A 56719-nucleotide genomic window follows, 5' to 3' on the forward strand; every position below is an offset into this window, starting at 1 on the left:
GTCCATCACCAAAGGAACCATCCAGAGGATGATCAATAATTGGCACTTGGCTTAAATAGCACCCTGTTGAGTTCTCAAAGAACAAGCACACACCGAACACCACCCGATCACTCGGGAAGCACTGCGGGGCTGTGTCGTTCACAGTACCGGACCGGTTTCGCGGCCCCCTAACCGGGGTCCGCCCCACTCCGGGCGGCCAAGCGATCCGGCCTCCACCCGAGCTCTTCAGCCCCGGTGTTTTTGTCCGTTCCTCGCTGGCAGAGAGAACATTACGCGGCCCGTCAGCCGGGATGCAAATCGGGGTCGGTTGTCCCCCGTCACATCATCACCGCCTACCGATCCCCGAATCCCATTCGCTTCGAACGGCGTGTCCGCCATCGCTCTGAACAGCAGATATGCAGCTCAATGATGCTTACGAGGACGACGATCCGCACCGTTCGATGCGGTCGGCGAGCTCTATCGGGTGACTGAGCGTCGCCAGGTGGCCACCCGGCACCAGTTCCGCCGCCACCCCGAGCCGATCACGGGCGACCCGCTGCTGGAACTCTGCCGGGAACAGACGGTCGTCGCGCCCCGCGAGCACGCGGATCGGCACCGGCGGCCACGCCTCGAACTCACACCGATCGCCGAACACCCGCTCCGACTGGTCCCGATCGTGGCTGAGGGCGTACTCGGTGAGGTCGTCGGGAACGTCGTGAAAGAAGTCGGCGCGCTGATCGAACGCGGCATCGGGATCCCTGCCCTCCCGGACGGCCTGTTCACGCTGGGCCGCGGACTGGCCGGTGACCTCTCCCCAGATCCCGAGCTGCTCCCCGGGCAGCGGGATCATCGCGTTGACGAAGACGATCGCGGACACCGGGCGCCGGGCAGCCACCATCCCGGCGGTGAACCCGCCCATGGACAGCGCGACCAGCACCGGCGCGACTCGCTCCCCCACCGCCGCGCCGACCACCTCCGCGTACTCGCGCAAGCCGGCGTCCTCGTCGTCGGCGGGCAGGTCCACGTTGACGACGTCGTGGCCGCGCCGAGTCAGTTCGGCCTCGACGAGGTGCCAGTACCAGGCGTCGCCGCCCCCGCCGGGAATGAGCACGAAGGTCGTCATATCCCCACGTTATGCAGGAGCACCGACAGATCTCGACGGCACGGTGGTGAGCAGGTAGTCGTCGGCCTCGGGGTCCCAGCGGAGGTCGACGACCCCGGCGGTCGCCGCCGCCTTGCAGAACTGCAGGAAGCTCCGATACCCGAGCTTCTTCTCGCTGAAGTCCGGCTTCGCCCGGCGCAGGTGGTTCTTCAGACCGGACAGCGCGACCGGCCCCGCGTTGCGGCTCAGGTCGGCGACGACCGAGCCGAGCAGCCCGAACTCCGCCTCCGGACCGCCGGACTCGGGCAACGAGACCTCCGGGTCCCCCTTGGCGGGCCCCTCGCCCAGCTCGACGACGTTGCGTTCGGCGAGATAGCGCAGCAGCTCCCCGAAGGTACGGAACCCGTAGTCGCCTTCGTTGAACGTCGGGTCCTTGCGCAGCAGGGTGCGTTTGAGCGTGGACGCGGTCACCGCACCGCCGGAGCTGCCCTGGAGCCCGGCGACGGTCTGCGCGACGAGCACCGCGAGGGTGTCGACGTCACGGGGGGACTCCTCCGCGGCCACCGGGAGTTCGATCTCCTGCTCGACCGGCTGCGGTGCGGTCTCCTGAGGCTTGGCCGGCGCGGGCGTCCGGCCAGGCCGGGTGCGCGCGGGCCTGATCTCGACGCCTTCGAGCCGGTCGTAGTAGAGGAACTCGTCGCAGGCGGGTGGCAGCAGTGCCGAGGTCGACTGCTCGACGCCGACGCCGATGACACGCTTGTTGAGTTCGCGCAGCTTGTGTACCAGTGGCGTGAAGTCGCTGTCGCCGGTGCCGAACACGAACGTGGAGATGTAGTCGCGTTCGAAGGCCAGCTGCAGGGCGTCGACGGCCATCTTGATGTCGGCGGCGTTCTTGCGGGAGGCACCCATGCGCTGCGGGATGTCGATCAGCTCCACGTGCGACCTGGTCAGCAGCCTGCGGTCGGCGTCGAAGTACGACCAGTCGGCGTACGCCCGGCGCACCACGACCCGCCCGCGTTCGGCGAGCGCGTCGGCGATGGGCCGCAGGTCGAAGGTCATCCCGCCGAGGTGATCACGGGCACCGATCGCCAGATTCTCGTAGTCCAGGAACAGGGCAATGCGATCCTCTTGATCCACGCCGATCAGCCTACGCCCTGCGGCGCGTACCACCGAGGTCTTGCTTCGTCGCGTGCGTCCGGGGAGCGCCGTGGCGCTCCCCGGGACGGGGGTCGTCAGAGGTCGAGGGCGTTGAGGGTGATGCGGTCGGTGTGCGACGGCCAGTTCGGCACGGTGAACCGCTGGGTGCCGCCGCCCGCCCGGGACTGGATGGTCACCGTGACCGTGCCGGAGGCGTCGGCGGCGGCGGGGATGTAGACGTCGGCGGCGGTGATGAACACCTCGTCGAAGTCGGGGATGGCGACGCTCAGGTCGGTGCGCTGGTCGACGCGCTGGTCGTGGGCGAACAGGCCGATGGCCCGCTTGTCGCGCGGCGCGGTGACGGCGTTGAGGATGTCGACGCCGTCGACGGTGAGGTGGTCGCTGCCGGCGCCCTGGTCGCCCCACCATTCCTTGTACCGGGTGAGCGACAGCGCGCTGTGCCGGGGGTCGACGGGCACCCGGCTGCTGATGCCCTCGCCGGGCCGGTTGGTGAGCAGGCGCAGCAGCCGGTCGGTGCGCTGGAACGGCTGGAAGTAGTGGTGTTGCACGTGGCCCGCACTGTGCACGATCGCGAATTCGTAGCGAGCCTGCGGCGCGGCGGTGATGGGGCCGAACCCGCCGTCGGCGGCGATGGTGACCTGGGCGAAGGGCTGGGAGGTCAGACGGCGGCCGGTGGCGGCGTCGATCTCGTACACGTCGACGCGTGCCCCGGTCGCGGCGGCGTTCGAGGGGAACAGCACGGTCTTGCCGGTGAGGGTGATCGGGCCGGTCTCGGCGACGACCGCGGTGGTGGCCGGGTCGGCGCCGGTGAGGAAGCGGTGCATCTGCACGAAGCTCTGGGTCGAGGTGACCGTCTGGGTATGGGACTGGTCGCTCTGGTACACGTTGGTGGCGCCCCAGATGCGCCTGCTGGTGGAGCCCTCGCCCCAGATGGCGAGGGTCGGCACGCCGCCGGGGCGGCTCAGCGCGGTCGCGCCGTCGAGGTTGACGTAGTGGGCGACCTTCGCCGCCCGGGACCGGGTGCGCAGGAAGCTGTGGCTCAGGAACGTGCCGAGCGAGTGCGCGACCAGGTCGACCTTGTCCGCTCCGGTCTGCCGGCGCAGCTGGTCGATCCGCTGTTCCAGGCGGTTCAGTACGGCGCTGCTGCTCTCCGCGCCGAACGAGTAGTCGTAGTCGATGCCGTCGATGACCTCGACCGGGTAGCCGTTGCTCGCGAATCGTTTGGCCTGGGTCTCGAACTGCGCCGCGGACCCGGCCGCCCCGTGCAGGAACACGATGGGACGCGGGGCAGCGGCGGCGTGGGCGGACGGCGCGGCCGCGAAACCCGCGGCGGCCGGTACGGCGGTCAGCGCGAGCGCGGCGGTGACGGCCAGCAGAATGGTACGCATCGGATCCGTACTCCATTCTCATCAATGGATATAGGGAGGTCCGATGCTATGGCGGCGGCGACACCGGCCGAGTCGGCAGAATCGCCAGCCATCCGCCGGTCCGGTTGCCGACCAGGCCGTCACTCGGCCCAGGGGTCGAAACCGGTGTCCAGCACGCCCACCAGGCAGGCCCGCAGCCGGGCCGCCTCGTCCTGCCCGAACCTCTCCTCGAACCGGGCCTGCACGTCCTGCCACAGCGGGAGTGCCGCCGTCATCCGGGACAGACCGTCCGGCGTGAGCGTGACGGTCCGGGCGCGGCGGTCGCTCGCCGACTGCTCGACGGTGACCAGGCCCTGCCGGGCGAGGGGTTTGAGGTTGGACGCCATCGTCGTGCGGTCCATGGCGATGGCGTCGGCGAGGCCGCCGATCGTCATCTCGCCGTGTGCGCTGAGCTTCTGCAGGATGCTGAACTGCGTCGCACGCAGGCCGGACGGCGCCAGCGCCTTGTCGTAGGTCGCCCCGAGGTATCTGGCCGCCTTGCGCAGCGTCAGGTTGTTGCACCCGTCAGTCGGGTCGCCGCCGGTTGTGGTCACCGTCTCCCCCTGCCCGTCTACCCCACCAAGAATACGAGTAGATGCTCGCATCTGCGAGCACCGGCACGTAGCCGCGCCTGCCGGCCGGGCCGTCGAGCACTTCGGCTGCCTTGCCGACGACCGATAGGAGCATATGCTCGTATCGTTCCACCGCACGCCCCAGCCCTTACAGAGTCATGACCAGCAGGCGCATCTGGTGGTCACAGCCCGGACGGGCAGCGGACGATGAGACAGGCGACGGGCGTGCCCCTCCCCGAGAGGGGAACACCAGGTGGCCACCGGCGGTTGAAGCCGCTGCGGCCAGAAATAGTAGACCGGTCGACTTATCGACCGGTGGAGAAAAGGACATACTCATGGATCTCAAGCTCGAACTCATCGTGCTGCCCGTATCGGACGTGGATCGGGCCAAGGCCTTCTACGAGTCGGCCGGCTTCCGCCTGGACCTGGACAAGGCCGCCAACGAGCAGTGGCGTGCGGTCCACCTGACCCCGCCCGGGTCCGAAGCCTCGATCATGTTCGGCACGGGACTCACCGCCGCCGCCCCCGGCTCCGTCCAGGGCCTCTACCTCATCGTGCCCGACATCGAGCAGGCCCGCGCCGAACTGGTCAGCCGCGGGGTGGCCGTGAGCGAGGTGTTCCACGACGCCAACGCGCTGGTGTACCACGGCCACGGGGGCGGGGACATCACCCACGACGGCCCCGGTCAGGGACGCGTCATCGGCAGGCACCCCGAGCGCGCCGACTACGGCTCCTTCGCCACCTTCAGCGACCCCGACGGCAACGGCTGGGTGCTGCAGGAGGTCAGGAAACGCGCCCCCGGCCGCTGACACCGCACGACGCCGGCGCCGGGCCCCTGGGTGGAACCTCGCCCAGCGGCCCGGCTGGGCGCGTCGGCCCCGTAGCGGCCCGCCGCGCTCCGCGATGATCGACAGAGCGGAAGACGACGGCATTCGATCCGACCACAGGAGAAGCAGTGAGCGAAGCAGCGACCCACGAGGCGACCCGGACCTACGACGTGATCGTCATCGGCGCGGGCCCCGTCGGCGAGAACGTGGCCGACCGGACCAGCGCGGCCGGGCTGAGCACCGTCATCATCGAGCGCGAGCTGCTCGGCGGTGAATGCTCGTTCTGGGCCTGCGAGCCCAGCAAGGCGCTGCTGCGGCCGGTGATCGCGCGCGCCGACGCCCGCCGGGTGCCGGGGCTGCGCCAGGCCGTCGGGCCGCTGGACGTGCCCGCGGTGCTCGCCCACCGCGACGACCTGGCAAACCACTGGCACGACGAGGACCAGGTCGGGTGGCTGAACTCGGTCGACGTGGACCTCATCCGCGGCCACGGCCGGCTCGACGGCCCGCGCCAGGTCACCGTGCATACCCCGGACGGCGGGACTGTCCGGCTGACCGCGCGGCACGCCGTGGCGGTCTGCACCGGCACGAGCGCGGCCCTGCCCGATACCCCGGGTCTCGACCTCGCCCGCCCCTGGACCAGCCGTGAGGCGACCAGCGCAGGCGAGGTGCCCGGCCGGCTCGTCATCGTCGGCGGCGGCGTGGTCGCCGTCGAGATGGCCGCCGCCTGGCAGGCGCTCGGCTCCCAGGTGACCATGCTGGTACGCGGCGAGCTGCTGTCGAAGATGGAGCCGTTCGCCGGGGAGCTGGTCGCCGACGGGCTGCGCGAGGCAGGGGTCGACATCCGGTTCGGCGCGACGGTGGCGACGGTGCACCGGGAGGGCCGCGAAGCCCGGATGACACTGGCCGACGGCACGCAGCTGGCGGCCGACGAGATCCTGTACGCCACCGGACGCGACCCGCGGACCGGTGACGTCGGCCTGGACACCGTCGGCCTGACTCCCGGCGACTGGCTGACCGTGGACGACACCGGCCAGGTCACCGCCGTCGCCGACGGCTGGCTCTATGCCGCCGGTGACGTCAACCACCGGGCGCTGCTGACCCACCAGGGCAAGTACCAGGCCCGGATGATCGGGGCCGCGATCGGCGCCCGCGCCAACGGCGAGCCGGTCGACGACACCCGCTGGGGTGCGCACGTGTCGACGGCGGACCACACGGCAGTGCCGCAGGTCGTGTTCACCGACCCCGAGGTCGCCTCGGTCGGCCTGACCACCCGGGACGCGGCCGACAGCGGCCGCCGGATCGAGGTCGTGGACTACGACATCGCCCGTGTCGCGGGCGCGCACCAGTTCGCCGAGGGCTACCGGGGGCAGGCCCGCCTGCTGATCGACCTGGACCGCGGCATCGTCGCCGGGGCCACCTTCGTCGGGCCGGGGGTCGGGGAGCTGCTGTACTCGGCGACCGTCGCCGTGACCGGCGAGGTCCCGCTGGAGCGGCTCTGGCACGCGGTCCCCGCCTTCCCGACGATCAGCGAGGTCTGGCTGCGCCTGCTGGAGACCTACCGCGACCGTCACCAGCCCCGGCGCAAGCCGGCCACGCACAGTTCACCGAAGGAGTAGACCCATGGCAGCCAGTGACCTGGTGCTCATCGCCGGCGCGGGAGGCGTGGGCAGCACCGTCCTCGACAAACTCCGGGCGCAGGACGTGCCGGTGCGGGCGATGGTGCGCCGCGACGGCGAGCACGCCGACAAGCTGCGCGCCCGCGGCGCGGAGGTGGTCCTCGGCGACCTGACCCGCCCGGAGACCGTGGCGGCCGCGCTGCGCGACGTCGGGCGGATGTACTTCGCGATGCCCGTGTCGACCGACCACCTGCTGGCGGCAACCGTGACGGCCAGCGTGGCCCGGGAGTACGGGCAGCTGTCGGCCCTGGTCGACATGTCCCAGATGACGGTGTCGCAGATGACCGCGACCAGCACCGCGGAGTCCCACCAGCAGCGGCTGCACTGGCTCGCCGAGCAGGTCTTCGACTGGTCGGGGCTGCCGATGGTGCACCTGCGGCCGACCTCGTTCCTGGACAACCCGCTGTTCACGACGCTGGCGGCGGCCACGATCCGCAAGGACGGCACCATCGCGCTGCCGTTCGGCACCGGCCGCACCTCGCCGATCGCCGTCGACGACGTCGCCCGGGTCGCCGCGACCGTGCTGCGCGACCCGGCCCCGCACGTCGGGCACGTCTACGAGCTCACCGGGCCGCGCACCGTCGACATGACGGAGCTGGCGCAGGAGTTCTCCCGCGCGCTCGGCCGCGAGATCGCGTACGTGGACCTGCCGCTGGACCGGTGGCGCACCGAGGTGCTGGCCAAGGCGGGCCTGCCGCCGCACACCGAGCAGCACATCGCCACCATGGCCCGGCTGCACCACGAGAACCGCTACGACCGCACGTCCGCCGACGTCGAACGGGTCACCGGCTCGCCCGCGCAGTCGATCGAGTCGTTCGTGGCCGCCCGCAAGGACTTCTACCTCGGCGGAGCAGAAGACACGCCGAGCGATGCCGGCTGATCACACGGAACGGAGAAGCACGATGCGTATTCCCAAACCCCTCATGGTGCTGTCGATGGCGATGCTGTCACTGGTCGTCGCCGTCGGCTGCTTCGCGCAGGTCTACTGAACACCGGTGCGACGTCACGACCGGGCCTGTCCGGCCCGGCGTGAGGTCGCCGCCGCGCAGTCCGGGGCGCGGCAGTCGCGGCGGTCCCGGTGGATGCGGTAGTCGTTGACGCTCATCCGCACGATGCTCACGGCCGGGCGGGCCGGGCCACGCCGCCAGTACGCCAGCTCGTTGTGCGCGGCCCGCACCGCCTCGGCCTCGGTCGAGCGCGGCGCCACGAAATCGTGGGTATGCCAGTCCGGCCAGTCCCGGCGCACCGCGAAGATCACCGCCGCATTCGGGACACGCCGCCGCGCCAGGCCGAACCAGCCGACTCCCACCCACACACCGCCCATGTCCGACCCCCGACATCCCGATGCGCCGCCCGATGCGAGACGCCGCCTCAGTCAGCGTGGCAGTGAAGCAATGGTCACCGACCGTTACGTCAATGATCTGTCCTCGGCCGGGTGACCCGGTTGCGCCCGGCTGACCACGCCCGCTATACGGCCGGGTCCACGCCTTGAGACATGCACATGCGTACCGTCGATCACGCTCCCACGGGGCCACTAGACTCCTCATTGGACCGAATCAGGTCGGCGGCCGGGGGGACGACGCCCGATCACGCGACGATGCGTACGCCGTTGGGCATCCCGCACGAGTGATCGGGTGAGCATGAAGATTCTGGCGATCAACGGATCCGAGCGCAGCAGGGGATCGACCTGGCAGGCCGCGCAGGAGGTCGCCGCCCACGCCGAGCAGCGCGGCTGCCAGACCGAGATCATCAACCTGGCCGAGCAGCGGGTGCTCGCCTGCGACTGCGGAACCTGCAACTCCCGGCCCGACCCCTGCCCGGTCGACGACAGCGTCGGCGAGGTGGTCGCCGCGATGATCGAAGCCGACGCGGTCGTCTTCGCCGCCCCGGTGCACGGCTTCGGGCTGTCCTCGCTCATGCAGACCTTCATCGAGCGCGCCGGGGTCGGCCACCTTCGGTTCACCCGGCCGCTGACCAACACCATCGGCGCGGCGATCGTCGTCGGCCGCCGCTACGGCCACCTCGACGTGCACGCCCAGCTCCTGCACAACCTGCTGCTCAACCGCTTCATCCTGGTCGGCAGCGGCTTCCCGGTGACCATCCACTCCGGCGGCGAGCAGGGCATCCTGTCCGACACCGAGGGCATGGACGCGCTGCGCAGCACCGTGGACCGGATCATCGACGTAGGCACCGCGCTGATCGCGTCCGGGACCAGGCTGCCGCGGCCCGAAGAGGTCGAGCGGCGCGTCGGAAGGACCTCCTGACCCGTGACCGCGATCGCCAAGGCGGACTCCCCCGCCCGCAGCGGGCTCGGCCTGCTGGTGGCCGGCAAGTTCGCCTCCACGGTGGCGTACTCGATCCTTTGGGTGCTGCTGCCGCTGTACGTCTACCGGTCCAGCGGGTCCGCGCTCGTCGCGGCGCTGGCCTCGGCCGTCAACGTGCTGCCGTTCCTGCTGTTCGGGCTGCTCGCCGGGGCGGCCGTCGACCGGTCCTCGCCGACCAGGGTCATGGTGTGGATGGAGACCGCCAACGCCGCCGTCCTGCTGTGCGTGCCGCTGCTGGCCGGCACCGTCGGCACGCACCCCGCGGCGCTGATCCTGGTCGGCTTCGCCTCCGCGACCGTGTACGTCTGGTTCGAGGTGGCCAGTTCGGCGGCCATCCCGGCGGTGGTCGGCAAGGACGGGGTGTTCCGCGCCAACAGCTACCTGTGGATGGCCGGCACGGTCGTCACATCGGTCGCCGCACCGGTCGGCTTCTTCCTGCTCGACGCGTTGCGGCTCGGCCCGACGTTCGCCGTGCTGGCCGGGTTCTACCTGGTGTCGGCGGTGCTGATCGCGCTGCTGCGGCTGCCGGACGCCGCCGCGCCCGAGCCCGGCCGGGCGCGGGAGCGCGGCGCGATCTGGGCGGGCCTGCGGTTCATCGGCGGGCAGCCGCTGCTGCGCGCGTACACGATCGTCAACGTCGGCGTAGGGATCAGCGCCGGCGCGGTGTACGGGATGCTCGTGGTCTTCGCCTCCCGGGCGCTGGGCCTGCCCACCGACGACTACCGGATGGCCTGGATCATGACCGCGTGCGGGGTCGGCGCGCTGCTCGGCGCGCTCGCGGCACGGCGGTTGAAGACCGCACCGCCGGTTCCCGCCGCCCGCTGGCTGATCGGCGCGGACCTCGTCCTGCTGCTGGCGTACGCCGCCGCGCCGAACTGGGCCGTCGCGCTCGCCGCCCTGCTGTGCTGGAACACCGTGCACACCAGCTTCATGGTCGTGGGCATCTCGGTGCGGCAGGTGATCACCCCGCTGCACCTGCAGGGCCGGGTCAACGCGGTCGGCCGGATGATCGCCTGGGGGTCGGTGCCGCTGGGCACGCTGCTCTGCGGCTGGCTCACCGAGGCCATCGGACCGCGCCGGGCGCTCGCGCTGCTGGCCGTCTGCGCCCTGGCCGGACTGGTCGTCGCCCTGCGCACCCCGCGCACGCTCACCCTGGAGGAAGCAGCCCGATGACCACCCGGACCCCGCTGCGGGTGCTGTTCGTGGCGTTCAGCCGCTCCAGCCTCGGCCACATCGCGCGGATGCGCACGGCCGCGCAGCGCTTCCAGCTCGCCGGCCACCAGGTCGCCATCGCCGCCCACGAGGAGGTCCGCCCGCTCGTCGAACGGGCCGGGCTGCCCTGGATCGGCATCGACGAGATCGGGCCCGCACCCGCCTGGCGCGGCATGAACGACGTCGCCGAGCTGCGCGCGTTCGCCCGCACCCGGCTGGCCAGCCCCGCCTACGTCGAGACCTGCCTGGCCGACGAGCTGCGAGTGATCGACGACTTCGGGCCCGACATCGTGGTCAGCGACATGCGCAACACCGCGTCGGTGGCCGCCGCGATGCGCGGGCTGCCCAGCGTCACCTGCCACAACCTGCGGCTGTTCCGCCATCCGATGCACGCCGTGCTACCGGAGGTGTTGATCACCCTCGACCAGCTCGGCATCGCCGGCGCGCACGCCGGCAAGGTGCTCGGGGACGCGATGCTGGTGCCGGACCTGGCGCTGCTCGACCCGCTGTCCGACGTGCCCGCCGAGACGATGGGCCTGGTCACCAGCCTGGTCGCCGAGATCCGCCACATCGGAGCCCTGGTCCCACCCGAGCTGTGCGACGTGCCGCTGCAAGGCGAGCGCGCGCCGCTGCTCAACATCACCCTCGGCGGCAGCGGGGCCGGAGACGCGGACCTGCTCCGGGTGGTCGCCGCCGCCCGCGGGCTCGGCGTGCCCATGGCGGTCACGCTGGGCGTCGAAGGCCACGGCAGCGAAGCCCTCGCCGCGCGGGTGCGGGCCGCGGCCGCAGACGCCGAGGTCGACATCGCGGGGCTGCGGCACGACGCCGTCGACCTGATGGCCCGCGCGACCGCGGCCGTCGTGCACGGCGGCCACACCTCCATGATCGAAGGCCTGCTGTCCGCCACGCCGCTGGTGTTCGTGCCGCACTCGGCCGAGCAGCGCGGCAACGCCGGCCGCGTCACCGCCCTGGGCCTCGGCGTGGTCGTCGCGCCGGACGATCCCGTGGAGGCCGTCGCCGAGAAGATCAGGTCGATGCTGGCCCCGGCGGACCGCACGGCGCACACCGTGTTCGCGGACACGCTGCGGGCCGCCGACGGCGCGCAGGCGATGATCGAGCACGTGGAGCGCGCCGTCGCCCTGCACCGCATCACGAGGAGCGGCCATGCCGCACAGTGACGTCCGGCTGTCGACAGTGATCATGACGCATCCGGCCCGGGCCGATCGCGCCCGCGCGCTCGCGGACGAACTCGCCGAGTTGTCGCCCGCGCTGGTCGTCGACACGGGCGAGCCGGGCGGCGGCAACCTCGGCAACGCCGTGCGGGCCTGGGCCGCGGCCGGCGACGACGCGACCCACCACCTGGTGCTGCAGGACGACGTCATCCCCTGCGACGGGTTCGCCGAGCAGCTGCACCGGGCGGTGCGGGCCCGGCCCGACGACGCGGTCAGCCTGTTCTGCGAGTGGGGTTCGCGCACCGCCGGCCTGGTCCGCGCCGCCGCCTGGCAGGGCTGGTCGTGGGCGCGGGCCGTCGACGTGTACACCCCGTCCCAGGGCCTGGTGCTGCCCCGGCAGGCGGCGCTCGACTTCGCCGCGAGCGTCACCGACCCGGCCGGCGCGGACGACCTCGCCCTGTCGGCGCACCTGCGCGCCACCGGGCGGCGCACCCTGGTCACCGTGCCGCACCTGGTGGAGCACGACGACCATCTCAGCCTGACCGGCAACGGCTTCCAGGGACTGCGGCACGCCACCTGCCCCGCCGACGGCGGCGCGCCTGTCGACTTCGACACCCCGGTGGCGGGCGACGGCCTGACCTGGGTGCCGTGGGCGTCCTGGATGCGGGTGCACGCCGAGTGGTTCTACTGCGGCGACGAGGACGAGCTGGCCTGGCTCGGCGAGTTCGCCGACACCAGGCTGCCCGACGGGTTACGCAAGGCCGACCTGTCCGGGCGCTTCTACGCCGACCTCGCCGCCGAGCCGGCGCTGACCGGTGCGGTCAGCGAGCTGACCCTGTTCGAGTACTGGACGACCTGCTTCATGCTCGGGCTGGTCATGCCGGACCCGGTGCGCGCCGAGCCCGGACCGCTGGCCGAGCGGGCGTTCGCGACCGCGTTCCCCGGGCTGTTCCGCCGCTACCTGCCGATGACGACCGTGTCGGCCCTGCGGGGTCCGGCCGGGCGCTTCGCCGCGACGGCGTTCCGGCACGGCGGGCAGGCGGGCCTCGACCGGCCGTATGCCGCCTGGTACGCCGCATGAGCCCGGTGCCGGGCCCGCCGCCGCGGCGCTGGACGGGCCGGCGCGGCAACGCCCACGCCTACGCCGCCGACCCGGTCGCCTACACCGCGCGCCTGCACCACGAGTTCGGCCCGGTCAGCGGCCTGGTGCACGGTGACCGCCGGCAGGTGTTCGCCTTCGGAGCCGAGCACAACCGCACGGTGCTGACCGGCGGCGACGTGTTCCACACGGTGCTGGAGTACGCGATCCCGGCCCGGATCCGGCGGGCCCGCCGGGGCATCGGGCTGCTCAACATGAACGGCCCCGACCACCGCGCGGCCCGGCACACCGTGACCCCGTCGTTCCGGCCGCAGGCGATGGGCCGCCACGCCGAGGTCATCGCCCGGCTCGCCGCGGAGGAGGTCGACTCCTGGGTCCCGGGGCAGGCGTTCGACCTGACCGCGAGCATGCGCCGGCTCACGCTGCGGATCGCCTGCCAGTGCTTCTTCGGCGTCGACATCGCCCGCGACGCCGACTCGATCGGCCGCCTGGTGCAGCAGATGCTGGCCCTGCGCTATTTCGCCACGTCGATCCGCTACTTCCCGTTCGACCTGCCGGGCACGCCGTACCGGCGGCTGCTGTCGGTCATCCGGCGGCTGGACGACGCGCTGGCCGCCATCGTGGACGCCCGGCGGTCCGGCGGTGAGCAGCCCGACCTGCTGCAGTCGCTGCTGGCCGACCGCGACGAGCACGGCCGGGGCCTGTCCGACGACCAGCTCGTCGGGCAGCTCACCACGCTGCTGGTCGCCGGGCACGAGACGTCGTCCAGCACGCTGTCCTGGGCGCTGATCCTGCTCTCGCAGCACCGCCCCGACCTCGACGAGGCGCTCGACGACACCGCCGGGCGCACGCCCGAGCAGCACGCCGCGTCCACGGTGCTCGACCGCGTCCTCAAGGAGACGCTGCGGCTGCTGCCGCCCGGCCCGAACACGGCCAGGATCACGGTCGCGCCGACGATGCTCGGCGAGCACGAGATCCCCGCCTGGTGCCAGGTCGTGACCAGCAAGTACGTCACCCACCGCGACCCCGCCCGGTTCCCGGAGCCGCTGCGGTTCCAGCCCGAGCGCTGGGAGGCGGCGAGCCCGACGCGGTACGAGTATCTGCCCTACGGCGCCGGGCCGCACGTGTGCATCGGCGCGGCCTTCGCCGACCTGGAGATGAAGACCGTGCTGGGCGCGATCCTCAGCCGCTACGTGCTGGTCCCCGTGCCCGGCAACCCGATCTCCCGCGAGGTCGGGCTGCTGATGTCGCCGAAGGGTCCGGTGCCGGTGATCGCGCACCTCCGGTCCGCGGTGCCGTCGCGCCTGCCGCGGGTCGAGGGCGACCTGAACGAGATGGTGGACATGTACGGCGACGAGGGGTGGCGGCTCGGATGGTAGAACGGCTCCCGGTCAGCCTGGTGATGGCGACCTGCGACAAGCGCGAGTACCTGGCGCTCACCCTGGAGTCGCTGCTCGCGCAGACCCACCCCGGATTCGAGGTGGTGCTCTGCGACGACGGCACCGCCGGCGGCGTCGAGGACGTCGTCGCGCCGTTCCTCGACCGGCTCGACATCCGGCTGGTCAGCCAGGAGAACCGGGGCCGGGCCGCCGCCCGCAACACCGCCCTGGCCCACGCCGACGGCGAGCTGATCGTCTTCCTGGACGACGACCGGATGGCCGCGCCGGAGTTCGTCGCCGAGCACGTCGCGGCGGCACGGCAGGGCCGCGAGGGCACCATCGGCTGGAAGCGCCGGGCGCTGACCTGGTGGCGGCCCGGCCTCCTGCCGCTCGGCGAGCAGGACCTGCTGACGCTGGTCGCCCGGGTCGGCGGCGTCGAGCGGCTGGCCGAGCCGATCCACTTCCTTGCGCCGGGCGAGCTGGCCGCCGACCCGGCCGGTGCGTTCGCCCGCACCGGCCTGGGCGACGAGCCCGACAACTACCACGCGATCGTCGAGGCCTACGGCCCCGAGCTGGCCGACTTCCGGTTCGGCTGGGCCCTGGCCACGACCGCGAACCTGTCGGTACGCCGGGCCGCGGTCAAGGAGGTGGGCGGCTTCGACGAGTCCTTCACCGGGTGGGGGCTGGAGGACACCGACCTGAGCTACCGCCTGCACCGGGCGGGGGTCGCGTTCTCGGTGAGCACCACGGCGATCAACTACCACCAGGTGCACCCGCTGGCTGACCCGAACCCGGCGGTCGCGTTGCGCGTCATGCGCGCCCAGCTGATGCGCAACCTGGACCACTTCTGCCGCAGGCACCAGGCCCTCGACGCGTTCCTGTTCCGCAGGCGCTGGGAGCACGCGATGACGCTGGCCGAAGCCGACCGGCTGCTCAAGCTCGTCGAGCAGAGCCCGCCGCTGCTGCGCCGCGAGCTGGAGGCCCTGTACGCCGACCGCTGACCACGTGGCCGGCGTACCCGCGGTCATCGCGCCACCGGCTCCCCCACCGCGACCGGGACCCGGCGCTGCGCCCGTGCGCGGCGCAGATACAGCAGACCGGCCAGGAACGACAGCACCCCGGACAGCACGATCGCCGTCCGGTACGCCCCCTGGTCCATCAGCGTGCCGTAGGCCAGGGACGCGACGGCGCTGCCGACGAAGATGCCCATGCGCTGCACGCCGTTGACGAACGCACGGACCCCGGTCGGGGCGAGCAGGTTCGCGGTGTGGTCGAGCACCGGCATCTGCGCGTAGTGGCTGCCCTGGCGCAGCAGGTACCAGAGCAGGAACAGCGCCGCGCCGGTCGCCGCCGCGCCCAGGCCCTGGAACAGCAGCGCCGCGCACATGCCCCAGCCCGCGACGCGGAACACCCCGCCCCGGCGCATCAGCGGGAACAGCACGAAGATGCCGACGACGCTGGCGACCCGGTCGGCGACCAGCACCCAGCCCAGCCACTGCTCGTCCAGGCCCAGGTGGTTGACCACCAGCAGCGGCACGAACCGGATCGCCAGCACCCCGGCCCCGCCGACCAGCCCGGCGAGCAGCAGCAACTCGCCGAGCCGGGCGCCGTGCTCGCGCACCGCGTCGCGCAGCGCCGACAGGGTGCCGCCCGCCGGGGCGGACCGCACCGCGCCGCGCTGCCACATCATCGCCCGCGCGACGCCGATAAGCAGCGCGAGCGCCCCGGACAGCAGCAGCTCGGACCGGTAGTCACCGGACCCGCCGAGCGCGGCCAGCCCGACGCCGAGCAGGTTGCCCGCCGCCGACGCGGCCAGGAACGCCACGAACCCGTGCCGGAACAGGCTCAGCCGCCGCTGCTCGTCGGGCACCGACGCGCCCACCACCGCGTTGACGCTGACCAGCATCATCGCCGCCGCCACGCTGTTGACGGCGAACAGCAGCAACTGGGCGGCGAACCGGTCGAACAGCGGCATGACCAGCATGGTCAGGCCGAAGCCGAAGCTGCTGACCACCATCGACGGCTCCAGCCCGAACCGGTCGGTGACCGCGCTCAGCGGCAGCACGACCACGGCCATCACGATGAAGCCGACGGAGAAGATCTGCCCGACCCCGGCCGGACCGATCCCCACCTGCTGCAGGTGCAGCGCGTAGTACATGTCGAACAGGCTCGTCGCCAGGCCGAAAAACACCTGGCTGACGAGGAAGCCGCTGCTGATCCGGGCGTACGGTGCCGCCATCAGCGGGCCAGTGGCGAGCGAGCCGGGTGCGCGGCGGGCAGTTCCCGGCCGACCTTGGACACGAGCAGCCCGTCCAGGTACAGGTGGTCCATCTCGGTGCGCACGAAGGTGCACAGCGCGTGCAGCGGCGTCTCCACGATCGGCTCACCGGCGTCGTTGAACGACGTGTTGAGCACGATCGGCACCCCGGTCAGCGCTCCGAACTCGGCGATGACCTGGTGGTAGACGGGATTGGCCTCGGCGGAGACGGTCTGCAGCCGCGCGGTGCCGTCGACGTGCGTGACGGCGGGCAGGGACTGTTGCGCGTGTCCGGCCACCTTCGGCACGAGCAGCATGAACGGGCTCTCCCCGGAGAAGTCGAACCATTTGCCCGCCTCCTCGGCCACCGCCGACGGGGCGTACGGGCGGAACGGCTCCCGGTGCTTGACCACGTTGTTGAGGTAGTCGCGCATCTCGGGGTGGCGCGGGTCGGCGAGCATGCTGCGGTGGCCCAGCGCCCGCGGCCCCATCTCCGAGCCGCCGTTGAACCAGCCGACGACCTGGTGCCCGGCCAGCAGCTCGGCGACGTCGCGCGGGCCCGCGTCGCGGCAGGCCAGCTCGACGCCGGTGTAGCCGGTGACGGTGGCCAGCGCCTCCAGCACCTCGGCGCGGGTGTACGCACGGCCGAACGACGCGTGCCGCATCGGCGCGGGCCGGGCCTGACCCAGCAGCTCGATGCTGCCGTACAGGGCCGCGCCGATCGCCACGCCGGAGTCGCCCGCCGGGGCGGGGATGAACACGTCGGTGAACCCGGACTCGGCCCGCACCCGCTCGTTGGCCACCGAGTTCAGCAGCACCCCACCGGCCAGGCACAGCCGGTCGAGCCCGGTGACCTCCCGGGCGTGGTTGGCCAGGTGCAGCATCGCCGTCTCCAGCTCGTCCTGGATCTTGCGGGCCACGTCCTTGGCGAACTGGGTCTGCCAGCGCAGCGGGTCGGCGGCGGAGAACTCGCCGCCCTCTTCGGCCAGCAGCCGCTGCCAGACGTCCTCCAGCGACTGCTGTGACACCGTGATGTCGAACCCGTCGAACGTCAGCCAGTTGCCCCAGTCCGGCCGCGGCCGCCCGTACGGGGCCAGGCCCATCGTCTTGCCCGCCTCCGGGTAGCCGCCGCAGCCGAACACGCCCCAGTCGGGGGTGCCGTAGCGGGTGACGAAACCGAGCTTGACGGTGAAGAAGTCGTAGAACAGCCCCAGGCTCATGTCCGAGTAGTCCGACGGGTAGTCCACCGCCGCGACCCTGGTCAGCGCGCTGCCCTCACCCCGGAACAGGGTGTGCTTCTCGATCCGGCCGGTGCCCGGCCAGCGCGCGCCGGCCTGGTCGACGACGAGCACCGCGGCCTGCTCGAACCCGGACGGGTAGAACGCCACCGAGGCGTGACCGAGGTGGTGGCCGGGCAGCGGCAGCTCCCGGATCTTCGACTTGTCACGGATCGGCAGGTCCCGCCGGATGCGCCACACCGCGCCGTCGCCCAGCGGCCGGTTGCCGACCACCAGGTCCAGGTCGTCGATGCCCACGTCGGCGGCGTCGAGGCAGTACGCCACCGACTTGATCGGGATCGTCTTGGTCAGGCGTTCGAAGTGGCCCTGGATGAGAAAGCCCTCCGAGTGCTTGATCCGGTCCAGGCGCTCCTCCTCGATCGCGACGACGATCTCGCCGTCGCGGACCAGGCAGGCGGAGCGGTCGTGGCTCAGGTTCAACCCCAGCACGAGGGACATGCGTTGCTCGCTTTCGGTCGGGTGCCGCCGCGGCGGCCGTGGTGCGTGGTCGGGGTGCGGGCCGGTCAGGCGTCGGCCGCGGCCTTGGTCATGGCCTCTTCGAGGCCGTCGAGGATGCGGTAGCAGTCGTCGCGCAGGGTCAGCGGATCGGCGGCGCGGACCAGCAGCAGGCCCGCGTACGCCAGCACCCCGGTGTGCGGGTGGAAGGCGGGCATGGGCGTGCCGAGCGGCTGGGACTGGCCGCGCACCAGCTCGACGGTCGTGCCGCCGGACACCAGCTCCTCCCAGGCGACCAGGTCGGGCCGGAACGGCGGCAGCGACGACCAGGACTTGCCGGTGGAGTCGACGGCGATGACCGACAGCGACGCGGCCGCCCCGCGGGCGTCGGCGGGCAGCAGCAGCCGGTCGGGCACCGCGGGAGACTCGCCGAGCGCGGCCGCCAGCTGCAGCCCGATCAGGTCCACGCCGTACGCCTCGACCAGCTCGCGGGTGACCGCCGCGCCACCGGCCCGCGCCGCGGACTCCAGCAGCCGCACGGTGCCGTCCGGCATCAGCTTGACCTCGGTGTGCGTGGCGCAGGTGTCCAGGCCCAGCGCGTCGACCGCGCGACGGCACACGTCGGCGATGCGCTGCTGCAGCTCAGGGGCCAGCGTGCAGGGGGCGTGGTTGCTCAGCTCGACGAACACCGGCACGGTCGGCAGCCGGGCGGTCAGGCACACCGGGTGGTAGACCCCGCCCGCCACCAGGCCTTCGACGCTGAGGTAATCGCCGTAGCCGGGCTGGTCGTACCAGCCGTCCACGCTGGACTGGATGATCTCCTCGACGAGGTAGCGCGGGCCGGTCCGGTCGCCGTGCTCGCTCATGCCGGAGCGGCGGGCCGCGGCGGTCGCCGCCTCGACCTCGCGCCACACCGCCGCGCCGTCCTCGCCGGGGCTGAGCATCGCCTGCCCGATGGAGCCCGCGCCCAGCGCCGACTTGACGATCACGTCACCGCCGATCTCGGCGCGGGCCGCCTCCAGCTCCGCCAGCGAGTCCACCGGCCGGAACGCCGGGTTGGGCACGCCGGCCGCCTGCCACGCCCGGCGCATCAGCACCTTGTCGCGAGAGCGGGCGGCGCCCTCCCCCGGGCCGGGAATGCCCAGCCGCAGGCACGCTTGCGCGGTGGCGACCACGCAGAACTCGGAGAACGTCAGCACCCCGTCGCTGCGCAGCTCCGTGGCCACCCGGACGATCTCGTCGGGCAGTGCGGCCGACGGGTCGGCGGGCACCACCCGGCGGCAGAGCCGTTCGAGCAGCTCACGCTGCCACGGCTGGGGTTCGCCGATCAGCAGCACGTCCACCAGCGCCCGGCTCACCAGCCGGGGCAGCAGGAACTCCAGCGCCGGGCCGCCTTTGGCGTACACCAGCAGGACCGCGGGTTGCATCGCTCATCCGTCCTTTCGCCACGGCGCGGTCATCGCGCCGTCCACCAGGTCTCCAGCACCGCCATGGCGCTGCACAGCTTCATCCGCGCCTGCTGCCAGGCCAGGCTGGCCGGGCCGTCGAGCACCGCGCCGGTGACCTCCTCGCCCCGGTGGGCGGGCAGGTCGTGCAGGAAACGGGCGGAAGGCCAGCGGCCCAGGAACGCCTCGTCCACGTGGTAGGGGCGGAACGTCTCGCGCCAGGCCGGGTCGGGTTTGCTGGTGCCGGTCGTCTGCCAGCGCGTGGTGTAGACGACGTCGACGTGCTCGGGCAGCTCGTCGGCCCGCTCGACCTGCCGGACCTGCGCGCCGTGGGCGGCGGCGTCGGCTACGGCGAGCGCGAGCTGGTCCTCGGGCAGGCCGTAGCCGGGCGGCACGTACAGCGAGAGCAACGCGCCGGGCACCCGGGCCAGGGCGTACGCCAGCGCGGAGGCGGAGTTGTTGCCCTCGCCCACGTACAGCACCGAGATCCCGCCGAGCGCGCCGAGGTGGGCGCGCATCGTGGCCAGGTCGCAGACGGCCTGGGTGGGGTGCTCCTCGCGGGCCATCGCGTTGACGATCGGCGGCGCGCCCCGGTCGAGCAGGCCGTCGAGTTCGGCCAGCGTGCGGGTGCTGCGGATGACGACGCCGTCGAGCATGAGCCCGAGCACCCGCAGCGTGTCCTCGATGGTCTCACCGGTCTGCAGTTGCAGCCCCGACGCGTCGTAGGTGAGCAGCTTCGCGCCCAGGCGCAGCGCGCCGACGCTGAACGCGGTGCGGGTGCGGGTGGAGGTGCGTTCGAACAGCGTGGCCACGACCAGCCCGTCCAGGACCGGGGCGACGTCGGCGGGCGCGGCGGCGATGCCCACCGACCGTTCGACGAGCGCGTCGAGCTGCGCGGCGGTCAGCTGCCGCACGCTGAGCAGGCTGCGGCGGCGGTTGCGCGCGACGTCGACCAGCGCGAGCGGAGGCTGCGTCGTGGTCACAGCGTCACCTCCGTGCCCAGGCCGAGGCCGGTCGCGGCGCGCCGGATGGCGTCGAGCAGCGCCACGTCCAGTACGCCCATGCCGAACGGGTTGAGCACCGTGTACGACCCGGACGGCGGCGGCGCGGCGAGCACCGCCCCGGCGGCGAGCGCGCCGATGGTCGCGTCGATCAGGCGGCCGCCACCGGCCGAGCCCGGGGCGGTGACCAGGCCCTGCTGCATGAGCCGGCCGAGCGGACGGCGCGGGTTCTGTTCCACCAGTTCGACGTCGTCGACGTAGAGCCGCCCGGCCTGGAGCAGGGCCTCGGCCGTGAGGTCGGCCAGGGACACGTTGACCACCGCCGCGCCCGGCCTGATCCAGTCCGGCGGGAGGTAGCCGTCGTCGGCGGTGGTCGCGGTGAGCACGAGGTCGGCGTCTCGCAGCGCGGCGCGGGCGTCGGGCAGCACCGCCACTTCGATCCCCGGGCGGTGCAGCCGCACCCGCTCGGCCAGTGCCGCGGCGGCCGCCGGGTCGGCGTCGTGCAGCGCGACCCGGCGCAGGCCGGGCAGCCGGTCGGCGAACAGGAACAGGTGCGTGCCGCCCTGCGTGCCGCAGCCCAGCACGGCCAGGCAGGTCGCGTCGGCGTGACCGGCCGACTGCACCCCGACCAGCGACACCGCGGCGGTACGTACGGAGCTGATCAGGCCGATCTCGATGATCGCGCTGATCCGGGCGGTCCGCGGGTCGAAGCACAGCCCGACGCCGCCGGCCCGTTCCAGGCCCGCGGCGGGGTTCGACACGCTCGCGTTGATGATCTTCATGCCGTACGCGGCCGGGCCGCCGTCGCGCACGATGCCGCCGGGCATCGCGATCGAGCGGGTGTACGCGCCCTGGTCGTTGTCCCAGCGCAGGTACGCCTCGGCGGGCAGCACGGTGCGGCCCGCGTGGTGCTCGACCAGCGCCTCCCGCACGATCGCCACCGGATCCAGCAGCTCCAGGCAGCGCGCCGCCTCGTCCCGCGAGATCAGTAGCACCGAGCCCGCGCCGCTCAGGCCGCGCAGCCCGGCGGTGAACCAGGGCACGCGCGTCAGTTCCTCTGTGGACATGTTCAGATCAGTCCTTCCTCGGCGAACGCCTCGTCGGCGCCCGACAGGTCGAGCACCCCGGCGGACCGGAACAACCGCACCGACTGCGCCGACTGCTCGCGGGCGGTCCGGCGGACGACGTCGGGGGCGTAGACGTCGGCGAGCACGTCGCGCACCTGCGGCTCGGTCAGGCCCGCCGCGCGCAGGGTCGCGGCGACCGCAACCTGGTTCGGGCGCAGGCTCTGGGTGATCAGCCGGGGCAGCGCGGTCGCCATCTCGCGCCGGGTGCGCGGATCGCAGCCGGTCCACAGCTCCCGGAAGAAGCGGGCGAAGTAGGCGTGGTGGCGTCCTTCGTCGCGGGCGTGGTCGCGGACCGTGGTGCGCACCAGGCCGACCAGGTCGGGATCGTTGGGCAGCTCGGCGAGCAGGCTCGTGATCAGCGTCTCGAACACCACGACCTGCAGCAGGTACGGCAGCGACCCGGCCTGCGGCAGGCACTGTGCGGCGACCCCGTCGAGTTCGGTGATCACCGGCTCGAAGGTGTACGGCAGCGCGGCGACGCCGGTGGCCGCCTCCAGCTGCCGCACCACGTCGAACGAGTACAGCGCGTGGTACGCCTCGTCGCAGTAGATCTTGTACGCGTCCTCGCGCACGTCGCCGCCGAGCACGACGTCGGTGCGGCCGTTGGCGATCAGCTCCGTGGCCCGGTTGACCACCCGGGTCTCGAAGTGCGCGGTGAACGCGAAGTACTGGTAGGCGTGCCGCGCCACCAGCTGCTCGCGGGTCGCGGAGTCGAGCCCCGCGACCAGCGGATGCGCCAGATACGGGATCAACCGCTCCGGGAACAGCACCTTGCCGTCGTCGAGGTCGTCGCCGAGCACGCGGCGCGGATCGACCCGCACCCCGGCCCGCTCGTGCCAGTCGGCCAGCGGCGACTCGCTCACAGGTCCCCCCAGTCCACCGACTCGCAGACCGCGGCCGGCGGCGCCGGGTCGACCCCGTGCGCGCGCCGCCACGCGGCGGAGTAAACGGTGCTCAGGTAGTTGCGGGCCCCGTCCGGGCACACGCACACCACGTCGTCGAGCCCGTCGCGTTCGATCAGGCGCAGCGCCGCCGACACCAGCGCCCCGGCGCTGGCCCCGACCCCGATGCCGCAGGACTCCAGCAGCCACAGGCAGGCGGCCACCGCCTCGTCGGTGCCGACCCGCTCGGTGGGTCCGTCGAAGGCCGACGCGAACTGCGACCGCTGGCTGGAGCCGATGCCGGGCAGCAACCGCCGGCCCGGCACATGCCCGACGGCGTACGAGCCGTAGACGTCGACGCCTCGCACGTCCCAGCGGGTGGCCGCGGCGGCGTAACGGCGGATGCCGGCCAGCGTGCCGCCGGTGGACACCGCGACCAGCACCACGCTGTCAGCGGACACCTGCGCGGCCAGCTCGGGCGCGGTCCCGTACTGGTGCGCGCGCGGGTTGGCGGGATTGTCGTACTGGTTGGTCCAGCACAGGGCCGGCTGCTCGGCGAGCAGCTCCCGCACCCGGCGCAGCCGGTTCATCAGGTAGCCGCCGCGGCCATCCTCCTCGTCGACCAGCACCAGGGTCGCGTCGAGGCGGCGCAGTTCGTGCAAGGCGGCCGAGGGCACCCGCGGGTCGACGACCGCGGTGAAGCGCACGCGGTTGGCGCGGGCCAGGCTAGCCAGGGCCACCCCGAGGTTGCCGGAGGTCGACTCGACGATGCCGACGGCGGGGTCGAGCTTGTCCGCCACGGAGTCGTACAGGGCGACCGCCGTGCGGTCCTTCATGGACCCGCACGGGTTGAAGGACTCCAGCTTCAGGCGCAGGGTCGCGGTCCGGCCGCCGACGCGCAGGCGCACCGCCACCAGGGGTGTGTTGCCCACCATCAGCGGGACGAAGCAGGTGCCGCGGGCGTGGCTCACCGGGCCGGCCCCGCGCTCGCCGGATCCCCGGCGGGTGCGGCCTCAGCGCGAACTTCCCGGAACGAGGGCATGGTTCGTTCGGACACGGCGCATCTCTTTCGGACCCTGGCTGCATCATGGCGTGGCGGATCGCCCGCGAGCCTCGTTGCGCGCAGTCGCTGGCCCGCTGAGGGCAGCATGAAGGCACCCCTTCCGGCGATCGTGGCGACACGATCCGGCAGGGGTGAGGGAGCACAGCGTCAGTCGCGATGCCGCACCCGGTGGTGACCGGAGGTAATTCTTACGACACGCATCGACAGTGTCAACTGTCCAAGGTCGTGATTTCCGTCCGAACACATGCAATACTCCTGCATATCAGCAGTTCAGATCGGCCACGACCGTCCGAAATAGAGTGTACCGGCGCCGCCCGGCATGGGACGGCGCCGGCAGAGGTCAGGCCGCCGCGCCGTTCCAGACCGGCGGCGCGTACCCGGCCGGCTTGTCGCCGATGCCGAGACCCGGGCTCACGATCCAGGACTGGTACCGCGAGGTGAACATCGCGTAGGGCCCGCCCGGCTCCGGGGCCCCGGCCCGCTCCAGCCGGTCGCGCAGCTCGGCCGGGATGGTGAAGTCGAGCGCGGCCATGTTGGCGTCGAGCTGCCCGGCACTGCTCGCCCCGATGATCACCGAGCCGACGGCGGGCTGGGTCGCCACCCAGTTGACCGCGACCTGGGCCATGCTGCGGCCGAGCTCGCCCGCGACCTGCTCCAGGGCCTCGATGACCGCCCAGTCGCGCTCGGCGACCGGCTGCGCTCCCCCGCCGAGCCGCCCGTCGCCGGCCAGGCCGTCGGCGGTGCGCCGGTACTTGCCCGACAGCAGGCCGCCGCCGATCGGGCTCCAGGCGGTCAGCCCCATGCCCAGCGACTGGGCCATGGCCGGATACTCGGCCTCGATCCCGCGATTGACCAGTGAGTACGGCAGCTGCAGGTTGATCATCGGGGTCAGCGCGTGGGCCTCGGCGAGGCTCTGCGCGCGGGCGGCGTACCAGGCGGGCACGTCGGACAGCCCCGCATAGCGGATCTTGCCGGCACGCACGAGGTCGTCGAAGGTGCGCACCACCTCCTCGACCGGGGTGATCCGGTCCCAGGTGTGCAGCAGGTAAAGGTCGAGGTAGTCGGTGCCGAGCCGTTTCAGCGACGCCTCCACGGCGCGCATGACGTGCTTGCGGCCGTTGCCCGCCGCGTTCGGGTCGGACGGGTCGACGGTGTTGGTGAACTTGCTGGTCAGCACGACCCGGTCGCGGACCCCGGCCGAGGCGATCAGTCGCCCGAGGATGGCCTCGCTCTCGCCCCCGGTGTAGAAGTCCGCCGTGTCGATGAAGTTGCCGCCGCCGTCCAGATAACGCCGGAAGATCGGCTCGGCCTCGCTCTCGGTCTTGCCGTACGCGGCGTGGAAGCCGCCGGTGCCGAAGTTCATCGTGCCCAGCGCCAGCCTGCTCACCCGCAGCCCGGACCTGCCGAGAAGGTAGTAGTCGTTCACAGCTGCCGTCCCTGTTCGCTGATCGAAGTCCCGCGCTCCAGTATTGGACCGCTCGGTCCAACGTAGCTCCGGATAATTGGACCGTCAAGTCCAGATCTTGCGTTGTTGCAGGTCAGGGTCTGCTCGCCGGTTTCGGATACGACACAAGGCCGCTCGTTGTCGAGGCGCGCCGCCCGCACCGTGGTGTCTTGCCGGACTTCGCCCGATTTGTGAGGCATGATGTCGGACGTGGAGTGGCCTTCGCACAGGTCGCCCTCGCCGCCCATGAGAACGGTGTCACCCGGGGGCTGAGCGGGGCGGCTGCCGCGGGGAAAGGCCCCACCGGGCGGTATCGCACCGCCGTTCCCCCTGTCCCTGCGCTCAGCACCTCCCCGACCGGAAGGGTTGACTCGATGACCACGCCCCCGGCACCCGGCTCGGCCCGCGCCTCGGCGCCATCCGACGGCCCCGGCAAGCAACCCGGCCCCAGCGTCCGCCCCGACCGGCCCGGCCCCGGCGGCGACCGGGCCGGCCGGACCAACGGCGGCCACGGACCCATGCCGGCCGGGCCGGCACCACTGCGCCCCGGCGCCGGTCGCGCCTCGGTGCCGTCGGCCGCCGGACGAGCGAGCGTCGGCGGCGTCACCGGCCGGGCCGCGGTCGGCGGCGCGAGCCGCACCACCGTGCTGCCCACGGGCAAGGACGGCGACGGCCCGGACTCCGGCAAGAGCACCGGCCGCAAGGCCAAAGGTCGCCGCCGGAAGTGGCGCAGCATCATCCTGGCCTCGGCCGCGGTCGTCGTCATGCTGGCCGGAGGAGGCCTGATCGGCGTCGCCTACCTCTACGACTCGGTCCCCGAACCCGCCGATTTCAGCGCCAACGAGAACACCTTCGTCTACTCCGCCGACGGCGAGCAGATCGCCAAGCTCGGCGGCGAGAACCGTGAGATCGTCCCCATGTCCCGGCTGTCCGACGAGGTCAAGGTCGCGCTCATCGCGGGCGAGGACAAGAACTTCTTCAATCACAGCGGCATCGACCTGTGGGGCATCGCGCGCGCCGCGTGGAACAACCTGACCGGCGGCGAGACCCAGGGCGCCTCCACCATCACCCAGCAGTACGCCCGCAACGCGGCCAAGGACCTCGAAGTCACCTACGCCCGCAAACTGCGCGAGGCGGTGATGGCGCGGCGGCTGGAGGAGGAGCACTCCAAGGACGAGATCCTCGGCTTCTACGTGAACACCGTCTGGTTCGGCCGCGGCTCCAGCGGCGTCGGCGCGGCGGCGAAGGCCTACTTCAACAGGTCGGCCAGTCAGCTGACGGTCGAACAGGCGGCGGTGCTCGGCGCGGTGCTCAAGCAGCCCGAGCCCAACGACTACGACGGGACCAAGGGCTACGACCCGCACCTCAGCCCCGACGCCGCCCGCATCCGCTGGAACTACGTGCTCGACAACATGGTCGAGATGGGCCGGCTCGACCCGACCAAGCGCGCGGCCATGGTCTACCCGGACAAGACGCTGCGCAAGTACTCCGCCCGGTCCGGCGAGACCGGTATCCAGGGCACCGGCACCGGCTTCGTGATCAACAAATACGTCGAGCGGGAGATGGCCGCCTGGGGCATCACGGACTGGCGCAACAAGGGCTACCGGATCACCACGACGATCAACTCCAAGGCGCAGAAGGCGCTGGAGGCGCAGCTCTACCGCACCTTCGAGTGGAAGGAGACCTGCAAAGGCAAGGGCGACGAGAAAAAGTGCACCAACGACGTCGTCAAGGCCGTCGACCACAAGGTCGACGGCGCGTACACCAAGATCAAGGGTTATCCCAAGAACGTGATCGCCGCCGGAGTGGCCATCGACCCGAAGAACGGCCGCATCCTGGCCTACTACGGCGGCGCGGACGGCACCGGCATCGACTACGCCGGAAAGATCAACGAGGGCACGATCTGGGAGGACGGCGGTCACCCGCCGGCGTCGTCGTTCAAGGTGTACACGCTGGCCGCCGCGATCGACGCGGGCATCTCGCTCAAGTCCACCTGGGACCCGACGCCCATCGTCGCCACCGGCAAGAAGAGGAACTGCGACAAGTACAAGCTCTGCCCGTACGAGGTGGAGAACGCGGGCCGCGACGCCGGCAGCCTCAAGTGCAAGCGCAAGTGCACGCTGCAGGACGTCACCCGGCTCTCCCTCAACGTGCCGTTCTTCAAGATCGCCAAGAAGATCGAGCCGAAGAACGTCGTCGCCATGGCCCACGCGGCCGGCATCAACACCATGTGGGCCGTCAGCGACGGCAAGGCACGCGACCTCACCAAACCGGAGACGGACACCAGCCGCGCCTCCTTCGACTACCAGGTCGGCTTCGGCCAGTACCCGATCACCGTGCTCGACCACGCGTCCGGCATGGCGACCTTCGCCAACCACGGCGTCTACAACAAGCCGCACGTCGTGCTCCGCGTCGAGAAGAAGGACGAGAACGGCAAATACCGGCTGGTCCCGAACACCGGCGAGGTCAGCAAGGCCGAGCGGCGCATCCGGCAGGAGGTCGCCGACGAGGTCACCGGCATGCTCAAGCAACTGCCCAAGAGCTACTACCGAGGGCTCGCCGGTGGCCGCCAGGCCGCCGCGAAGACCGGCACCTGGGAGAGCAAGGTCCAGGACAAGGCCCACTCCAACGTCTGGACCGTCGGCTACACCCCGCAGATCGCCTCGGCCATCTGGGTCGGCAACGTCAAGAACGCCTCGGACCCGATCTACCGGCCCGCGGCACTGGGCGGCGGCAACATCACCAGTGTTGGCCTGCCCGCCGAGATCTGGCAGGGCTTCATGAACCAGGCCCATGCCGACATGAAGCTCCCGCTGGAACCCCTGGCCAACGGCACCAACGGCAAGCTCGGCGAGTCCGAGGGGGTGGGCGACGGCGTCGAACCGTCGAAGAAGCCGAAACCGGACGGCTGCAAACCCATGCCGCTCTGCCTCGCGGCCAGTCCGAGCGTGCCCGGCAACGCCAATCTGGTCCCGTCGCCCTCGGCCGCCGGCCACGGACCAGGCCACACGCCGCCAGGCCCGCAACCCTCCAATGCGGAGGACTGACCGAGCCGGACCATCTGCACCCACGTGCACAGCGGGGGCCGTCGCGCGACACGACGGCCCCCGAGTCCGCTAGTGGCCGACCATCGCCTGCGCGAACGCCGAAAGCCGATGCCCTGCTGCGGGACCGAGCCCGCTCAGCGCCGCGAGTTGCTCCGCGCTGAGCACCACGTCGGCGGCGGCGACGTTCTCCGCCAGGTGTGTACGGCGGGTCGTGCCCGGGATGGCGTGCACGTCGTCGCCCTGCGCCAGCACCCACGCGATGGCTACCTGAGCCGGGGTGCACCCGGCCGCGCCGGCGATGTCGCGGATCCGGTCGACCAGCGCCAGGTTGTGATCAAGGTTGCCGTCGGCGAAGCGCGGGTGGTTCAGCCGGTTGTCACTGTCGGCCAGGCCCGCCGTCGACCGGATCGTGCCCGTGAGCAGGCCGCGCCCGACCGGCGAGTACGCCACGATCCGGATGCCCAGCTCCCGGCACACCGGCAGCACCTCATCCTCGATGTCGCGGCTGAACAGCGAATACTCGATCTGCAACGCGCTGATCGGGTGCACCGCGTGCGCCCGCCGGATCGTCTCCGCGCCGACCTCGGACAACCCCAGGTGGCGCACCTTGCCCTGCGCGACCAGGTCGGCCATCGCCGCGACAGTGTCCTCGATCGGGACCTCGGGGTTGCGCCGGTGCAGGTAGAACAGGTCGATCGCGTCGACGCCGAGGCGGCGCAGCGAGTTCTCGCAGGACTGCCGGGCCCAGCCGGGGCTGGAGTCGACCCGGTGCACGCCGCCGTCGCGCCGGATGGCGAACTTGGTGGCCAGGAAGACCCGGTCGCGGTTGCCCGGCAGGAACCGCGCCAGCAACTCCTCGTTGCGGCCCTCGCCGTAGGACGCCGACGTGTCAAAGTGCGTCACGCCCAGCTCCAGCGCGCGGTGCAGGGTGGCCAGCGACTCGTCCTGGTCGGCCGGGCCGTAGTTGGTGCTCATGCCCATGCAGCCCAGGCCGAGCGCCGGGATCGCCGGGCCGGCCGCGTCAATCAGTCTGCTCTGCATCAAGGTACCCCCGATATCTGGTGATCTTCCGGTCGATGACGGCCAGGTCGCGCTCCAGCTCGCTGATCTGGCGCAGCACCGTCGTGCGGTGCTGTTCCAGCAGCTCCAGGCGCTCGCGGCGGTTGTGCGTGCCGGCGCGGACCAGCTCGATGTAGCGGACCATCTCCCGCACCGGCATGCCGGTGGCGCGCATCTTGGTCAGCAGGTCGAGCCGCTCGACGTCGCGCAACCGGTAGCGGCGGCGGCCCGCATGGTCGCGCGGGATCGGGTCCAGCAGCCCGACCTGCTCATACCAGCGCAGGGTGTACGCCGTCAGGCCGGTCTTGGCCGCGACCTCGCCGACCGAGAACCCTTCCTCCATGCCGCCCAGCCTCCCAGTTGGAGCGCACTCGAAGTCAAGCCGCCCGCGGCGACTGGTGCCGTCAAGGCTCCCCGGTTCAGAACCACGGCCCGGTTCGGGCATCGAGCGCCATGATCACCTCGTCTTGCCACGCAGCGGCGATCAGGATTTCGACGGCGGCGAGACGGATGTCGCAGGGAAACCTCGCGTGGCAGTTGAGGCATCGCGAGCCGTTCGGGTAGTCGATGGCGCAGTGCGTTCGCACTGCGTGCGCAGCGGCCGCTTCGTCTGTCGGCTGCGGCTCGAAGATCCGCCGCGCTGCCTCCGGCGTAGTCGCGGAGACAGCATCCACGATCTCCTCCGGGTTGGCGTTCTCGTCCCGTCGTATGCCGTCTGGTAGAGGACGCACGGTGGTCAGCATGATGGCGAAGGTGCTCTCGGTCATGAATTAGCGATCCCATCGGTGGGGTGGCCAGGGCACGCGGCGTACGCACGGATGCGGTCGTCACGCCGCCGCGCGCCCTGCTGCCCGACGCCGCCGTCCCGATGACACCAGCGCCAGGCCTGCCATCGATCGTGTCCGCAAGCCGCCCACTGGAACATCGCATCGACCGGGCGTATCTGCTGCGAGTCCATTGCGATGCCGGGCGAGACGGCGAACGATGGGACCCGATGGCTACCTCGGCGCGTCCCCCATCCGATCCGGCGGCCCGGCGTACGGCACTGATCCGTCGCCGTACTGCTCAAGGCCTGTCTCAGGAGCGCCTCGCAGAGCAACTCGGCGTGGACCGAACGACGATCGCTCGCTGGGAGTCGGGCACCAGCACGCCCCAACCGTGGCAACGCCCGAACCTCGCTCAGGCTCTTGGCGTTACCCTGGCGGAGTGCGACGCACTGCTCGTACTCGCACCACCGACCACGGCAGCGACTACTGTGCAGGCAGAGTCCTCGGGCCAGGGCGACGGTGACGAGATGGATCGCAGAGTCTTTCTGACCACGACAATGGCGAGCGCAGTCAGCGTTCCAAGTCGGCCTGGACTCATCGATGCGCTCCTTCAGCCGCCGCAAGCCGAGGCTCTGACGCTGAATCAGCTCAGCGCCGGCGTCCAAGAGGTGAAAACGGCTTACCAGGCATGCCGCTACGACGACGTGGCCGCCGTCCTCGCGCGGCTGCTACCGGCCGTGCGGTCATCCCTGGATCGCCTGGACAGCAGCCAGCTCGATGCCGGACATGCACTCGCAACGGACCTCTACCACGTGGCTGGGAGCGTCTTCCTCAAGCTCGGAGACCCCGCGATCGCTTTGCTCGCCGCTGAACGCAGCGGGCATCACGCCGCCAGGAGCGGCGATCCGATCGCCGAAGCGACCAGCGCACGTGTTCTGACCCATGCTCTGGTGGCCAGCGGCCACAACACGAATGCCGTGGCGATCGGAACTGGCGCGGCCACCCGTCTCAAACGCGCCACCGGTCTCAGGGAAGACGATGCTCTTTCGGCATACGGCGCGCTCCTGCTCCGCTCCGCCGTTGCGGCCGGTCGGACGCAGAACCGCGACACCGCCGAGGCGATCCTTGATGAGGCTAAGCGGGCAGGAGAAGAGCTCGGCCATGACGGTAACGACCGTTGGACCGGCTTCGGGCCAACCAACGTCCAGCAGCACCGAGTGCACCTCACGCTCGCCTTCGGTGATGCCGGCACAGCTGTCGAGATCGCCAGGCGGGTCCCGCTCGACAAGATCCCAATTGCCGAGCGTCGAGGCTCCCTATTCCTCGACGTCGCGAAGGCGTACGCGATGTGGGGTCGGCACGAGCAGGCCCTCAACGCACTACACGCTGCGCTGAAGGCCGCTCCGGGTGAAGTCAACGCACGGCCCGCGACTGCGCGGCTCATCGCGGACCTTGCCGCGCTGGCGCGTGGTCATACCCGGGCGCGTGTTGTCGAATTCGCCGGTCAGGCCGGTATCCGCCTGTGACAGGCAAACATCTCAACCTGGTCCTCTGCGGCGCGGGACCAGCTGCCGACGCAGCCGTCCTGATCAGGCTCGCGCAGGAGCAATCATGGACGGTCACGGTCACGGCCACGCAGGCGGCGCTGAGCTTCATCGACACCGCGGAGCTGGAACGGCTGTCCGGCAACCCGGTACGCACCGACTACGGAGTCGCACCGGGCACTGAGCGACAGGTGAGGCCGGTCAACGCCTTGATCATCGCTCCAGCCACTTACAACACGATCAACAAACTCGCTCTGGGCATCGCCGACACATACGTCCTCACATCTGTTGCTGAGATCGTCGGCCGACGAGTGCCCACCGTGATCGTTCCGTTCGTCAACGCCGCTCTCGCCGAGCGAAGGCCCTTCGTTTCCTCCGTCGAGAGCCTCAGGCAGGAGGGGATCACCGTTTTCCTGGGTCAGACGAGTTCATGGCTGCCCCACAAGCCCGGTACGGGGCGCGCACAACAGATGCGCTTCCCGTGGGAAGCCGCGTTGCAGCACCTCTACCGAGGCAACGACGCAGACCACCCCAACGACTAGGTCTTCGCTGATCACGAAGGTGGTTGTCGAAAGTGGGTGGCCTGCGGGCATCCGAGCAAACGCTGAGCGTGCTTTGGCCGGCGGCAATGGGGTCAACCCAGTCTGCGGCGCACCAGTTCCTGCAGCGCCGCGAGTTCCGCGTCGAGGGCGGCGACGCCCTGCGCGGTGATGGCGACCCAGGTGCGTGGCCGCCGCCCGTGGTAGCCCTTCTCGGTGTGCACCAGCCCCGCCTCCTCCAGCACGGCGAGGTGCCGGGAGAGATTGCCCGCGGTGAGTTCGAGGGCGTCGCGCAGGTAGCCGACCTCGACCCGCTCCGCCTCAGCAGCGATGGTGAGGATGCCGAGACGGTGACGTTGGTGCACGACGTCGTCCAGGGCGTTGGTCGGGAACGCGGACCGCTCGGCCTCCTCGGCGTGGCTCATGCGGGCCGCCGCCGGAGCAGCGCGGCCGCACACCCCCCGGCCAGCAGCACCACGACCGGCAGCAGCGCCGCGACGAAGAAGGTGAACCGGCCCAGCAGGTCCACGACGGCGTATGCGTCGACGCGGAACGCGACGCTGACCAGCACCAGCACGGCCGCGTAGAGCACGACCGTCACCGTCAGCGCCCGGCTGCGCTCCACTCGCGCCAGCACCGCCAGTCCCACACCGATGACCAGGTGCGGGAACATCCCGCGGCCGCTGACCGCCATCAGCTCGGGGGTGATCCAGACCGTCAGGTCGTGCAGCGGACCGGAGACGTTGTTGTAGAGCAGGTCCAGCGTGAGCGTGAGCAGCAGCGCGGCGACCGTGCCGGCCAGCCCGGCGAGCACGTAGCCGCGGACCGGGGCCTGCAGGCCGACCCGCCGACCCCGCCAGCGGTACCAGGCGAGGCTGACCAGGTAGCCGACGATCAGCGCGGCGAGCCAGTACCAGCCCAGCGCGGCGGCGTCGTCCAGCGTGTCGCCGCCGAGACGGGCGAGTGCGGGCACCTGTTGCGGCGCCATCATGTCGGCGGGTAGTCGGGCCATGACGTAGAACGGTAGTGCCACCGCCCCGAGCAGACCGAACAGCAGCAACGGCAGCCAGTGCGCGTGGCGCGCGGCGCGGGTGCGGCGGCGCAGTACGTCCAGTTCGGCGAGCACCTCGGCTGGGGATCCGGGGGCGGCAGAGTTCGGTGACATGGATGCCTCCAAGGGGTGGGCGAGTGTGGCAACTGCGTCAGCAATAGCTTTGCATCGCAAACCAATTTGCACAATGGTTGCTCGGACATCGACAAGCGGACCGCACCGGAGCCGATGCCCGGTGCCGGGTGCCAGTAGGGTTGGCCGCAATGTTGGACGGTCTCGACGCGCTGCACGCGCTGTGCGGCGAGGACCGCGACCGCCGCCGCGGGTGGGAGTTCGTCCGCGGGCAGGCTGCTGCCTACGGCCGCCCCTTGGCCGAAGGCGACGGTGTCGACGCCGACCGGTTGCGGGCAGCCGAGAAGCGGCTCGGCATCGCGCTGCCGGCCGCGCTGTGTGAGGCTCACCTGCTGTTCGGGCGGCGCACGGACCTGACCCGCGTACAGGACCGTCTGCTGGCACCCGGCCAGCTTCTACGCGATGCCGAGGGCGTCCTGGTGTTCCGCGTCGAGAACCAGTACTGCGCGTCGTGGGGCGTACCGGCCGAGGCCGTCGACCGCGATGACCCGCCGGTCCTGATGGGCACCGGCGGCCGCTGGCTGCCGTACACCGATCGGCTGTCGATCGCGCTGGTCGAGATGGTGCTGTCGGAGGCGATGTTCTCCGCCGACGAGGCGAACGTCGACAACCGGTACGACATGGACGACGCCGCAAGCGCGGCGCTGCGGGCGACGTTCGTACGACTACCGCTGCCGGACCTGCCGCTCTGGGCCGCGCCGGACGGGCCGCCCGTGCGCTGGTTCGCCGGTCCCGACGTGCTGCTGCGAGAGGACAGTGGCACGTGGCTGTGGGTCCACGGCCGCACCCCGGCAGCGGTGCAGGCTGTGCGGGACAGGCTGCCGGGCGATTGGCAGATGGTCCCGGACGACGAGGACCACGAGGACTGACCTCGATCGCAAGGCGCGCACTCATCCGCTCGCACTCTGCCTGTGCGCGCCGCGACGTGGCAGTATGGCGGGACCCGTCACACACCCGCCGCTGGGAGCCAACCATGGACAACACCATCGACCACGCTCCCCTGCACCATGACGGCGACAGCGGCATCGGGGTCGTGGTCTGCCACGGCTTCACCGGCTCGCCGCACAGCATGCGCCCCTGGGCCCGCCACCTGGCCGAGCAGGGCTGGTCGGTGCGGCTGCCGCTGCTGCCGGGCCACGGCACGAGCTGGCGCGACGCCAACCGCACCACCTGGCAGGACTGGTACACCGAGGTCGAACGCGCGGTCACCGACCTGCGCAAGCACTGCACGTCCGTGTACGCCGTCGGCCTGTCGATGGGCGGCACGCTCGCCCTGCGCCTGGCCCAGCAGCACCCCGACCTGGCCGGCATCGTGCTGGTGAACCCGGCCGTGACCATGCTGCGCTGGGACGCCAAGCTGCTGCCCGTGCTGGGCATGCTCGTGCCCTCGGTGCCCGCGATCGGCAACGACATCGCCAAGCCCGGCGTCGACGAGGGCGCCTACCCGCGCACGCCGGTGCGGGCCGCGGCGTCGCTGCGCAAATTCCAGTCCGTCGTACGCGCGGACCTGTCCAAGGTCGCCCAGCCGGTGCTGCTCTACCACTCCGCCAACGACCACGTCGTGGAGCCCGTCAACAGCGAGATCGTGCTGAAGCACATCACGTCGTCGGATGTGCAGGAGGTCGTCCTGCAGGACAGCTACCACGTGGCGACGCTGGACCACGACGCGCCGCGCATCTTCGACGGCAGCGTCGCCTTCATCAAGCGCCTCAGCAGCTGAACGGTGGTCGGGGCCGCACGGTGGCGGCCCCGACCTCCCGGTTCAGCGCGCGGTCCCGGCGCGGCGCTTGGCGAAGACGTCGAACGCGACGGCGGCCAGCAGCACCAGGCCCTTGAACAGCATGACCCGCTCGCTGGGCGCGCCGATCAGGGACATGCCGTTGTTGATGACGCCCATGATGAGCCCGCCGGTGATCGCGCCGACGACCCGGCCGACGCCGCCCTGCACGGCCGCGCCGCCGATGAACGCCGCCGCGATGGCGTCGAGTTCGAAGCCGTTGCCCGCGGTCGGACCGGCCTGGTTGAGCCGCCCGGCGAAGACGATGCCCGCGATCGAGGCGAGCACGCCCATGTTGACGAACAGCCAGAACGTCACCGACTTGACCTTGATGCCGGACAGGGTGGCCGCGTTGAGGTTGCCGCCGATGGCGTAGATGTGGCGGCCGAACACGACCCGGTCGGTGAGCAGCGAGTACGCCAGGACCAGCGCGGCCAGCAGCACGAGCACCCAGGGCAGGTTCTTGAACCGGGCCAGCTGCACGATGACGGTCATCACGACGACGGCGGCGATGGCGAGCTTGGTGACGAACAGCACGGTCGGCTCGACGACCTGGCCGTAGCGCACCCGTCCGGCGCGGCTGCGCCACTGGGTGACCACGATCCCGGCGATGAAAGCGACGCCGAGCAGCAGCGTGAGCAGGTCCGCGCCGCCCAGCGGGCCGAGGCCGATGTTGCCCAGGGTGGTCGGCATGAACCCGTTGGCGATGGTGCGGACCTCGTCGGGGAACGGGCCGATGCCCTGATTGCCGAGCACGGTCAGGGTGAGCGCCCGGAACAGCAGCATGCCGGCCAGTGTCACGATGAACGCCGGGATGCCGAAGTACGCCACCCAGTAGCCCTGCCAGGCGCCGATCAGGCCGCCGCAGATCAGGGTGATCAGGATGGCCAGCGGCCACGGCACATCGTTGTTGACCATGAGTACGGCGGAGATCGCGCCGGTGACGGCGACGACCGAGCCGGCGGACAGGTCGATGTGCCCGGCGATGATGATCAGGATCATGCCGATGGCGAGGATCAGGATGTAGGAGTTCTGCACCACCAGGTTGGAGATGTTCTGCGGAGCGAGCAGGTCTCCGTCGGTGAGGAACGCGAACAGGGCGATGATCAGCGCGAACGCGATGTAGATGCCGTTCTGGCGCAGGTTGGCCGAGAAGAGCCGACCGCCGAATCGGTCCGGTGCCTTGGTCACCGCGAGGTCGCTCGCGGCCGCCGGCACGGCGGTGCTCGGGCCGGTCGTGGGGCCGACACTGGTCATGGGGTCACTGCTCCTTCACCTTGGTCATGTACTGCATGAGCCGCTCGGGGGTGGCCTGCTCGCGGGTGACCTGGCCGGTGATCCGGCCGGCGGACATCGCGTAGATGCGGTCGCAGACGCCGATCAGCTCGGGCAGTTCGGAGGAGATGACCAGCACGGCTTTGCCCTGGTCGGCCATGTGGTTGATGATCGAGTAAATCTCGTACTTGGCGCCGACGTCGATGCCGCGGGTGGGCTCGTCGAGGATGAGCACGTCGGCGTCGGTGAACAGCCACTTCGACAGCACGACCTTCTGCTGGTTGCCGCCGCTGAGCTTGCCGGTGACGGCCGCGACGTTCGGGGCCTTGATGTTCATGCCGGCCCGGAAGCCGTCGGCGACCCGGTACTCCTCGTTGTCGTGGATCCAGCCGCGGGTGGCCAGCTTGTTCAGCGCCGCCGCGGACACGTTGCGCTTGATGTCCTCGATCAGGTTGAGGCCGTAGCGTTTGCGGTCCTCCGTGGCGTACGCGATGCCGTGGCGGATCGCGTCGCCGACGGTCTTCAGGCGGATCTCCCTGCCGTCCTTGAAGATCCGGCCCGAGATGCCGATGCCGTAGCTGCGCCCGAAGACGCTCATGGCCAGCTCGGTGCGGCCCGCGCCCATCAGCCCGGCCAGGCCGACGATCTCGCCGCGGCGCAGGCTGAGGTTCGCGCCCTGCACGACGACCCGCCCGTGCTGGGTGGGGCTGTGCACGGTCCAGTCCTCGATGCGCAGCACCTCGTCGCCGATGTTCGGCTCGTGCTCGGGGAAGCGGTGTTCGAGGTCGCGGCCGACCATGCCGGCGATGATGCGGTCCTCGGTGACGTCGGCGGACATGTCGAGGGTCTCGATGGTCCGGCCGTCGCGCAGGATCGTGGTGGTGTCGGCGATCTCCCGGATCTCGTTCAGCTTGTGCGAGATGATCACGCAGGTGATGCCCTGGTCGCGCAGGCCGCGCAGCAGGTCGAGCAGGTGCGCGGAGTCCTCGTCGTTGAGCGCGGCGGTCGGCTCGTCGAGGATGAGCAGGCGCACCCGCTTGGTCAGCGCCTTGGCGATCTCGGTCAGCTGCTGCTTGCCGACGCAGAGGTCCATCGCGAGCGTGGCCGGGTTCTCGTGCAGGCCCACGCGGTGCAGCAGTTCGGCGGCCTCGGCGTGGGTGCGGTTCCAGTTCACGACGCCGCCGGGGGCGCGCTCGTTGCCGAGGAAGATGTTCTCCGCGATCGACAGGTTCGGGCACAGGGCCAGTTCCTGGTGGATGATCACGATGCCGAGGCGTTCGCTGTCGCGGATGGTGGCGAACCGGCAGGCCTCGCCGTCGAGGGTGATCTCACCGCTGTAGTCGCCGTGCGGGTGGACCCCCGACAGGACTTTCATCAGGGTGGACTTGCCCGCGCCGTTCTCGCCGCAGATCGCGTGGATCTCCCCGCGGCGGACCGTGAGGTTGACGTCGTCCAGGGCGGTGACCCCCGGGAACGTCTTGGTGATGTGACGCATCTGCAGGATCACGTCGGTCAAGGTCGTCCTCCTCCGGTTCGGCGGGACGCCCGCCCGGCCGGGGTGACCGGCCGGACGGGCGTGGCGGTGCTACTTGAGCTGGTCGGCGGTGTAGTAGCCGGTGTCGATCAGGGTCGCCTTGTAGTTGTCCTTGTAGACGACGATCGGCTCCAGCAGGTACGACGGGACGACCTTGATGCCGTTGTCGTAGTCCTTGGTGTTGTTGACCTCCGGCTTGCCGCCCTTGAGGACCGCGTCGGCCATCTTCACGGTGACCTTCGCCAGCTCCCGGGTGTCCTTGTAGATCGTCGCGTACTGCTCGCCCGCGATGATCGACTTGACCGAGGCGACCTCGGCGTCCTGGCCGGTGACGACCGGGTAGGGCTGGTTGGCGGTGCCGTAGCCGCTGCTCTTGAGCGCGGACAGGATGCCGATCGACAGGCCGTCGTACGGCGACAGCACGCCCTGCACCTTGTCGCCCTTGGCGTAGGTCTTGGTGAGCAGGTCCTCCATGCGCTTCTGCGCGGTCGCCGGGTCCCAGCGCAGGATCGCGACCGTCTTGAAGTCGACCTCCTTGCTCTTGACGACCAGCGTGCCCTTGTCGATGAAGGGCTTGAGGGTGTCCATCGCGCCGTTGAAGAAGAACGTCGCGTTGTTGTCGTCGGGCGAACCGGCGAACAGCTCGACGTTGAACGGGCCCTTGGCGGTGCCGTCGGAACCGTCGGCCTTCTTCAGGCCCAGGCCCACCAGCAGCGACGTCGCCTGCTGCACGCCGACCTTGTAGTTGTCGAACGTGGCGTAGTAGTCCACGTTGGGCGAGTTGCGGATCAGGCGGTCGTAGGCGATGACCGGGATCTTCTTGTCAGCGGCCTGCTGCAGCTGCGTCGTGATCGCCGTGCCGTCGATCGACGCGACGATCAGCAGCTTCGCGCCCCGGGTGATCTGGTTCTCGATCTGGTTGACCTGGGTCGGGATGTCGTTCTCGGCGTACTGCAGGTCGACCTTGTAGCCGAGCGCCTCCAACTGGGTCTTGAGGTTCTCCCCGTCGTGGATCCACCGCTCGGAGGACTTGGTCGGCATCGTCACGCCCACCAGCGCGCCCGCCGTGCCGCCGCCTTGCTCCTGGTCGGCGGTCTTGGTGCTCGAACCGCAGGCGGCGAGGCTCGTGGCCACGACCAGTCCCAGTGCGGCGGCGGCCAATCTTGCGATCTTCATATCGCTCCTTCTCCCGACGGGAACGGCCCACCGGCCGCCAGGTCAGGCGGCAGGCTGTGATCGCTCACAAAATCTTTCGGTAACCCGCGGCTGTCGCAGATTACGGGCTTGTGAACGCTCACATAATTCGACGCTCGAGGGGCCAAGGTCAATGGACGCCAGATCACGGTTGGATTACGGAGAAGGTCCCGGGAGGCACCCACCCGGATGACCTTCACAAGGCTGCGGACAGCCACCGCGGCACGGCGACCACTCCTCACCCGACAACGGGCTTATAGGATGAATGCTCACCATTTCGGATGGCCATCGGCAGGCCGGTGCGGGACCGAGCGCAAAGGAACGGGTCATGGCCCTGACATCACCCGACCGCCAGACCGCGACCGGGACCGTGCTGTTCACCCTGGCATGCGGCCAGTTCCTGATGACGCTGGACAGCTCGGTCATGAACGTGTCGATCGCGACGGTCGCCGAGGACGTGGGCACCACCGTCACCGGCATCCAGACCGCGATCACGATGTACACCCTCGTCATGGCGGCTCTGATGATCACCGGCGGCAAGATCGGCCAGATCATCAGCTTCAAGCGCTCGTTCGCCATCGGCTGCGTGATCTACGGCGCGGGCTCGCTCACCACCGCCCTGGCACCCGACCTCACCGTGCTGCTCATCGGCTGGTCACTGCTCGAAGGCATCGGGGCCGCGCTCATCCTGCCCGCCATCGTGGCACTGGTCGCGACGAACTTCGACCGCTCGCAGCGTCCCCGGGCGTATGGCCTGGTCGCCGCGTTCGGTGCGATCGCGGTCGCGGTCGGACCACTGATCGGCGGGTTGCTGACCACCTACGCCTCCTGGCGCTGGGTGTTCGCCGGCGAGGTGGTCGTCGTCCTGGGCATCCTGCTGCTGACCCGCCACATGCGCGGCCTGCCGCCCGACCGCGCCACCCGCCTGGATCTCGGCGGCACCGCACTGTCCGGCCTGGGCCTGGTGCTGATCGTCTTCGGCGTACTACGCGGCGGCACCTGGGGCTTCGTCAACCCCAAGCCCGGCGGACCGGCGTGGCTCGGCCTGTCGCCCGTGTTCTGGCTGGTCATCGCAGGCGGCGTCGTGCTGCGCTGGTTCCTGTCCCGCGAACGCGCCCGCCAGCGCCGGGGCCGGCCGGTGCTGCTCGACCCGGGCCTGCTGGACAACAGGCTGCTGCGCGGCGGCCTCAACTCGTTCCTGTTCCAGTACCTGCTCCAGGCGGGTCTGTTCTTCACCGTGCCGCTCTACCTGTCCGTCGCGCTCGGCCTGTCCGCGATCGACACCGGCCTGCGCATCCTTCCTCTGTCCGTGACCCTGCTGCTCGCCGCTGTGGGCGTGCCCAGGTTCCTCCCGAACGCCTCCCCGCGCCGGGTGGTGCAACTCGGCTTCGCCGCCCTGTTCGCCGGCATCGTCGCCCTCGCCGCCGCGCTGGAGGTCGGTGCCGGGCCGGAGATCGTCACCTGGCCGCTGCTGCTGGCCGGGCTCGGCATCGGCGCGCTGGCCTCCCAGCTCGGCAGCGTCACCGTGTCGGCGGTGCCCGACGAGCGCAGCGCCGAAGTCGGCGGGCTGCAGAACACCGTGACCAACCTGGGCGCGTCAGTCGGCACCGCCCTGGCCGGGGCTGTGCTCATCTCCGGGCTGACGACGTCGTTTCTCACGGGCGTGCAGGCCAACCCCGCGATCCCCGCCGAGGTGTCCGCGCAGGCCCAGGTGCAGCTGGCGGCAGGCATCCCGTTCCTGTCCAACGACCAGCTGGCAGCGGCGCTGTCGGACGCCGGCGTGGACCCGTCCACCGCGGCCGCCGCCCTCGCGCAGAACGAGCAGTCCCGCCTCGACGGCCTGCGCGCCGCGCTGGGCCTGCTCGCGATCATCGCGCTCGCCGCGCTCTTCCTCACCCGCGGCATTCCGACCCACCAGCCGGGCACGGCTCCCCCGACCCAGCCGGGCACGGCTCGCTCACCGCAGGCCTGAGCGCGGTCCCCGACCGCACCAAGGTCACTCGACTTGCCTGGCACCTGTGGGAATGAGCCGTCAAGATACGCACGAATGCCAGGCAAGTCGGACGATCATGGGCGGTGTCAGGCGCGGACCCGGGACGCCGCCAGGTCGCGCAGTTCGTCCAGCACGATGCGGGTCGCCGCGGTCAGCGCCGAGCGGCTGCGCACGGCCGCGTACACCTGGCGGGTCAGCGGTTCGCGCAGCGCGCGGGTCGCCACGCGGTATCTGCCGTCGACGGCCAGTTCGGGCAGCAACGACACGGACAGGCCCGCCTCGACATGTGCCAGCAGCAGCTCGTAGCTGCCGAAACGACCGGCCACCCGCGGTTCGAAGCCGGCGTGGCGGCAGCTGCTGGTGACCAGATGGGACAGGTACGTCCCGGGCAGATCGACCGACCAGGCCGCCTCGGCGAAGTCGGCCAGATCCACCGGCACGTCCGGCCCCGCCTGATCCTGCGCGGTCACCAGCACGACGGCGTCGGCGAGCAGCGCGACCGTGTGCACGTCCGGGTCCAGGGGCGTCGAGCCGTCGATGAAGTCGGCGGTGACGATGATGTCGCAGTCGCCGCGGCGCAGGGCAGGCTGGCTGGCCTGCGGATCGAGCTCGCTGATCTCCAGCTCGATCCGCGGATGCGCCTGCCGCAGCCGGGCGGCGAGCGGTATGGCCAGCGTACGGACCGCGCTGGAGAACGCAGCCAGGCGCACCGGTCCGGCCGGCTGTCCGGACAGGTCGCGCAGCTCAGCCTCGGCTGCTTTGACCTGGTCGAGAATGACCCGGGCGTGCCGGGCGAGGGTGCGCCCGGCCGCCGTGAGCCGCACCCGGCGGCCGACCCGCTGCAGCAGGTCGGCGCGCGCTTCCGCCTCCAGCACCGCCAGCTGCGCCGATACCGCCGACGGGCTCAGGTGCAGCGCGGCGGCGACGGCCCGCACCGTGCCGAGGCTGTCCAGCAGGGCAAGCATCTCCAGGCGAGCGGTGTTCAGTCGCAACGATGCTCCTAGTGCAGAGATTGCGCACAGGCTAGCCGGGAATCGGAGCTTTTCGCGCACAGCAACCGTTCATATCGTGAGGGCATGACGCTGATGAGCGAGCAGTCCACCGCCGCGCAGTTCTGGGCCGACGCGGAACGCCATCTGGTGCGCTACGGCGGCCCGTTCACGCCGGAGATCATCGAACGGGCGGCGGGCAGCTACGTGTACACCGCCGACGGCCGGCGGATCCTCGATTTCACCTCGGGGCAGATGAGCGCCATCCTGGGCCACAGCCACCCGGCGATCGTGGCCACCGTGCAGCAGCAGATCGCGAACCTCGACCACCTGTTCAGCGGCATGCTGTCGCGGCCGGTCGTCGACCTCGCCCGGCGGCTCGCCGAGACCCTGCCCGCGCCGCTGGACAAGGTGCTGCTGCTGACGACCGGCGCCGAGTCGAACGAGGCCGCCATCCGCATGGCGAAACTCGTCACCGGCAAGCACGAGATCGTGGCGTTCGCCCGCTCCTGGCACGGCATGACCGGCGCCGCTGCCGCCGCGACGTACAGCGCCGGCCACCAGGGTTACGGGCCGACCGCGCCCGGCAACTTCGCGCTGCCCACGCCCAACCCGTACCGTCCCGACTTCACCACCGCCGACGGCGAGCTCGACTGGCGGCGACAGCTCGATCACGGGTTCGCCATGATCGACGCTCAGTCGTCGGGCAGCCTCGCGGCCTGCATCGTCGAGCCGATCCTCAGCTCCGGCGGCGTCATCGAGCCGCCGCCGGGCTACTTCGCCGCGCTGGCCGCCAAGTGCCGGGAACGCGGCATGCTGCTGATCGTCGACGAGGCGCAGACCGGCCTGTGCCGCACCGGCGACTGGTATGCCTTCCAGCGCGACGGCATCGTGCCCGACATCCTCACCCTGTCCAAGACGCTGGGCGCGGGGCTGCCGCTGGCCGCCGTGATCACCAGCGAGGAGATCGAGCAACGCGCCCACGAGCGCGGCTACCTGTTCTACACCACGCACGTGTCGGACCCGCTCGTCGCGGCCGTCGGCAACACCGTGCTCGACGTCGCGTTGTCCGATCAGCTGGACCTGCGGGCCCGGGAGCTGGGCGCGTTCCTGCGCACCGGGCTGCTGGAGCTGCAGCAGCGGCACCAGGCCGTGGGCGACGTGCGCGGACGCGGGTTGATGCAGGGCCTCGAACTCGTCGTCGACCGGGCCACCAAGCAGGGCGCGGATGCGCTCGGTGCCCAGGTCACCCGCCGCTGCCTGGAACTCGGCCTGCACCTGAACGTGGTGCAGCTGCGGGGCATGGGCGGCACGTTCCGCATCGCGCCGCCGCTGACCGCGACCCGGGAAGAACTGGCCCTCGGCCTGGAGATCCTCGACCAGGCACTTGCTGACACCACCACGGCCTGACAACTACCACGCTCCGAGCGCCCACATCATTTTTGATGTGGGCACATCAAAAATGATGTGCCCACATCTTGATGGTGCGGTTCCCCGACGCCGCCGCGCGCCCGGCCGCTACACGAGCGCCGCGCGCAGCCGGTCGTAGGTCGGGGCGAGCCGGCGCAGGGTGTCCGCAGCAGCCGGGAAGTCCTTGGTGACCATCGGGTACTGCAGCGAGCCGACCAGCCGGGCCTGCTCGGCGGCGACCCCGGCCGCCTCGTCGTAGCCGGCCAGCAGCAGGCAGTCGGCGGTGTCGCTGAGCCTGCGCGCGCCGACCCGGATCGCGAAGTACATCAGGTGCTCGCGCAGCCCGTCCCCCGCGCCGGCCTCGACCAGCTCGGCGACCCGCTCGGCGGCCGCGCCGTTGCCCAGGCTGCCGGGCGGCATCTGCACCTCGTCACACATCGACAGCCAGTCGATCGCGGCCGGGATGATCGAGCGGATCGCGTCGGCGTCCTTGACGTCGGCGACCTTCGCGAAGCCGGTGCGCATCGTGTACGGATCGCCGTAGCTGATCGTCTCAGCCCGCCAGGCCGTCATGAAGTCGCCGACCGGCACCTCGGCGTACGGATACCCGTGCGGGTCGTGCACGAGCACCCGCTCGTCGTCCACGTCGAGCGCGACCACATAATGGTCGGCCCCGATCGGCCCGTTCATCTCCGGCTGGTGGCGCAGGTGCCCCATCTCGACCGGCCCGACCCACACCGGCCCCTGCCGCACCGCTGCCGCGAGGCGGGCCAGTGCCGTCTCGGCATCGCCGCCCTTGCTGACCGTCGACGTCCAGCCGATCGCCGCCAGCGCCCGGTCGAACCCCTGCGCGGGATCCCACCCGTAGGCGTCGAAGAACACCAGCGTGCCGCCGATGAGCTGCATGCCGAACGGCCCACCGGTGGCGACCTCGATGACCGCGGTGGACGGCGCCTGCGCGCCGAGCAGCATCGCGAACGAGTTCGAGTAGCAGTAGGGGCCGCTGCCCACATAGGGAAGATGACGCACGGTAAACCTCTCGTTCAGACGGCGACCGGGTACGCGACGTCGAAGCGCGATCCGGTGCCCGGATAGATCTCGTAGGGATGCCCGGTGCAGACGACACCGGGATGGGCGTCGGTCCACGCCTCGATCGCGTCGTAGACGCGCAGGATCAGCGGCAGGTTCTGGTAGCCGGGCGGCACCGGCAGGTACACCGCCGTGTGCGCCGGCACGAGCCGGACGTGCAGGTCGTCGACGGGTTCGACCGGCCCGTCGCAGGCGACCGCCACCTCCACGTACCCGTCGCTGTCCGGGGTGATCAGGTCCTCGAAGAACACGAACCGGGGGCCGTCCGCGGCCAGCCCGCAGGCCCGCAGTCGAGCGCGGATGTCTTGCTCAGCCGTGTGCATGAGGCCAGGCAGCGCGGTGGAGTCGATCCGCCGCCGGCGGCCGAGCACCTTCGTCACCGGCACGTCCCGCTGTGCCACGGCGTCGGCCAGCCCTGAGCCGTCGGACGAGCCCTGCACGGCCTCCACCACGGCCGCCCGATCGTCGAGCAGGCAGCGCTGGGCGTGCAGCCAGCCGCGCAGTTCGAGCGCCCGGTCCTGCGGGCTCAGATCGGCCAGCGCGGCGATCCGGGCCAGCGGCAGGCCGAGCCGCCGCAGCCGGGCGATCAGCCGGGCCCGGGGCAGCTGGTCGGGGCGGTAGTAGCGGTAGCCGGTGGCCGGATCCACCCGCGCGGCGGGGAGCAGGCCCTGCTCGGCGTACAGGCGCAGCGCCTTCGGCGACAACCGTGCCGCCGCCCCGAACTCCCCCGCCAGCAGATGCTCCCGTGCCACCCGGCCAGTCTGCGGCGTGCCCCTGGGGCGAGGTCAAGACGAACGTCCGCCGGCAGGGCGTTCGCCCCGTCGGCGGACGTTCCTTCCGTCGGCGCGGCCGGCAGGACCCGCGCGGCGGAGCCTACTCGCCCTTCGGGTCCAGACAGTCGATCTGCACCGGCACGGTGCCGGTCTGGCCGTTCCCGGTGACGGTGACGACTGCCTGGCCGGACCAGTGCGGGTCGGCGTCGGCCCACGCGTTGTGCAGGTGGCCCTGGCCGTTGCCGCTCGCGTCGGTGGTGAAGGTGTCGGCGTGGTGGAAACCACGGGCGGTGCTCACGGTGTACACGGTGTCGGGCTGTCCGCCGGTGAGCGTGACCAGCACCTCTCCACCGTGGTCGTTGCAACCCTCAAGGCTGCTGGTCAGCCAGCCGAGGGGCGTCTGCGCGGTGTCGGCGAGCGCGACCTCGTGCGCGAGGAGCGTCGTGGCGAGCGCGACACCGGCGATGCCGAGCGCCCGGAAGGCTTTGGTCCGCAGGGTGGACACGTTGACCCCGTTTCGTGACGGTCCCGGCGGCGGCTCCACCGGGACTTCCGACCACAGTAGACAGACATCCCCACCCACGTGGTTGTCAGCGCCGGTAAACCCGTTGCGAGCGGCCGAGATCAGTTGTCTGGTTGACGGACCACCGAACACGGAAGGGACCATGACCCTCATGTCGCTGCCCACTCCCACGCTGCACACCGCCCGCCTGCGACTGCGTCCGTTCGACGACACGGACGCGGACGACCTGTTCGCGCTGCACAGCAACGCCGAGGTGCTGCGCTACTGGGACTCGCCGCCGTGGACCGAACCCGCGCGCGCCGAGCGGTTCCTAGCGGTCTGCCGGCAGCTGGCGGAGGAGGGCACCGGGGCCCGGCTGGTCGTGGAGCGCGCCTCGGACGGGGCCTTCCTCGGCTGGTGCACCCTGCACCGGTGGAATCCGGACTACCGCAGTGCATCGCTCGGCTACTGCTTCGGCGAGGCAGCGTGGGGCCACGGCTACGCGACGGAGGCCGCGCGTGCTCTGCTCGGGTGGGCATACGGCACGCTGGACCTCAACCGCGTCCAGGCGGAGGCCGACACCCGCAACGTGGCGTCTGCCCGAGTCCTGGAGAAGCTCGGGTTCGTACGCGAGGGGACGTTGCGCGAAGACTGCGTCGTGAACGGCGACGTCTCCGACTCGTGGGTCTACGGACTGCTCAGGCGCGAGTGGCAGCCGCCGTCCGAACCGACTCCGGACAGCTGACCTGGCTCTTTCACCACCGCGCCGCGCCATCACGGGCGATAATGGTGCGAGCCCCCGTCGGCCTCCCCCACTGGGACCGACACCACGTCCATGCCGGCGATGGGGGCGACGATGGCACGCACGGTGGCCGATCTGATGGTCGCGACGCTGAAGGCGTCCGGGGTGCGCCGCGTGTACGGGGTTCCCGGCGATTCGCTCAACGGGCTCACCGATGCGCTGCGCCGCGACGGCGGGATCACCTGGCAGCACGTGCGCCACGAGGAGGCCGCCGCGTTCGCCGCCGCGGGCGAGGCGGCCGTGACCGGCGAACTCGCGGTGTGTGCCGGCAGCTGCGGTCCGGGCAACCTGCACCTGATCAACGGCCTGTTCGACGCGAACCGCAGTCGCGTCCCCGTGCTGGCGATCGCCGCGCAGATCCCGCGCGACGAGATCGGCTCCGGCTACTTCCAGGAGACCCACCCACAGGAGCTGTTCCGCGAGTGCTCCGTCTACCGCGAGCTGGTCAGCGTCCCCAGCCAGTTGCCGCAGGTGCTCGCGACCGCGCTGCGCACCGCGCTGGCCCTGGGCGGCGTATCGGTCGTCGTGGTGCCCGGGGAGGTGTTCCTCGCCGACGCACCGGGCGACGCCCGGCCGCTGTCGATCCGCCCCGTGTCGCCACTGGTGCGGCCCGACGACACCGCGCTCGACGCCGCGGCGGCGGTGCTGAACGCCGCCGAACGGGTCACGATCCTCGCCGGGGCGGGCTGTGCCGGAGCACACGACCGACTGCTCGCCGTGGCCGGGGCGTTGCAGGCGCCGGTGGTGCACGCGTTCCGCGGCAAGGAGTTCGTCGAGTACGACAACCCGTACGACGTGGGCATGACGGGGCTGATCGGCTTCAGCTCCGGCTACCGGGCGATGGAGCACTGCGACGCGCTGCTCATGCTCGGCACCGACTTCCCCTACCGCCAGTTCTATCCCGAGGGCGTCCCAGTGGTGCAGGTGGACGTGCGCGGGGAGCAGATCGGCCGCCGGGTGGCCGTCGACGTGCCGCTCGTGGGCACGGTCCGCGACACCGTCGACGCCCTGCTGCCGAGGCTCACCGCCAAGGCGGACTCGGCGCACCTGGACCGGATGACCGCCCACTACCGGCGGGCCCGCGCCAGGCTCGACCGGCTCGCCGAGGCGAACGCCGACGACTCGCCGCTGCACCCGCAGCACGTCACCGCCGTCATCGACCGGCTCGCCGCCGACGACGCGATCTTCACCGCCGACGTCGGCACACCCTGTATCTGGGCCGCCCGCTACCTGCACATGAACGGCCGGCGCCGGCTCATCGGCTCGTTCAACCACGGGTCCATGGCCAACGCCCTGCCGCAGGCCATCGGCGCGCAGGCCGAACACCCCGCCCGCCAGGTCGTCTCGCTGTCCGGCGACGGCGGCCTGGCCATGCTGCTCGGCGAGCTGATCACGCTGCGCCAGATGCGGCTGCCGGTGAAGGTGGTGGTGTTCAACAACGGCGCGCTGTCGTTCGTCGAGCTGGAGATGAAGGCCGCGGGCTTCGTCACCTTCGCCACCGACCTGGACAACCCCGACTTCGCCGCGATGGCCGAGGCGGCCGGGCTGTTCGGGGCCCGCGTCGACAAGGCGGGCGACCTGGAGGACGCCGTGCGGGCCGCGTTCGCCCATCCCGGCCCGGCGCTGCTCGACGTGCGCACCGCGCGACACGAGCTGTCCCTGCCGCCCAAGCTCACCCTCGGCCAGATCAAGGGCTTCACGCTGTACGCCACCAGGACCATCCTGTCCGGGCGCGGCTCCGAGATCGTCGAACTGGCCAAGACGAACCTGCGCGACCTCGACGCCGAATAACCAGCCGCTGACCTGCCCGACAACCCGGACACAACCCCGTCACAACCCCGGCCGCGAACGCTGTGCCCAGCGGCCGGGACCACCGGCCCGTTCCCGGCACAGCAGCCGCGAGGCCCGTCCGGCCCGCGGCGGAACGGAGTCCCCCATGCAGACCACTTCCCTCCTGCGCAGGCTCGGCGCGTTCGGCGCGCTGACCGGCGTCGCGCTCGCGGCGGGCCTCGCCGTCGGCACCCCGGCGCAGGCGGCCACCACGCTGAAGGTCGCGACCGTCATCTGCAACGAGGAGACCGACGAGATCGGCGACGACAGCCCGTACTTCCTGGTCTTCGCGGCCAGCACGACCAACCCCGGTGCGACGGCCTTCGGCAAGTGGGGCCCCGGCGGCTGGGACGACGAGATCGCCAGCGGCGACTCCTACAGCCCGAACGCGTCCATCGCCGGCGGCGTGAGCAACAGCACCTGGCGGCTCATCTCGCTGATGGTCGAGGAGGACTACGACAACGATCTCACCGCCGGTGAGATCGCCTGGATCGGCAACAACATGTACAACCAGTACCAGATCTCGTTCTGGAAGCCGGCCAGCACGATGATCTCGGAGATGCGGGCCACGCTGCGCAACACGACCGCCATGTACCTGTCCAACGACGACATGGTCGCCACGGCCAGCAGCAGCATCGGCAGCTGGGCTTACTACGTCGGCGACGGCGGCTCCTACCAGGTCAGGTACACCCTGCCCTGATCCGTGCACCGTGCCGGTGGCAGCCCGAAGGCGGCCACCGGCACGTCGTGTGCTCAGAGTTCGTCGAGGCTGACCTCAACCATCCGGCCGTCTGGTCCCATCCGGAACAGCCGCGGCGGCCCCATCGACGCGCTGATCTGTGCGTACATGGCCTCCCGGGCGGCCTGCTCGGCCCCGGTGGGATCGGTGACCTGGAAGCCGTACATGGGCACGGACTCCGCTTCGAGTTCGTCCGGTTGCGGGTACCCTTCGAGGACGAAGCCGAACAGCTCACGCAGCGCCTCCTCGCCGAGTTCGAGCGGGTGGAACGGCAGCGGGTATGGCTCCTCGTCCTCGTCCGACCAGGGTTCGACCGGGTGCTCGCCGGCCCAGTACGGCAGTTCGAACGCGTACGGCTCGCCGATGTTCTCCATGATGCCGCTGTCCGGCGACAGGCTCAGCGACCGGATCAGCCGGCCGTCCTCCCAGACCGCGAAGCAGAGCCAGTCGACGACGGAGTGCATGCCGTGCATGACGATCCGCCGGCCCGCACCCAGGGCGAGCAGGTGTTCGGGTAGTTCCGAGGGGCGGTCGAGGACGAACCGCCGGTCGCAGAAGATCTCCGCACCGGGCAGCACGGCGACATTGGTGACGTCGTCCGACGGGTTGGTGTCGTCGAGGGTGGTCTCCGCGTCGAACTCGACCCGATACCCGGGGTGGACCCGGCGCACCGCCTCCTGCGCCTCGGCGCGGCGGGTTGTCGCCGCGCCCCGCAAGGCCGCACGGAGATCTCCGTCGGCGAACGCCAGCAACGCGGTCTTCGCACCCATCACCACTCCCAGTAATCCACCGGACCGAGGTCACGCACACTACGGCGCGGGTCCGACGACAAGCGGTGGCGCCGGGCGGCACGGCAACGGCCGCTCCAGATCGTTGCCGTGCCTGCTCGGAACGTCAGCGTGACGCGGCCACCCGTACCGGGTGCTCGGCCAGCTCCACCCGGACGGCGGCACCCGGACCGAGGCCCGCGGCCCGGCGGGTTGCCAGGTCGGCCTTGACCCCGACCCCGCCCGGCAGCTCCACGAACAGCCGGGTGGTCGGCCCCAGGAACGACACCGTCACGACCCGGGCCGCCCCGTCGGCGTCGGCGCTGACGTGTACGTCCTCCGGCCGGATCAGCACGTCCACCGTGTTCTCGGCGGGGACGTCGCCGAGCACCGGCAGCCGCTGCCCCGCCACCTCCACGCGGCCCTCGCCGGTGAGCCGGCCCGGCACGCGGTTCATGGTGCCGACGAACTCGGCCACGAACGCCGTCGCCGGGTGGTGGTACAGCTCGACCGGTGTCGCGCACTGCTCCAGCCGTCCGTCGCGCAGCACCGCGACCCGGTCGGCCATGGACAGCGCCTCCTCCTGGTCGTGCGTCACGAAGATCGTGGTGATGCCGAGGTTCTTCTGCAGCCGGGAGATCTCCTCCCGCAGGGTGAGCCGCACCTGCGCATCGAGCGCCGACAGCGGCTCGTCGAGCAGCAGCACCCGGGGTTGCAGCGCCAGCGCCCGCGCGAGGGCGACCCGCTGCTGCTGTCCGCCGGAGAGCTGGTGCGGATACCGGTCGCCCTGGGTGGGCAGGCCGACCATCGCGAGCAGCTCATCGGCGCGGGCCCGGCGGGTCGCCGCGTCGACCTTGCGGATGCGCGGCCCGAACGCGACGTTGTCACGCGCGGTCAGGTTCGGGAACAGGCTGTACGACTGGAACACCATGCCCGCGTCACGCTTGTTGGCGGGCACCCCGACGATGTCGGCCCCGTCGACGAGCACCTGCCCCGAGTCGGGGTGGTCGAATCCGGCGACCATGCGCAGCGCGGTCGTCTTGCCGCAGCCCGACGGCCCGAGCAGCGCCAGCAGCTCCCCGGGCGCGATGGTCAGGTCGAGCCCGTCCAGCGCCACGGTGCTGCCGAACGTCCGCCGCAGGGCGCGGAACTCGACGCCCGCCCCCGAACTCTTCGCCGACATGGTCATCGTTGTTCCTCGTTCTTGGTGGTCCGGGTGCCCGCACTCGACAGGGCGAGCAGCAGCAACCAGGTGATCAGGAGGCTGAGCAGCGACACCGCGACGGACAGCCGCGCCTCGCTGCCGCTGACCTTGACGATCCACACCGGGAACGTCTCGAAGGTCAGGATCCGGGCGATGGTGTACTCGCCCAGCACCAGCGCCAGCGTCAGGAACGCGGCCCCGGCCAGCGAGCTGCGCAGGTTGGGCAGCAGCACGCGGACGAGCACCTGCCACCAGCTCGCCCCGCAGTTGCGGGCGGCCTCGGTCAGCGTCGGCACGTCGATCGCGCGCAGGCCCGAGTCGAGGGAACGGAAGACGAACGGCAGCGCCAGCACCGTGTACGACAGCACGAGCGCGAGCGGGAAACGTTCGTCCTGCACGGCGAGGAACGTCTGGTACAGCGGGGTGCGGGAGAGCCGTTCGGGGCCGAGTTGCAGGATGGAGCCGATCCCGGCGACGAACGCGATGGGCGGCACGACCAGCGGCAGGGTGCACAGCACCTCGATGACCGTGCCGAGCCGGCCGGGTCGCAGCCGCACTGCGACCATCGCGGGCACCACCAGTGCCAGCACCAGCACGATCGTGGCGACGGCGAGCAGCAGCGACAGCCCGAGCCCGTCCAGGAAGCCGGGCGCGCCGAGGATCTGGGTGTACGCCTGCCCGGTCAGGCCCTGCCCCGGCACGTCCACGGTGAACACGAACGACGCGATCAGCGGCGCGGCGAAGTAGAGCCCGGCCAGGGCCAGGACGGCGCCGTGCCAGGCGCGGGCGCGGCGGGTCAGCGCAGCCATCGGGCGCTCCGTCGTTGCAGGGGCAGGTAGATCGCCATGACCAGCCCGGCCACGACCACCATGTCCAGGGCCAGCGCGGAGGCGACGCCCTCCTGCCCGATCAGCACGTTGCCCGACAGCGCGTCGGCGATCTGCAGGGTGACCAGGGGCAGCACGCTGCCGACCATGGCCGCGGCGGTGGCGTACGCGGCGAAGGCGGTGCCGAACAGCAGCACGAAGCCGCCGAGCAGCGACGGGCCCAGCACGGGCAGGCCGATCAGCCGCCAGAACTGCCAGCCGGTGGCGCCGCAGTTGGCGGCGGCCTCGCGCCACTGGGGGCGCAGCCCGTCCAGTGCGGGCGAGATGACCAGCACCATCAGCGGGATGAGGAAGTACAGGTAGACCACGGCAAGCCCGGCGGGGGTGTAGAGGCTCCACCCGGCCTCGGTCAGGTGCAGCAGTTCGGTCATCACGCCGGAGATGCCCAGGGTGGCGATGAACGCGAAGGCGAGCGGCACGCCGCCGAAGTTGGCCAGCACGCCGGAGGCGGTGACGACGAGGTTGCGCAGGCCGGGCAGCCGGCTGGCGACGACGGCCTGGGCGAGCAGCGTGCCGAGCACCACGCCGAGCGCGGCGGTGACCAGCGACAGCTTGATGCTGCTGGTGAGCGCGTCGAGGTAGGCGCCCTGCACGGAGCGGGTCAGGTTGTCGGCGGTCAGCGTGGTCGTGCCGGTGGCGCGGTCGGTGACGGTGACCGCACCGACCAAGACCGCGATCATCGGCAGTCCGAAGAAGACGGTGACGAAGGCCAGCAGCGGCAGCGCGGCCAGGGTGGCCGGGCCGCGGCGTGGGCGGGCCCCCGCCCGGCCGGACGCCGTGGGGGCGGCGTCCGGCACGGGCGGGGACACGGTGGTGACGGCGGTCGGCATCGGTCAGCCGGCCAGGGCCTTGGCCCAGTTGGCGACCAGGTCGGCCTTGGCCTTGTCGTTCTGCGCGGGGGTCGGGAAGCTCGGCTCGCCCTCGACCTTCGGCAGCGCGGACACCAGGTCGGCCTGCGCCGTACCGTCGGTGATCATGCCGGGCAGCAGGACGGGGCGGGCGAAACCCTTCAGCCACAGGTTCTGGCCCTCGGCGCTGTAGAGGAACTCCTGCCACAGCCGCGCGGCGGCGGGGTGCGGCGCGTCGAGGTTGACGGCCTGCGCGTAGAAGTTGGCGTACTTGCCGTCGGCGGGGATGGCGACCTTCCAGTCGATGCCCTTGGCGGCGAACTGCTTGGCGTAGCCGGCGTTGAGGTAGTCCCAGTCCAGGCTGATCGGGGTCTCGCCCTTCTCGACCGTGGCCGGGGTGGACTCCACCGGGATGAAGTTGCCGGACTTGTTCAGCGCGGCGAAGAAGTCGATGCCGGGCTGGATGTCGTCGAAGCTGCCGCCGTTGGCCAGCGACGCGGCGTACACCGCGGCGATCGCCGCCCCCGCCTTGGTCGGGTTGCCGTTGAGGGCGACCTTGCCCTTGTACTCGGGCTTCTTCAGGTCGGCGAAGGTCTGCGGGCAGACCGCGACGCGCTTGGCGTCGCAGCCGATCGACACGTAGCCGCCGTAGTCGTTGAACCAGCGGCCTTCGGCGTCCTTCTGCGAGGCCGGGATCTTGTCCCACGCGGCGACCTTGTACGGCGCGAACAGGCCCTCCTGCGCGCCGCTGATGGCGAACGCGACACCGAGGTCGAGCACGTCGGGGGCCCGGTCCTGGCCCTTGAGGGTCTTCACCGCGGTGATCTCGTCGGCGCTGGAGCCGTCGGGGTTGTCACTGTTGACCTTGATGCCGTACTTCTTGCTGAAGGCCTCGATGACCTCGCCGTAGTTGGCCCAGTCCGGCGGCAGCGCGATGACGTTGAGCTGGCCCTCCTTCTTGGCGGCGGCGATCAGTCCGTCCATGCCGCCGAAGTCGGCGACCGAGGTGGCCTTGTCGGCGGCGACCCCGGAGGCGGTGGCCGGGGCCTCCTCCTTCGCACCGCACGCGGCGGCGGCCAGGGCCGTGGTCAAGGAAAGCGCCAGCACGGCGGCCAGGCGGCCGGTCCGGCGTGAGAGAGCGGGGTACATCTGCGGGTCTCCCGGGTGGGTCGGATCTGCAAGCGCACCCAGTAGGCACGGCGGGGATGTCGGCGAACTGAACTGCGTGACATCATTCGGCCGCGCCGGCCTGAACAAGGCAGGCGACGAGCCTGGAACGTGTGCCACGTCACCGGACCGGATTCCGGCTCGTGGTCGGCCTGCGGGCCGGACCGGGCCGACGCCCACGGCACTGGCATGATCGCGCCCGTGACGACACGCGTAGCCCTCATCACCGGCAGCTCTCGCGGACTCGGCCGGGTCATCGCCCGGCGGCTGGCCCGCGACGGCATGGCGGTGGCCGTCAACGGCCGGCAGGAGAAACCGCTGGCCGAGCTGGTCGACGAGATCCGCGCCGAGGGCGGCACCGCCGCCGCCTTCCCCGCCGACGTCACCGACGAGCAGGACGTCGCCCGGCTGGCCGATACGATCGCCGCGCGGCTGGGCCCGGTGGACGTGCTGGTGCTCAACGCGACCGGCCCGCAGCCCGAAGGCTTGATCGGCGACGCGGACCGCGCCGCGTTCGAGGCGCAGCTGGCCTTCTTCGTGCACAGCCCGGTGCTGCTCGGGCGGGCGCTGACGCCGGGCATGATCGCGCGCGGCTTCGGCCGGATCGTGCACCTCGACTCGGAGGTGGCCGACCGGCCGCAGCCGGGCTGGTCGGCGTACGCCACCGCGAAGAACGCCCAGATCGGCCTGGCCCGCGCCTGGGCGCGCGAGCTGGCCCCGCACGGCATCACGGTGAACAGCGTCGCGCCCGCCTGGATCCCGGTCGAGCGGCACGCCGGCTCCACCGTGGACGGCTACCTGGCCACGGTGCCCGCCGGGCGGATGGGCACCCCGGAGGACATCGCGCACGTGGTCAGCTTCCTGGCCTCCGAGGGAGCAGGCTTCGTCACCGGGCAGCGCATCGTCGTGGACGGCGGCCGCAGCCTGCACGCCTGACCGCCGCCCGATCCCGCGTTGGCGCTCCGCTCGACCTGGTTTGTCATAAAATCGGGTGATGTGCCGACCCGCGCGAGGGGGGTGAGATGGCTGCCACGGAACCGGCGTACGAGGTGGAGCTGTCGTGCGCGGTCAACGGGGAGCCGGTGCACGTGCGCGTGGACACCCGGGAGTCGCTGCTCGACCTGCTGCGCGAGCGGCTCGGCGTGACCGGCCCGAAGAAGGGCTGCGACCACGGCCAGTGCGGCGCGTGCACGGTGCACCTCGACGGCCGCCGGGTGGTGTCCTGCCTGACCCCCGCCGTGCAGGTGGCGGGCGCGGACGTGACCACGGTCGAGGGCCTGGCCGGCCCCGACGGCGAGCTGCACCCGCTGCAGCAGGCGTTCATCGACCACGACGCGCTGCAGTGCGGCTACTGCACTCCCGGCCAGATCATGTCCGGCCTGGCCTGCCTGGCCGAGGGCCATGCGGGCGACGACGACCAGGTGCGCGAGTACATGAGCGGCAACCTGTGCCGGTGCGGGGCGTACGCGGGCATCGTCGCGGCCGTACGCGCCGTCGCCGAGCAGCAGGGGCGCTGAGGCGTGCGCCCGTTCGCGTACACCGCAGCCGCGACCGCGGCCGAAGCCGTCGACGCGCTCGCGGCGGCAGGCCCGCAGGCCCGGCTGCTCGCGGGCGGCACCACGCTGTACGACCTGATGAAACTGGAGATCGAGACCCCGCCGACGGTCGTGGACGTGCACCGGGTCGCCGACCTGGCTGGCTTCGACACCTCCGGCGAGCGCGAACTGGTGTTCGGCGCGGGCGCGCGCATGGCCGACGTCGCCGAGGACGGCCGGCTGCGCCGCGACTACCCGGCCCTGACCGAGTCGCTGTGGCGCGCCGCGTCGCAGCAGCTGCGCAACATGGCCACCCTCGGCGGCAACCTGCTGCAGCGCACCCGCTGCCCGTACTTCCGCGGCGGGGAGCCGTTCGCGTGCAACAAGCGCAGCCCCGGCAGCGGCTGCGCCGCCCAGGAGGGTCTCGACCGCTCGCACGCCCTGTTCGGCGGCAGCGAGTCGTGCATCGCGGTGTACCCGGGCGACTGGGCCACCGCGCTGATCGCGTTCGACGCCGAGGTGGACGTGCTCGGGCCGGGCGGCGCACGCAGCCTGCCGCTGGCGCGGCTGCACCGCGAACCCGGGGACACCCCGCAGCTCGAACACACCCTGGAACCGGGCGAGCTGATCACCCGGATCCGGGTGCCGGTCACCCCGGCGGGCCGCGGCTCGGCCTATCTGAAGATCCGCGACCGCGAGTCGTACGCGTTCGCGCTGGTCTCGGCGGCCGTCGCGCTGACCCTGGACGACGACGGCCGGGTCGGCGACTGCCGCATCGCCGTCGGCGGCGTGGCCACCCGCCCGTGGCGGGTCCCCGCGGCCGAGCAGGCGCTGCGCGGGCAGCCGATCACCGAGGCGAGCGCCCGCGAGGCAGGCGAGGCCGCGTTCGCCGACGCGCGTCCGGGCCGCCACAACGCGTTCAAGATCGAGCTGGGTACCCGCACCGTCGCCGACGCGGTGCACCTGGCGGCGGGCAGGGCCGCCGGATGAGCCCGTTGCCCGCCGACCTCCCACCCGTGGACACCCGCCGCGTCGACGCCCGGGAGAAGGTCACCGGCGCCGCCCGGTACGCCACCGACCTGCTCCCCGACGACCTCGCGTACGCCGTGCCGGCCACCGCGACCGTCGGCCGCGGCCGCATCACCGAGCTAGACACCTCGGCCGCCGCCGCGATCCCCGGCGTCCTGCTCGTGCTCACCCACCTCGACCACCTCGACCTGCAGTCCCCAGGCTTCGTCATGGGCGGCGGCTACGGCGTGCAGAGCCTGCAACCGCTGCTCGACGACCAGATCGCCTACCGCGGCCAGACCATCGCGCTCGTCGTCGCCGAAACGCTGATCGCCGCCACCCAGGCCGCCAACCTGGTACGGGCCGTTTACGAGCCGGAGCCGTTCGCCGTCACTCTCGA

Annotated in this window: 53 protein-coding genes (1 of these 53 cut by a window edge); 23 read left to right on the plus strand and 30 right to left on the minus strand. The window is 71.4% G+C overall.

The window, feature by feature from the left end; all coding sequences use genetic code 11:
- Positions 1 to 412: 412 nt before the first annotated feature.
- The 4 genes from AB0B66_RS37685 to AB0B66_RS37700 all read right to left on the minus strand — a co-directional run bounded on the left by AB0B66_RS37685 (position 413) and on the right by AB0B66_RS37700 (position 4199).
- The gene (locus tag AB0B66_RS37685) at positions 413 to 1102 is read right to left on the minus strand and encodes an alpha/beta hydrolase (RefSeq protein WP_360539348.1); all 690 of its coding nucleotides are present in this window, start codon (positions 1100 to 1102) and stop codon (positions 413 to 415) included.
- Between the two features lie 9 nt (positions 1103 to 1111).
- The gene (locus AB0B66_RS37690) at positions 1112 to 2218 is read right to left on the minus strand and encodes a PIN domain-containing protein (RefSeq protein ID WP_360539350.1); all 1107 of its coding nucleotides are present in this window, start codon (positions 2216 to 2218) and stop codon (positions 1112 to 1114) included.
- Positions 2219 to 2313: 95 nt separating this feature from the next.
- A complete protein-coding gene (locus tag AB0B66_RS37695) occupies positions 2314 to 3627 on the minus strand; it encodes an alpha/beta fold hydrolase (protein WP_360539352.1) in 1314 nt (437 codons plus the stop codon).
- A gap of 119 nt (positions 3628 to 3746) precedes the next feature.
- Entirely contained in the window at positions 3747 to 4199 is a 453-nt protein-coding gene (locus AB0B66_RS37700) for a MarR family winged helix-turn-helix transcriptional regulator (protein WP_360539354.1), read from the minus strand.
- 353 nt (positions 4200 to 4552) lie between these two features.
- Between AB0B66_RS37700 and AB0B66_RS37705 the strand changes: the two genes are divergently transcribed.
- From AB0B66_RS37705 to AB0B66_RS37715, 3 genes are all read left to right on the plus strand, one after another.
- Positions 4553 to 5026 (plus strand): VOC family protein, encoded by a 474-nt coding sequence (locus AB0B66_RS37705; protein WP_360539356.1) that lies wholly within the window; start codon positions 4553 to 4555, stop codon positions 5024 to 5026.
- 146 nt (positions 5027 to 5172) lie between these two features.
- Positions 5173 to 6660, plus strand: a complete 1488-nt coding sequence (locus AB0B66_RS37710; RefSeq protein WP_360539358.1) for an NAD(P)/FAD-dependent oxidoreductase — start codon at positions 5173 to 5175, stop codon at positions 6658 to 6660.
- Between the two features lie 4 nt (positions 6661 to 6664).
- A complete protein-coding gene (locus AB0B66_RS37715; protein ID WP_360539360.1) occupies positions 6665 to 7600 on the plus strand; it encodes an NmrA family NAD(P)-binding protein in 936 nt (311 codons plus the stop codon).
- A gap of 123 nt (positions 7601 to 7723) precedes the next feature.
- Here the strand turns inward: AB0B66_RS37715 and AB0B66_RS37720 are convergent, their stop codons facing one another.
- On the minus strand, positions 7724 to 8044 hold the full coding sequence (locus tag AB0B66_RS37720; protein WP_360539362.1) for a hypothetical protein: 321 nt from the start codon (positions 8042 to 8044) through the stop codon (positions 7724 to 7726).
- A gap of 316 nt (positions 8045 to 8360) precedes the next feature.
- Here AB0B66_RS37720 and AB0B66_RS37725 point away from each other — a divergent pair, with 316 nt between their 5' ends.
- The 6 genes from AB0B66_RS37725 to AB0B66_RS37750 are packed head-to-tail and all read left to right on the plus strand — an operon-like array spanning position 8361 to position 14907.
- Positions 8361 to 8984: a flavodoxin family protein gene (locus tag AB0B66_RS37725; RefSeq protein ID WP_360539471.1), complete on the plus strand. Its 624-nt coding sequence runs from the start codon at positions 8361 to 8363 to the stop codon at positions 8982 to 8984.
- Between the two features lie 3 nt (positions 8985 to 8987).
- Positions 8988 to 10217, plus strand: a complete 1230-nt coding sequence (locus tag AB0B66_RS37730) for an MFS transporter (RefSeq protein ID WP_360539363.1) — start codon at positions 8988 to 8990, stop codon at positions 10215 to 10217.
- Positions 10214 to 11434: a glycosyltransferase gene (locus tag AB0B66_RS37735; RefSeq protein WP_360539365.1), complete on the plus strand. Its 1221-nt coding sequence runs from the start codon at positions 10214 to 10216 to the stop codon at positions 11432 to 11434. The genes AB0B66_RS37730 and AB0B66_RS37735 overlap by 4 nt, the downstream gene beginning before the upstream one ends.
- Positions 11421 to 12509 (plus strand): hypothetical protein, encoded by a 1089-nt coding sequence (locus tag AB0B66_RS37740; protein WP_360539367.1) that lies wholly within the window; start codon positions 11421 to 11423, stop codon positions 12507 to 12509. The genes AB0B66_RS37735 and AB0B66_RS37740 overlap by 14 nt, the downstream gene beginning before the upstream one ends.
- Positions 12506 to 13906 (plus strand): cytochrome P450, encoded by a 1401-nt coding sequence (locus AB0B66_RS37745; protein WP_360539369.1) that lies wholly within the window; start codon positions 12506 to 12508, stop codon positions 13904 to 13906. Before AB0B66_RS37740 ends, AB0B66_RS37745 begins: the two co-directional genes overlap by 4 nt.
- Complete coding sequence (locus tag AB0B66_RS37750) at positions 13900 to 14907, plus strand: glycosyltransferase (protein ID WP_360539371.1); 1008 nt, start codon at positions 13900 to 13902, stop codon at positions 14905 to 14907. Before AB0B66_RS37745 ends, AB0B66_RS37750 begins: the two co-directional genes overlap by 7 nt.
- Positions 14908 to 14930: 23 nt before the next feature.
- Here the strand turns inward: AB0B66_RS37750 and AB0B66_RS37755 are convergent, their stop codons facing one another.
- From AB0B66_RS37755 to AB0B66_RS37790, 8 genes are all read right to left on the minus strand, one after another.
- On the minus strand, positions 14931 to 16145 hold the full coding sequence (locus AB0B66_RS37755) for an MFS transporter (protein ID WP_360539373.1): 1215 nt from the start codon (positions 16143 to 16145) through the stop codon (positions 14931 to 14933).
- Positions 16145 to 17899: a carbamoyltransferase C-terminal domain-containing protein gene (locus AB0B66_RS37760; RefSeq protein WP_360539375.1), complete on the minus strand. Its 1755-nt coding sequence runs from the start codon at positions 17897 to 17899 to the stop codon at positions 16145 to 16147. Before AB0B66_RS37760 ends, AB0B66_RS37755 begins: the two co-directional genes overlap by 1 nt.
- Before the next feature lie 65 nt (positions 17900 to 17964).
- Entirely contained in the window at positions 17965 to 19323 is a 1359-nt protein-coding gene (locus AB0B66_RS37765; RefSeq protein ID WP_360539377.1) for a hypothetical protein, read from the minus strand.
- A 29-nt stretch (positions 19324 to 19352) separates the two neighbouring features.
- Positions 19353 to 20324: an ornithine carbamoyltransferase gene (locus AB0B66_RS37770; protein WP_360539379.1), complete on the minus strand. Its 972-nt coding sequence runs from the start codon at positions 20322 to 20324 to the stop codon at positions 19353 to 19355.
- Entirely contained in the window at positions 20321 to 21409 is a 1089-nt protein-coding gene (locus AB0B66_RS37775) for an ornithine cyclodeaminase (RefSeq protein ID WP_360539381.1), read from the minus strand. Before AB0B66_RS37775 ends, AB0B66_RS37770 begins: the two co-directional genes overlap by 4 nt.
- Before the next feature lie 2 nt (positions 21410 to 21411).
- Entirely contained in the window at positions 21412 to 22332 is a 921-nt protein-coding gene (locus tag AB0B66_RS37780; protein WP_360539383.1) for a diiron oxygenase, read from the minus strand.
- A complete protein-coding gene (locus AB0B66_RS37785; RefSeq protein WP_360539385.1) occupies positions 22329 to 23321 on the minus strand; it encodes a pyridoxal-phosphate dependent enzyme in 993 nt (330 codons plus the stop codon). Before AB0B66_RS37785 ends, AB0B66_RS37780 begins: the two co-directional genes overlap by 4 nt.
- Before the next feature lie 432 nt (positions 23322 to 23753).
- Positions 23754 to 24839 carry an aldo/keto reductase gene (locus AB0B66_RS37790; protein ID WP_360539387.1) on the minus strand — a complete coding sequence of 362 codons (1086 nt, stop codon included), beginning with the start codon at positions 24837 to 24839 and terminating at the stop codon, positions 23754 to 23756.
- Positions 24840 to 25231: 392 nt separating this feature from the next.
- Here AB0B66_RS37790 and AB0B66_RS37795 point away from each other — a divergent pair, with 392 nt between their 5' ends.
- A complete protein-coding gene (locus AB0B66_RS37795; RefSeq protein ID WP_360539389.1) occupies positions 25232 to 27904 on the plus strand; it encodes a transglycosylase domain-containing protein in 2673 nt (890 codons plus the stop codon).
- 69 nt (positions 27905 to 27973) lie between these two features.
- Here the strand turns inward: AB0B66_RS37795 and AB0B66_RS37800 are convergent, their stop codons facing one another.
- The 3 genes from AB0B66_RS37800 to AB0B66_RS37810 form a co-directional block, all read right to left on the minus strand.
- Entirely contained in the window at positions 27974 to 28945 is a 972-nt protein-coding gene (locus tag AB0B66_RS37800) for an aldo/keto reductase (RefSeq protein WP_360539391.1), read from the minus strand.
- Positions 28926 to 29306 carry a MerR family transcriptional regulator gene (locus AB0B66_RS37805; RefSeq protein ID WP_360539393.1) on the minus strand — a complete coding sequence of 127 codons (381 nt, stop codon included), beginning with the start codon at positions 29304 to 29306 and terminating at the stop codon, positions 28926 to 28928. Before AB0B66_RS37805 ends, AB0B66_RS37800 begins: the two co-directional genes overlap by 20 nt.
- 76 nt (positions 29307 to 29382) lie before the next feature.
- Positions 29383 to 29730 carry a hypothetical protein gene (locus AB0B66_RS37810; RefSeq protein ID WP_360539395.1) on the minus strand — a complete coding sequence of 116 codons (348 nt, stop codon included), beginning with the start codon at positions 29728 to 29730 and terminating at the stop codon, positions 29383 to 29385.
- A gap of 23 nt (positions 29731 to 29753) precedes the next feature.
- Between AB0B66_RS37810 and AB0B66_RS37815 the strand changes: the two genes are divergently transcribed.
- Positions 29754 to 31256, plus strand: a complete 1503-nt coding sequence (locus tag AB0B66_RS37815) for a helix-turn-helix transcriptional regulator (RefSeq protein WP_360539397.1) — start codon at positions 29754 to 29756, stop codon at positions 31254 to 31256.
- Positions 31253 to 31816 carry a flavoprotein gene (locus AB0B66_RS37820; RefSeq protein WP_360539399.1) on the plus strand — a complete coding sequence of 188 codons (564 nt, stop codon included), beginning with the start codon at positions 31253 to 31255 and terminating at the stop codon, positions 31814 to 31816. The genes AB0B66_RS37815 and AB0B66_RS37820 overlap by 4 nt, the downstream gene beginning before the upstream one ends.
- 92 nt (positions 31817 to 31908) lie before the next feature.
- Here AB0B66_RS37820 and AB0B66_RS37825 read toward each other — a convergent pair whose 3' ends face one another.
- Positions 31909 to 32238: a transcriptional regulator gene (locus AB0B66_RS37825; protein WP_360539401.1), complete on the minus strand. Its 330-nt coding sequence runs from the start codon at positions 32236 to 32238 to the stop codon at positions 31909 to 31911.
- Complete coding sequence (locus tag AB0B66_RS37830) at positions 32235 to 32978, minus strand: hypothetical protein (protein WP_360539403.1); 744 nt, start codon at positions 32976 to 32978, stop codon at positions 32235 to 32237. Before AB0B66_RS37830 ends, AB0B66_RS37825 begins: the two co-directional genes overlap by 4 nt.
- Positions 32979 to 33127: 149 nt before the next feature.
- Between AB0B66_RS37830 and AB0B66_RS37835 the strand changes: the two genes are divergently transcribed.
- Both AB0B66_RS37835 and AB0B66_RS37840 read left to right on the plus strand, forming a co-directional pair.
- Positions 33128 to 33865 (plus strand): hypothetical protein, encoded by a 738-nt coding sequence (locus tag AB0B66_RS37835; protein ID WP_360539405.1) that lies wholly within the window; start codon positions 33128 to 33130, stop codon positions 33863 to 33865.
- Between the two features lie 104 nt (positions 33866 to 33969).
- Positions 33970 to 34716 carry an alpha/beta fold hydrolase gene (locus AB0B66_RS37840; RefSeq protein WP_360539407.1) on the plus strand — a complete coding sequence of 249 codons (747 nt, stop codon included), beginning with the start codon at positions 33970 to 33972 and terminating at the stop codon, positions 34714 to 34716.
- A gap of 42 nt (positions 34717 to 34758) precedes the next feature.
- Here the strand turns inward: AB0B66_RS37840 and mmsB are convergent, their stop codons facing one another.
- From mmsB to chvE, 3 genes are all read right to left on the minus strand, one after another.
- Positions 34759 to 36030 carry a multiple monosaccharide ABC transporter permease gene (gene mmsB, locus AB0B66_RS37845; protein WP_360539409.1) on the minus strand — a complete coding sequence of 424 codons (1272 nt, stop codon included), beginning with the start codon at positions 36028 to 36030 and terminating at the stop codon, positions 34759 to 34761.
- Positions 36031 to 36034: 4 nt separating this feature from the next.
- Entirely contained in the window at positions 36035 to 37564 is a 1530-nt protein-coding gene (gene mmsA / locus AB0B66_RS37850) for a multiple monosaccharide ABC transporter ATP-binding protein (protein WP_360539411.1), read from the minus strand.
- 69 nt (positions 37565 to 37633) lie between these two features.
- Positions 37634 to 38758 carry a multiple monosaccharide ABC transporter substrate-binding protein gene (gene chvE / locus AB0B66_RS37855; RefSeq protein WP_360539413.1) on the minus strand — a complete coding sequence of 375 codons (1125 nt, stop codon included), beginning with the start codon at positions 38756 to 38758 and terminating at the stop codon, positions 37634 to 37636.
- Positions 38759 to 39104: 346 nt separating this feature from the next.
- On the opposite strand from chvE, the gene AB0B66_RS37860 reads away from it, so the two are divergent.
- Positions 39105 to 40748, plus strand: coding sequence for an MFS transporter (locus tag AB0B66_RS37860; protein ID WP_360539415.1), 1644 nt, complete (start codon positions 39105 to 39107; stop codon positions 40746 to 40748).
- Between the two features lie 107 nt (positions 40749 to 40855).
- On the opposite strand, the gene AB0B66_RS37865 is transcribed toward AB0B66_RS37860, so the two are convergent.
- Positions 40856 to 41761, minus strand: coding sequence for a LysR substrate-binding domain-containing protein (locus AB0B66_RS37865; protein ID WP_360539417.1), 906 nt, complete (start codon positions 41759 to 41761; stop codon positions 40856 to 40858).
- An 84-nt stretch (positions 41762 to 41845) separates the two neighbouring features.
- On the opposite strand from AB0B66_RS37865, the gene AB0B66_RS37870 reads away from it, so the two are divergent.
- The gene (locus tag AB0B66_RS37870) at positions 41846 to 43168 is read left to right on the plus strand and encodes an aspartate aminotransferase family protein (RefSeq protein ID WP_360539419.1); all 1323 of its coding nucleotides are present in this window, start codon (positions 41846 to 41848) and stop codon (positions 43166 to 43168) included.
- A 108-nt stretch (positions 43169 to 43276) separates the two neighbouring features.
- On the opposite strand, the gene AB0B66_RS37875 is transcribed toward AB0B66_RS37870, so the two are convergent.
- From AB0B66_RS37875 to AB0B66_RS37885, 3 genes are all read right to left on the minus strand, one after another.
- Positions 43277 to 44179 (minus strand): hypothetical protein, encoded by a 903-nt coding sequence (locus AB0B66_RS37875; protein ID WP_360539421.1) that lies wholly within the window; start codon positions 44177 to 44179, stop codon positions 43277 to 43279.
- 32 nt (positions 44180 to 44211) lie between these two features.
- Positions 44212 to 44994 carry a MerR family transcriptional regulator gene (locus AB0B66_RS37880; protein ID WP_360539473.1) on the minus strand — a complete coding sequence of 261 codons (783 nt, stop codon included), beginning with the start codon at positions 44992 to 44994 and terminating at the stop codon, positions 44212 to 44214.
- Positions 44995 to 45130: 136 nt separating this feature from the next.
- Positions 45131 to 45535, minus strand: a complete 405-nt coding sequence (locus AB0B66_RS37885) for a hypothetical protein (protein WP_360539423.1) — start codon at positions 45533 to 45535, stop codon at positions 45131 to 45133.
- Between the two features lie 160 nt (positions 45536 to 45695).
- Between AB0B66_RS37885 and AB0B66_RS37890 the strand changes: the two genes are divergently transcribed.
- From AB0B66_RS37890 to AB0B66_RS37900, 3 genes are all read left to right on the plus strand, one after another.
- Positions 45696 to 46277 carry a GNAT family N-acetyltransferase gene (locus AB0B66_RS37890; RefSeq protein WP_360539425.1) on the plus strand — a complete coding sequence of 194 codons (582 nt, stop codon included), beginning with the start codon at positions 45696 to 45698 and terminating at the stop codon, positions 46275 to 46277.
- Positions 46278 to 46388: 111 nt separating this feature from the next.
- A complete protein-coding gene (gene poxB / locus AB0B66_RS37895) occupies positions 46389 to 48125 on the plus strand; it encodes a ubiquinone-dependent pyruvate dehydrogenase (protein ID WP_360539427.1) in 1737 nt (578 codons plus the stop codon).
- 145 nt (positions 48126 to 48270) lie between these two features.
- A complete protein-coding gene (locus tag AB0B66_RS37900; protein WP_360539429.1) occupies positions 48271 to 48864 on the plus strand; it encodes a hypothetical protein in 594 nt (197 codons plus the stop codon).
- A gap of 53 nt (positions 48865 to 48917) precedes the next feature.
- On the opposite strand, the gene AB0B66_RS37905 is transcribed toward AB0B66_RS37900, so the two are convergent.
- The 5 genes from AB0B66_RS37905 to AB0B66_RS37925 all read right to left on the minus strand — a co-directional run bounded on the left by AB0B66_RS37905 (position 48918) and on the right by AB0B66_RS37925 (position 53758).
- The gene (locus tag AB0B66_RS37905; protein WP_360539431.1) at positions 48918 to 49673 is read right to left on the minus strand and encodes a hypothetical protein; all 756 of its coding nucleotides are present in this window, start codon (positions 49671 to 49673) and stop codon (positions 48918 to 48920) included.
- Between the two features lie 124 nt (positions 49674 to 49797).
- On the minus strand, positions 49798 to 50859 hold the full coding sequence (locus AB0B66_RS37910; RefSeq protein ID WP_360539433.1) for an ABC transporter ATP-binding protein: 1062 nt from the start codon (positions 50857 to 50859) through the stop codon (positions 49798 to 49800).
- On the minus strand, positions 50856 to 51683 hold the full coding sequence (locus AB0B66_RS37915; protein ID WP_360539435.1) for an ABC transporter permease subunit: 828 nt from the start codon (positions 51681 to 51683) through the stop codon (positions 50856 to 50858). Before AB0B66_RS37915 ends, AB0B66_RS37910 begins: the two co-directional genes overlap by 4 nt.
- On the minus strand, positions 51671 to 52591 hold the full coding sequence (locus AB0B66_RS37920; protein ID WP_360539437.1) for an ABC transporter permease: 921 nt from the start codon (positions 52589 to 52591) through the stop codon (positions 51671 to 51673). Before AB0B66_RS37920 ends, AB0B66_RS37915 begins: the two co-directional genes overlap by 13 nt.
- A 3-nt stretch (positions 52592 to 52594) precedes the next feature.
- Positions 52595 to 53758, minus strand: a complete 1164-nt coding sequence (locus AB0B66_RS37925; RefSeq protein ID WP_360539439.1) for an ABC transporter substrate-binding protein — start codon at positions 53756 to 53758, stop codon at positions 52595 to 52597.
- 219 nt (positions 53759 to 53977) lie between these two features.
- On the opposite strand from AB0B66_RS37925, the gene AB0B66_RS37930 reads away from it, so the two are divergent.
- The 4 genes from AB0B66_RS37930 to AB0B66_RS37945 all read left to right on the plus strand — a co-directional run.
- Entirely contained in the window at positions 53978 to 54712 is a 735-nt protein-coding gene (locus AB0B66_RS37930; protein WP_360539441.1) for an SDR family NAD(P)-dependent oxidoreductase, read from the plus strand.
- 86 nt (positions 54713 to 54798) lie between these two features.
- Positions 54799 to 55293, plus strand: coding sequence for a (2Fe-2S)-binding protein (locus AB0B66_RS37935; protein WP_360539443.1), 495 nt, complete (start codon positions 54799 to 54801; stop codon positions 55291 to 55293).
- Positions 55294 to 55296: 3 nt separating this feature from the next.
- On the plus strand, positions 55297 to 56301 hold the full coding sequence (locus AB0B66_RS37940) for a xanthine dehydrogenase family protein subunit M (RefSeq protein ID WP_360539445.1): 1005 nt from the start codon (positions 55297 to 55299) through the stop codon (positions 56299 to 56301).
- Positions 56298 to 56719 carry the start of a xanthine dehydrogenase family protein molybdopterin-binding subunit gene (locus AB0B66_RS37945; RefSeq protein ID WP_360539447.1) on the plus strand. Its footprint extends 1804 nt past the window's final position, so the window shows 422 of its 2226 coding nt (coding positions 1-422); its start codon is at positions 56298 to 56300; its stop codon lies beyond the right edge, outside the window. The genes AB0B66_RS37940 and AB0B66_RS37945 overlap by 4 nt, the downstream gene beginning before the upstream one ends.

Origin of the sequence: Catellatospora sp. NPDC049111 (genome assembly GCF_040648615.1) — a bacterium.
In the GTDB taxonomy this organism is placed as follows: domain Bacteria; phylum Actinomycetota; class Actinomycetes; order Mycobacteriales; family Micromonosporaceae; genus Catellatospora; species Catellatospora aurea.

Bases quoted from the DNA above. Each gene is read 5' to 3' on its own strand.
- AB0B66_RS37685 (WP_360539348.1), bottom strand. From the start codon at position 1,102: ATGACGACCTTCGTGCTCATTCCCGGCGGGGGCGGCGACGCCTGGTAC.
- AB0B66_RS37695 (WP_360539352.1), bottom strand. From the start codon at position 3,627: ATGCGTACCATTCTGCTGGCCGTCACCGCCGCGCTCGCGCTGACCGCC.
- AB0B66_RS37705 (WP_360539356.1), top strand. From the start codon at position 4,553: ATGGATCTCAAGCTCGAACTCATCGTGCTGCCCGTATCGGACGTGGAT.
- AB0B66_RS37715 (WP_360539360.1), top strand. From the start codon at position 6,665: ATGGCAGCCAGTGACCTGGTGCTCATCGCCGGCGCGGGAGGCGTGGGC.
- AB0B66_RS37720 (WP_360539362.1), bottom strand. From the start codon at position 8,044: ATGGGCGGTGTGTGGGTGGGAGTCGGCTGGTTCGGCCTGGCGCGGCGG.
- AB0B66_RS37725 (WP_360539471.1), top strand. From the start codon at position 8,361: ATGAAGATTCTGGCGATCAACGGATCCGAGCGCAGCAGGGGATCGACC.
- AB0B66_RS37735 (WP_360539365.1), top strand. From the start codon at position 10,214: ATGACCACCCGGACCCCGCTGCGGGTGCTGTTCGTGGCGTTCAGCCGC.
- AB0B66_RS37740 (WP_360539367.1), top strand. From the start codon at position 11,421: ATGCCGCACAGTGACGTCCGGCTGTCGACAGTGATCATGACGCATCCG.
- AB0B66_RS37745 (WP_360539369.1), top strand. From the start codon at position 12,506: ATGAGCCCGGTGCCGGGCCCGCCGCCGCGGCGCTGGACGGGCCGGCGC.
- AB0B66_RS37750 (WP_360539371.1), top strand. From the start codon at position 13,900: ATGGTAGAACGGCTCCCGGTCAGCCTGGTGATGGCGACCTGCGACAAG.
- AB0B66_RS37755 (WP_360539373.1), bottom strand. From the start codon at position 16,145: ATGGCGGCACCGTACGCCCGGATCAGCAGCGGCTTCCTCGTCAGCCAG.
- AB0B66_RS37760 (WP_360539375.1), bottom strand. From the start codon at position 17,899: ATGTCCCTCGTGCTGGGGTTGAACCTGAGCCACGACCGCTCCGCCTGC.
- AB0B66_RS37765 (WP_360539377.1), bottom strand. From the start codon at position 19,323: ATGCAACCCGCGGTCCTGCTGGTGTACGCCAAAGGCGGCCCGGCGCTG.
- AB0B66_RS37775 (WP_360539381.1), bottom strand. From the start codon at position 21,409: ATGTCCACAGAGGAACTGACGCGCGTGCCCTGGTTCACCGCCGGGCTG.
- AB0B66_RS37795 (WP_360539389.1), top strand. From the start codon at position 25,232: ATGACCACGCCCCCGGCACCCGGCTCGGCCCGCGCCTCGGCGCCATCC.
- AB0B66_RS37800 (WP_360539391.1), bottom strand. From the start codon at position 28,945: ATGCAGAGCAGACTGATTGACGCGGCCGGCCCGGCGATCCCGGCGCTC.
- AB0B66_RS37805 (WP_360539393.1), bottom strand. From the start codon at position 29,306: ATGGAGGAAGGGTTCTCGGTCGGCGAGGTCGCGGCCAAGACCGGCCTG.
- AB0B66_RS37810 (WP_360539395.1), bottom strand. From the start codon at position 29,730: ATGACCGAGAGCACCTTCGCCATCATGCTGACCACCGTGCGTCCTCTA.
- AB0B66_RS37825 (WP_360539401.1), bottom strand. From the start codon at position 32,238: ATGAGCCACGCCGAGGAGGCCGAGCGGTCCGCGTTCCCGACCAACGCC.
- AB0B66_RS37830 (WP_360539403.1), bottom strand. From the start codon at position 32,978: ATGTCACCGAACTCTGCCGCCCCCGGATCCCCAGCCGAGGTGCTCGCC.
- AB0B66_RS37835 (WP_360539405.1), top strand. From the start codon at position 33,128: ATGTTGGACGGTCTCGACGCGCTGCACGCGCTGTGCGGCGAGGACCGC.
- AB0B66_RS37840 (WP_360539407.1), top strand. From the start codon at position 33,970: ATGGACAACACCATCGACCACGCTCCCCTGCACCATGACGGCGACAGC.
- mmsB (WP_360539409.1), bottom strand. From the start codon at position 36,030: ATGACCAGTGTCGGCCCCACGACCGGCCCGAGCACCGCCGTGCCGGCG.
- chvE (WP_360539413.1), bottom strand. From the start codon at position 38,758: ATGAAGATCGCAAGATTGGCCGCCGCCGCACTGGGACTGGTCGTGGCC.
- AB0B66_RS37860 (WP_360539415.1), top strand. From the start codon at position 39,105: ATGGCCCTGACATCACCCGACCGCCAGACCGCGACCGGGACCGTGCTG.
- AB0B66_RS37870 (WP_360539419.1), top strand. From the start codon at position 41,846: ATGACGCTGATGAGCGAGCAGTCCACCGCCGCGCAGTTCTGGGCCGAC.
- AB0B66_RS37890 (WP_360539425.1), top strand. From the start codon at position 45,696: ATGACCCTCATGTCGCTGCCCACTCCCACGCTGCACACCGCCCGCCTG.
- poxB (WP_360539427.1), top strand. From the start codon at position 46,389: ATGGCACGCACGGTGGCCGATCTGATGGTCGCGACGCTGAAGGCGTCC.
- AB0B66_RS37900 (WP_360539429.1), top strand. From the start codon at position 48,271: ATGCAGACCACTTCCCTCCTGCGCAGGCTCGGCGCGTTCGGCGCGCTG.
- AB0B66_RS37905 (WP_360539431.1), bottom strand. From the start codon at position 49,673: ATGGGTGCGAAGACCGCGTTGCTGGCGTTCGCCGACGGAGATCTCCGT.
- AB0B66_RS37910 (WP_360539433.1), bottom strand. From the start codon at position 50,859: ATGACCATGTCGGCGAAGAGTTCGGGGGCGGGCGTCGAGTTCCGCGCC.
- AB0B66_RS37915 (WP_360539435.1), bottom strand. From the start codon at position 51,683: ATGGCTGCGCTGACCCGCCGCGCCCGCGCCTGGCACGGCGCCGTCCTG.
- AB0B66_RS37920 (WP_360539437.1), bottom strand. From the start codon at position 52,591: ATGCCGACCGCCGTCACCACCGTGTCCCCGCCCGTGCCGGACGCCGCC.
- AB0B66_RS37925 (WP_360539439.1), bottom strand. From the start codon at position 53,758: ATGTACCCCGCTCTCTCACGCCGGACCGGCCGCCTGGCCGCCGTGCTG.
- AB0B66_RS37935 (WP_360539443.1), top strand. From the start codon at position 54,799: ATGGCTGCCACGGAACCGGCGTACGAGGTGGAGCTGTCGTGCGCGGTC.